The following is a 56066-nucleotide window of genomic DNA, read 5'->3' as shown; positions in this document are numbered from 1 at the left end:
TTCGTCGGCTTCACCATCTGCCAGGTCGGCATGGTCCGCCACTGGCGGCAGGAACGTTCCGCCGGGTGGCGCGGCAAGGCGCTGCTCAACGGCTTCGGGGCCGTGCTGACCGGGGTGTCGGCCGTGGTCGTCACGGCCACGAAGTTCACCGAGGGCGCCTGGCTGATCGTCGTGGCGCTCCCCCTGCTGGTGCTGGCCTTCGAGGCGGTCCACCGGGCGTACGCGCGCATCGGCGAGCGCCTGGAGCTGGGCCGGGTGCCGGAGGCCCCGCGGCGCTGCCGCTCGGTGGTGGTCGTGCCCGTCTCCTCGCTGTCCCGGCTGACCAGCAAGGCCCTGACCGCCGCGGTGTCGCTCGGGGACGAGGTGGTGGCCGTGACCGTCACCCAGCCCGATGCGGAGGGTCGGCGGGCGGCGGAGTCGCTGCGCCGCGACTGGGAGCTGTGGAGCCCCGGCGTCGACCTCGTGGAACTGCCCGCCCCCGGCCGCGCCCTGGGCCGCCCGATCGTCGCGTACGTCCGCGGGCTGGCCGACCGGCACCCCGACGTCCGGGTCACGGTGCTCATCCCCGAGGTGGAGCCCGCGCGCCTGTGGCAGCGGCTGCTGCAGAACCAGCGCGGCGCCGTCGTCGCCCACGCGGTCCGCCGGGACACCGACGCGGTGATCTGCCGGCTGCGGTTCCGGATCGACACCCGGCAGCCGGGCATGGTGCGGCCCGTGCCGGGGAAGGCCGGCACGCGGCGGTAACGGCACTGTCGTCATCCGCCTCCATCGTTGATCGTTGATCCGTACGGTCCCGATGCCGAGGGAGAGCCGACATGCCGATCAATCGCAGAACGCTCATGGCCGGCGCCGCCGGCCTCGCACTGACGGGCGGTACCGCCACCGCCTGCGGCACGAACACCGGCCGTGGCGGCGGCGGTTCGGGCAGACCCCGCCTGTCGCAGTGGTACCACCAGTACGGCGAGGCGGGCACCCGGCAGGCCGTCGGGCGGTACGCCGCCCTGTACGAGCGCGCCGACGTCCGGGTGGAGTGGCGTCCGGGCAACTACGAACAGCAGTCCTCGGCCGCCCTGTTGACCGACTCCGGACCCGACGTCCTGGAGGTGAGCGGCCCGACGCTCGACCAGATCCACAGCGGGCAGATCGTCGACCTGACCGACGTGATCGCCGGTGTCAAGGACGACTTCGGCCAGGCGGTCCTCGCGCCCAAGACCTACGACGGCCGCGTCTGGGGCGTTCCGCAGCTCGTCGACACGCAGGTGCTCTACTACCGCAAGAGCCTGCTGCAGGCCGCCGGGGTGCGGCCGCCGCGCAGCCTGGACGAGCTGGTCGACGCGGCGGGCAGGCTCACGACCGCCAAGGTCAAGGGGCTCTTCCTCGGCAACGACGGGGGCGCCGGCGTCCTCGGGGGCACTCCCCTGCACGCCGCCGGGCTCTCGCTCGTCACCGACGGGGGTGCGGTGGGCTTCGACGATCCGGCCGCCGCCCGCACCCTCGGCAAGTTCCACCGGCTCTACGCCGACAGGTCACTGCTGCTGGGCGCGCCGACGGACTGGGCCGACCCGTCGGCCTTCGTGCAGGGGCTCACGGCGATGCAGTGGTCCGGGCTGTGGGCGCTGCCGCAGATCACGAGGGCCCACGGCGACGACTTCGGGGTGCTGCCCTTCCCGCCGGACGGGCCGTCCGGGCGGCCCGCGGTGCCGGTGGGGGCGTGGTCGGCGGCCGTCAGCGCCCGCAGCGGGCACCGGGACGCGGCGAGGGCCTTCGTGAAGTGGCTGTGGGTCGAGCGCACCGACCTCCAGGAGGACTTCGCCCTCTCCTACGGCTTCCACATCCCCGCCCGCACCTCCCTGGCCGCGCGGGCGGACCGGCTCAGGAAGGGACCGGCGGCCGAGATCGTCCGCTTCACCACGGACCATGGCTTCCCTGCGCAGCCCCTTTTGTGGACGCCGCCGAGCCAAACCACCTATCAGGACGCCCTCAACCGCATCATCAAGGGCGGCGCCGACCCCGGCACCGAGCTCAGGGCGGCCGTCCGCAAGGCCGGGGCCGAGCTGCGGCGCATGCGGAAGGGGTCATGAGCGCGCCGGCCGGCGAGCGCCGACGGCAGCGGAACCGTACCTTCTGGTTCTGGACGTTCGTCGGCCCGTTCGTAGCGGGGCTCGCCCTCTTCACGTACGTACCGCTCGCCTGGAGCGTGTACCTCAGCTTCTTCGACGCCCACAACACCGTCTCCCCCACCGACTTCGTGGGCTTCGGCAACTACACGGCGATGCTGGGCGACCCGGCCTTCCGCTCCTCGCTCCTGACCTTCGCGGTGTTCACCGCCTTCATCGTGCCGGCCACCTACGCGCTCTCCCTGGGCCTGGCCCTGGCGGTGAACCGCCTGCGCTTCGCCCAGGCGTTCTTCCGGTCCGTCTTCTTCCTGCCGGCCGCCTGTTCGTACGTCGTGGCCGCGATGGTGTGGAAGCTGTCGGTCTTCAACGGCGTGCGCTTCGGGCTGGCCAACACCGTCCTCGGCTGGTTCGGCGCGGAGCCGGTCGCCTGGCTGGCGGCCACCGACCCGCCCTGGTACTGGCTCGTGATCGTCACCGTGCGGCTCTGGCTGCAGGCCGGCTTCTACATGCTGCTGTTCCTGGCGGGGCTACAGCGCATCCCGGTGCGGCTGTACGAGGCCGCGGCGCTGGACGGCGCCCGGCCGGGGTGGCAGACGTTCCGGCACATCACCTTCCCGGCCCTGCGCACCACCTCGGTGGCCGTGGTGCTGTTGCTGGTCGTGGGCGCCTTCCAGGCGTTCGACGAGTTCTACAACCTGTTCTCGGACGCCCGCGGTTACCCGCCCTACGCCCGCCCGCCGCTGGTCTACCTGTACTACACCGCGCTCGGCCAGGGGCAGGACCTGGGCCTGGGCAGCGCGGGCGCGGTGATCCTGGCCCTGATCATCCTGGTGGTGACCGTCGTGCAGGCCCGCTGGTCGGGGCTCGGTCGCAGAGAGGAGCACTGACACCGTGGACGACGCCCTCGTGCGCGCCGGGCGCGCGCTGCGGCTGGCGCTGCTGATCGCGCTGGCCGTGCTCTTCCTGATCCCCTTCTACCTGCTCGTCCGCAACGGGCTGGCCTCCGAGGCGGAGATCACCGCACCGGACTGGACGCTCTTCCCGCGCGATCCGCGCTGGTCGAACGTGCGCGAGCTGTTCGCCGACCCGGACGTGCCCATGGCGCACGCCCTGCTGAACTCCTCGCTGATCGCCGTGGCGACCACCCTCGGCACGCTGCTGCTCGCCTCCCTCGCCGGCTACGGCCTGGCCCGCATCCCCTACCGGCACGCCAACGCCGTCTTCTACGCGATCGTGGGCACCCTGATGGTCCCGGCGGCGGTCACGTTCGTGCCGTCGTTCGTGCTGGTCTCCTCGCTCGGCTGGGTCTCCTCGCTGCGCGGGCTGATCGTGCCGACGCTCTTCAGCGCGTTCGCCTGCTTCGTCTTCCGCCAGTACTTCCTGGGCTTCCCGCGCGAGCTGGAGGACGCCGCCCAGGTGGACGGGCTCGGCTACTGGCGCACCTTCTGGCGGGTGGTCGTGCCCAACTCCCGGCCGGTCTTCGCGGCGGTCGGCACGATCGTCTTCATCGGCGCCTGGAACGCCTTCCTGTGGCCGCTGGTCATCGGGCAGGGCCGCAGCTCCTGGACGGTGCAGGTGGCGCTGTCGACGTTCACCACCGCCCAGACCGTCAACCTCCACGAGCTGTTCCTGGCGGCCGCCGTGTCCGTCCTGCCGCTGCTGGTGGTCTTCCTGTTCCTGCAGCGGTACATCGTGGCGGGGGTGGAACGCTCGGGCATCGACGACTGAGGGACACCCCCGGGGGTCATCCCCCGGGGAACTGCAGCATCGTGGCGGAGGTGGGACGTTCCGGCAGGGACGACTGCACCCTGGCACGGCCGTGCGGCGCGCGGTGCCCGCCGCGCAGCAGGGCCGCCCCCAGCGGGGTGAGGGTGTGCATGACCGCACTGCCGTTGCGCAGCGTCAGCACCAGCCCGGCCTCGCGCAGCACGCCCGCGTGCTGGCTGGCCGAGGCCGCCGACACGCCCACGCGGCGGGCCAGTTCGCTGGTCGTGCAGCCGCCGCCTATCGAGCCCAGCACGGCCGAGCGGGTGTGCCCGACGAGCTTGCCGAGCGAGCGCGGGGCGGCCGGGACGACGGGCGCCGTCTCCGACGTGGCCCGGGCGGGGTAGACCAGGACGGGCGTCAGCTCCGCGTTCTGCAGCGTCACCGGGGTGCGCCGGCAGAAGAACGACGGCAGGAGCAGCAGCCCGCGGCCGCCCAGGTGCACGTCGCGGTCGACGGGGTAGTCGACCTCCAGCACCGGAGCCTGCCAGCGCATGGTGGGCGGCAGGGAGGACAGCAGGGCGTCCGCGCCGCCGTCCAGCAGGGCCCGGCCGCGCACGGCGCGGTCGGCCTCGATCTGGGCCTGGATGTGCGCCCAGTAGGGCGCGATGGCCGCCTGATGGTAGGAATGCAGGGCGCTGATGAGCTTGCCGAAGGCGCGCGCGTCGCCCTCGGCCAGCGATCGTATCCAAGCCGGCAGCGTGCGGACGGTGGACAGGCGGCCCAGTTCGTCGTGCACCCGCTCGGCGGGCGTGGCCCGCAGCGCCTGTATGCCGGACTCCAGTCCGAGTAACCCTTCGGGCGGCGTCAGGAAGTCCGGGAAATAACCGCGGGGCGGAACCAGCGGCGCCAGAAGACGCGTTTCACCATTCAACCGAGGACGGGTTTCCGACCGCCAATCACCGAAGATCGACTCGCCTTGTTTGTCCCGGAGCCGGTGCAGGCTCAATACGGTTTCCCAGAGCACGTCCGGGTCGCCGGCCAGGCGCAACCGGGCCAGATCGAGTCCAGTGAAATGGACACGCAGCACCAAACCCCCACATGAGACATCCGCAACCACCCCCCGCCCACTGAGTATGCACACCGATACGCGGTGTTACCACGCCCTTTTGGCCACAGTTGAAAGGACTCGCGGCGAACATCGCAGAAGCGAAATGCTATTCACGCACTCAGGGCCGCACCCGCTCGTTCCCGTGGGGGGTGGCGAGCGAAAAAGCGGCCGCTGAGTACGTGAGTTGCCGCCCGAGCCGATGCGGGCGGCAACAACTCCCGGTGGGGGAGTTAAAGAGGGGCGGCGCTCCCGCACGGGCGCCGCCCCTCCATCGTTCCGCCCGGCCGCCGGCCCGGCCCGTACGCGTCCGCCGACCCCGGCCGATGATCTTCGCGTGTACGCCGCGTTACGAACGGGTTAACCGCCCCCACGCTCCCCACGACGCCTCTCCCGGGCCGCCGTCAAGGTCCGGACCAGCGCCGTTGCCCGTGAATGGCCGGAAGGGGCGGCCCCCGCGCGGGGCCGCCCCTCCTTCTACCGGAGCCGCCACGGTCCGAGGGTCGAGGTCATCCCATCGGCGGCTCCGGAGCTCATCCGGCGCTCAGCGGCTGTCGCTGCCGCCGCCCGTGCCGTTCAGCGCCGCCGCGCGCCCGGCCTCCAGGCGGGCGACCGGGATGCGGAACGGGGAGCAGGAGACGTAGTCCAGGCCCACCTCGTGGAAGAAGTGCACCGACTCCGGGTCGCCGCCGTGCTCTCCGCAGACGCCGAGCTTGAGGTCGGGGCGGGTGGCCCGGCCGGCCTTGGCGGCCGCGCGGACGAGCGAGCCCACGCCGTCCTTGTCGATGGTCTCGAAGGGGCTGACGCCGAAGATGCCCTTCTCCAGGTAGGCGGTGAAGAAGCTCGCCTCGACGTCGTCGCGGGAGAAGCCCCACACGGTCTGGGTGAGGTCGTTGGTGCCGAAGGAGAAGAACTCGGCGGCCTCGGCGATCTGGTCGGCCGTCAGCGCGGCGCGCGGCAGCTCGATCATCGTGCCGAGCGGCAGCTTGAGGTGCGCGCCGCTGGCGGCCTCGACGTCGGCGATGACGCGCTCGGCCTCCTCGCGGACGATCTCCAGCTCCTGGACGGTGCCCACCAGCGGGATCATGATCTCCGCGCGCGGGTCGCCCTTGGCGTTGATGCGCTCGGCCGCGGCCTCGGCGATGGCCCGGACCTGCATGGCGAACAGGCCGGGGATGACCAGGCCGAGGCGGACGCCGCGCAGACCCAGCATCGGGTTCTGCTCGTGCAGCTTGTGCACGGCCTGCAGCAGGCGCAGGTCGTTCTCGTTGGCGTCCTCACGGGCCTCGGCGAGCGCGACGCGCACCGACAGCTCGGTGATGTCCGGCAGGAACTCGTGCAGCGGCGGGTCCAGCAGGCGGACCGTGACCGGCAGGCCGTCCATGGCCTCGAAGAGCTCGACGAAGTCGGCCTTCTGCAGCGGCAGCAGGGCGCCCAGCGCCTCCTCCCGCTCGGCGTCGGTGTCGGCCAGGATGAGCCGCTCGACCATCTCGCGCCGCTCGCCGAGGAACATGTGCTCGGTGCGGCACAGGCCGATGCCCTGGGCGCCGAAGCGGCGGGCCCGGGAGGCGTCCTCGGCGTTGTCGGCGTTGGCCCGCACGCGCAGCCGGCGCATGCGGTCGGCGTAGGCCATCATCCGGTGCACGGCCTGGACCAGCTCGTCGGCGTCGTCGGCGCCGGCGTGCATGCGGCCCTCGAAGTACTCGACGACCGGGGAGGGCACGACCGGGACCTCGCCCAGGTACACCTTGCCGGTGGAGCCGTCGATGGAGACGACGTCGCCCTCCTGGACGACCACGCCGCCCGGGGCGGTCATCTTGCGCTGCTTGGTGTCGACCTCCAGCTCCTCGGCACCGCAGACACAGGTCTTGCCCATGCCGCGGGCGACGACGGCCGCGTGCGAGGTCTTGCCGCCGCGCGAGGTCAGGATGCCCTCGGAGGCGATCATGCCGTCGAGGTCGTCGGGGTTGGTCTCGCGGCGGATCAGGATGACCTTCTCGCCCGAACGCGACCACTTCACGGCGGTGTACGAGTCGAAGACGGCCCGACCGACCGCGGCGCCCGGCGAGGCGGCGATGCCGCGGCCCAGCAGGTCGGCGGTGGCCTTCTCGTCGAAGCGGGGGAACATCAGCTGCGCCAGCTGGGCGCCGGTGACGCGCTGCAGCGCCTCGGCCTCGTCGATCAGGCCCTGGTCCACCAGCTGCGTGGCGATGCGGAAGGCGGCACCGGCGGTGCGCTTGCCGACGCGGGTCTGCAGCATCCACAGCTTGCCGCGCTCGATGGTGAACTCGATGTCGCACAGGTCGCGGTAGTGCGTCTCCAGCGTCTCCATGATCTGCATCAGCTGGTCGTAGGACGCCTTGTCGAGCTGCTCCAGCTCGGCGAGCTGCATGGTGTTGCGGATGCCGGCGACGACGTCCTCGCCCTGGGCGTTCTGCAGGTAGTCGCCGTAGACGCCCTGGTGGCCGCTGGCGGGGTCGCGGGTGAAGGCGACGCCGGTGCCGGAGTCGGGGCCGAGGTTGCCGAAGACCATGGAGCAGATGTTGACGGCGGTGCCCAGGTCGCCGGGGATGCGCTCCTGACGGCGGTAGAGCTTGGCCCGGTCGCCGTTCCAGGAGTCGAAGACGGCCCTTATGGCGAGGTCCATCTGCTCGCGCGGGTCCTGCGGGAAGTCGCGACCGGTCTCCTTGGAGACGATGGCCTTGAACTCCTCGACGAGGCGCTTGAGGTCCTCCGCGGCCAGCTCGACGTCCGTGGTGGCGCCCTTGGCCCGCTTGGTCTCCTCCAGCGCCTCCTCGAAGAGGTCGCCGTCCACGCCGAGCACCGTCTTGCCGAACATCTGGATCAGGCGGCGGTAGGAGTCCCACGCGAACCGCTCGTCGCCGGCCTGGGACGCGAGGCCGGTCACGGACGCGTCGGAGAGGCCGATGTTCAGGACGGTGTCCATCATGCCGGGCATGGAGAACTTGGCGCCGGAGCGGACCGAGACCAGCAGCGGGTCGTCGGCCTGGCCGAGCTTCTTGCCCATCCGCGCCTCAAGGGCTTCGAGGTGGGCGGTGACCTCGTCGCGCATCTGCGGGGGCTCCTGGCCACCGTCCAGGTAGACCTTGCACGCCTCGGTGGTGATCGTGAAGCCGGGAGGGACGGGCAGACCGAGGTTGGTCATCTCGGCGAGGTTGGCGCCCTTCCCGCCGAGCAGGTCCTTGAGGTCCTTGTTGCCCTCGGTGAAGTCGTAGACGAACTTCTGGCGATCTTCGGTTACCGGCACGGGAATCGACTCCTCACTGGGGCCTCCCGGGACGCAGAGGGGGGAGGGCTGACCTGACGGCGGGGAGCGTACCCAGATCGAAGGCATCTGAGGAGGTCTACTCCGCCAACTTGGGGGCGCAACTACCCCTCCGCCAGCAGATCGAAAGTTGACCGCTCATTTGAGGCGCCACCCCACCTCCTTCAAGTCCTGAACGCAATATGACCGAAAGCAATCGCTCCAACGCAGCCCGTCGAAGATTTCGACCGTCCGCCGTCGGGAAGTGAAGCCAAAAGGGGTGGCACGCAGTGCCACCCCTTGGAAAGATGCACCTCTGATTTTTGCGCTCATCTGAGCGCAGGCCCTATCAGAGGTGGCGAGAATCACGCCCTGTTCACCCGCCGGAAGTATCCAGTTCGGCGTCCGCACCCACGACTGCGCAGTCGTACGGGTCGTCCAGCCATCCGTCCGGAAGGACCACCTTGTTGCGCCCGGAGGTCCGTCCGCGGGGCCCGTCCGCACCGGCGGGCCAGGGCTGATCCAGATCGAGCTCGCTCAAAAGAGCGCCCAGTTCGTCCAGAGATGAGGCAATTGCCAGCTTCTTGCGGGCCTCCGAGCCGATCGAGAAGCCCTTGGTGTACCAGGCGACGTGCTTGCGGAAGTCGATGACTCCGCGCTCCTCGTTCTCCAGCCACTCGCCCAGCAGCTCCGCGTGGCGCAGCATGACCCGGGCCACCTCGCGCAGCGAGGGCTGGGCGTACGTGGCGTCGGCGCCGTCCTCGAAGGCGGCCACGAGGTCGCCGAAGAGCCAGGGGCGGCCCAGGCAGCCGCGTCCGACCACGACGCCGTCGCAGCCGGTCTCGCGCATCATGCGCACGGCGTCGTCGGCGCTCCAGATGTCGCCGTTGCCGAGCACGGGGATCTCCGGCACGGCCTCCTTCAGACGGGCGATGGCCTCCCAGTCGGCGGTGCCGCCGTAGTGCTGGGCGGCGGTGCGGCCGTGCAGGGCGATGGCGGTGACGCCCTCCTCGACGGCGATGCGGCCGGCGTCGAGGAAGGTGATGTGCTCGTCGTCGATGCCCTTGCGCATCTTCATGGTCACGGGGAGGGAGCCGGCGTTGCCGACGGCCTCGCGCAGGATGGAGCGCAGCAGGTTGCGCTTGTACGGCAGGGCCGAGCCGCCGCCCTTGCGGGTGACCTTGGGGACGGGGCAGCCGAAGTTCAGGTCGATGTGGTCGGCCAGGTCCTCGTCCACGATCATGCGGACGGCCTTGCCGACGGTCACCGGGTCGACGCCGTAGAGCTGGATGGAGCGGGGCTTCTCGGCGCCGTCGAAGTGGATCAGCCGCATGGTCTTGGCGTCCCGCTCGACCAGCGCCCGGGTGGTGATCATCTCGCTGACGAAGAGCCCCTTGCCGCCGGAGAACTCACGGCACAGCGTGCGGAAGGGCGCGTTGGTGATCCCCGCCATGGGGGCCAGGACCACCGGCGGCTGCACCGAGTGCGGACCGATCTGGAGCGTCATGGAGCGGGCTTCCTCGAAGTCGTGCGGGAACGGGCGGACCGTCCATTGTCCCTCATTCGGGCGAGCCGGCGGGCGGGCCGGAGGTCCTTAGCCCGCGGTGCGCGCGAGCGGCTCCTCGGCCCGGACGAGGGCGAGCAGCCGCTGCAGCCGCTCGTGGGTCTCCTCGTCGGCCGGGGTGAAGGTCAGCAGCCGGGCACCGGGCTGGGGGCCGGTCCACAGGCTGGTGTAGTCCAGGCGCAGCATGCCCACCCGCGGCTGGAGCAGGTGCCGGGTGCGCTGGACGGTGGGGTGGATCACCTCGTGCCGTGCCCACAGCTGCCGGAACTCCGGCGAGGCGTCCTGCAGCCGCTTGAGCAGGCATTTCCAGGCCGGTTCGGTGAGGTGCTCGGCCATGGCGGCCCGGAATTTGGCGGTGATGGCGCGGGTGGCCTCGTCCCGGTCGGCGGTTCCGGCGCGCCAGTCGGGGTGGGTGAAGTAGAGCCACAGGCAGTTGCGGTCCTGCGGCGGTACGGCGTCGAGGTCGCACAGCAGGTGCCGGTAGGTGCGGTTGTAGGCGAGGATGTCGTACCGCGCGTTCTGGATGCAGGCCGGGAACGGCTCCAGCTGTTCCAGCAGGGCGCGCAGTGCGGGGGTGATGCCCGGGCAGTCGGTCTCGGGCAGCGGGTCGGTGGAGTTGGCCAGGGCGAAGAGGTGGCCGCGCTCGCCCCGGTCGAGCATCAGGGCGCGGGCGATGGAGTCCAGCACTTGTGCCGATACCTGGATGTCCCGTGCCTGTTCGAGCCACGTGTACCAGGTGACGCCCACGGCGGCGAGCTGGGCGACCTCCTCGCGGCGCAGGCCGGGGGTGCGGCGGCGGGGGCCGCGCGGCAGGCCCGCCTGCTCGGGGCTGATGCGCTCGCGGCGGGACCGCAGGAAGGCGGCGAGCTCACTGCGCCGTACGTCATCGGCCGTACCGGTGGCTACGGCAAGCGGATCGAGCGTCATCGTCGTCATGGGCTCCAGGGTGCGGGAGCTCCCCGCCGGTTGCCAGGTACTCCTTGTACCAGGATAAGGACACTCTGGTACCGGGCTGGGCACACCGCCATCGTCGTATCCGTGAGCGAACCGCGAATAGTCAGTCCTGCCTCTGCCCCGACGACTCCGGCATCCGTCCCGACCTCTTCCCCCTCCCCCGGTGCGTCCCCCTCCCCCGGTCTGGGCCGCCTCGGCCTGGCGACCGTGCTGCTCGGGGCGGCACTGCCGTTCCTGGACTTCTTCATCGTCAACGTGGCCCTGCCGACGATCGACCGCGACCTCGACGCCGGTCCGGCGGTGCTGGAGATGGTGGTCGGCGGCTACGGCGTCGCCTACGCGGTGCTGCTCGTGCTCGGCGGCCGGCTGGGCGACATGGTGGGCCGCCGGCGGCTGTTCCTGTGGGGCACGGCCGCCTTCGGGGTGACGTCCGTGGCCTGCGGCCTGGCACCGGACGCGTGGACGCTGGTGGTGGCGCGGATCGCGCAGGGCGCCTCGGCGGCGCTGATGCTCCCGCAGGTGCTGGCGACGATCCAGGCCACGACCCACGGCGCCCGGCGGACCCGGGCGCTGAGCCTGTACAGCGGCACGGCCGGCGTGGTGAGCGCGGTCGGGCAGGTGCTCGGTGGCGTGCTGGTCTCGGTCGACGCCATGGGCTGGCGGTCGATCTTCCTGATCAACGCGCCGATCGTGGCGGTGGCGCTGCTGCTCGCGGTCCGCTCGGTGCCGGAGACCCGGTCCGACCGTCCGACCGGGGTGGACGGGTGGGGCACGGTCCTGCTGTCCCTGACGCTGGTGTCGCTCCTGGTGCCGCTGACGGAGGGCCGCTCGACCGGCTGGCCGCTGTGGTCCTGGCTGCTGCTGGCGGTGTTCCCGTGCGCGGCGGTGGCGTTCGTGCTGGTGGAGCGGCGGGAGGAGCGGGCGGGGCGGACGCCCCTGGTGCCGCCGTCGCTGCTGCGGGTGCAGGCCGTGCGCAGCGGGCTGACGCTGATCGTGCCGTTCTCCATCGGCTGGGGCGGCTTCATGTTCGTCCTCGCCGTGGCGCTGCAGGAAGGGCTGCGGCTCGGCCCGCTGGAGGCCGGGCTGGCGCTGGTGCCGATGTGCGTGACGTTCCTCCTCGGTTCGCTGGGCGGGGTCCGGCTGGCGGCGCGCTTCGGGGCGCGACGGCTGGTGACGGCGGGCTCGCTGGTGCAGGCGGCCGGACTGATCACGGTGGGGGCGACCTTCTGGTTCGGCTGGGACGGGCTGGGTGCGCCGGGCCTGGCCCCGGGGCTGGCCGTGCAGGGGCTGGGGCAGGGGCTGCTGATGCCGCTGACGATGCGGCTGGTGCTGGGTGAGGTGCCGGTGGCGCAGGCGGGCGTGGGCAGCGGGGTGCTGGTGACCACGCAGCAGGCGTTCATGGCGCTGGGCGTGGCGACGCTCGGCTCGCTGTTCCTGTCGCTGGCGCCGGGCTCGGGGATGCGGGACGCGCTGGCGATCACCTTCGCGGTGCAGCTGGTGACGGTGGTGGCGACCGGGCTGCTGAGCCTGCGGCTGCCGCGGGGGGCGGCGGCCTGAGCCTGGGTGCCGACACACATGGACTGACAGATATTGAAATCTGTCAGTCCATGTGTCACTGTAGTCGGGTACCCACCGCTCCCCTCCCAAGGAGTCCCCGTGCTGCACCGCCCCCTCGGCACCACCGGTCCCCAGGTCTCCGCCCTCGGCCTCGGCTGCATGGGCATGTCCGCCCTCTACGGCGACGCCGACCGCACCGAATCGATCGCCACGATCCACGCCGCCCTCGACGCGGGCGTCACCCTGCTGGACACCGGCGACTTCTACGCCATGGGCCACAACGAGATGCTCCTCGGCGAGGCCCTGCGCTCGGCCCCCGCCGGAGCCCGCGAGCGGGCGCTGACGAGCGTGAAGTTCGGCGCCCTGCGCGACCCCGACGGCGGCTGGTCCGGCTACGACGGCCGCCCGGCGGCCGTGAAGAACTTCGCCGCCTACTCCCTGCAGCGCCTGGGCGTCGACCACATCGACGTCTACCGCATCGCCCGCGTCGACCCCGACGTCCCGATCGAGGAGACCGTCGGCGCCATCGCCGAACTGGTCGAGGCCGGCCACGTCCGCCACATCGGCCTGTCCGAGGCGGGCGCCGAGACCATCCGCCGGGCCGCCGCCGTGGCGCCCATCGCCGACCTGCAGATCGAGTACTCGCTGATCTCGCGCGGCATCGAGAAGCGGATCCTGCCCACCTGCCGCGAGCTGGGCATCGGCATCACGGCCTACGGCGTGCTCTCGCGCGGCCTGATCAGCGGCCACTTCAGCCGTGACCGGCAGCTGGCGGCGAACGACTTCCGCGGCATGAGCCCGCGCTTCCAGGGCGAGAACCTCCAGCGCAACCTCGATCTCGTCGACGCGCTGCGCAAGGTCGCCGAGGAGCGGGGCGCCACCGTCGCCCAGACCGCCATCGCCTGGGTGCTCTCCCGGGGCGAGGACATCGTGCCGCTGGTCGGCGCCCGCCGCCGCGACCGCCTCACCGAGGCGCTCGGCGCCCTGAACGTGCGGCTCGGCGCCAACGACCTGGCCGCCATCGAGGACGCCGTCCCCGCCGGCGCCGCCGCCGGCGACCGCTACCCGGCCGATCAGATGGCCCACCTGGACAGCGAGCACTGAGGAAGGCTGCGGGCGGGCTCGGCCCTCGCCCCCCGGGCCGCGCCGGGTACGGTCGTACGAGCGCCCGCACTGCACCGCTCCCCGAAGGGACCCGCACCGACCCATGCCCCCCGAACCGCTGACACAAGACCGCATCCTCGAAGCCACCGAGGACGTACTGCGCCGCTTCGGCCCCGCCAAGGCCACCGTGGTCGACGTGGCGCGCGCGCTCGGCGTCAGCCACGGCAGCGTCTACCGCCACTTCGGCAGCAAGGCCGCCCTGCGGGAAGCCGTCACCGAGCGCTGGCTCGACCAGTCGCACGCCGAGCTGTCGGCGCTGGCCGACGCCGAGGGCCCGGCCGAGGAGCGGCTGCGGGACTGGCTGGCGGCGCTCTTCGCCGCCAAGCGCCGCAAGGCGGGCGACGACCCGGAGCTGTTCGCCACGTACATGGTGCTGGTCGGCGAGAACAGCACCACCGTCGAGCGCCACATAGACACGATGATCGAGCAGCTCGCCCGGATCATCGAGAGCGGCGTCGGCGAGGGCGAGTTCCGGCCCGTCGAGCCCCCGATGGCCGCCCGGGCCGTCTGGGACGCCAGCAACCGCTTCCACGACCCGGCCTACGCGGCGGAGTGGTCCCAGCCCGGCATCGAGACGGCCTTCGACGCGGTGTGCGAGCTGGTCCTGCGCGGCCTGCACGCCTGACGCGGGGCATCCGGGCTGCGGGGCGTCCGGGGCGGGGCGTCAGCCCACGCCGAGGAAGTGCAGGACCGCCAGCACCCGGCGGTGGTCGGCGTCCGCCCGGGGCAGGTCCAGCTTGGCCAGGATGCTGTTGATGTGCTTGGCGACGGCACTCTCGCTGATCACCAGCTGCGCGGCGATGCCCGCGTTGGAGCGGCCCTCCGCCATCGACGCGAGCACCTCCCGCTCGCGCGCGGTCAGTCGCTCCAGCGGGTCCCGGTGCCGCCGCGTCAGCAGCTGGGAGACGACCTGCGGGTCGAGCGCCGTGCCTCCGGCCGCGACGCGCCGCACCGCCTCGATGAACTCCGCGACGTCCGCGACCCGCTGCTTGAGCAGATAGCCGAAGCCCGCCGTTTCCCCGGTCAGCAGATCGGTGGCGTACCGCTCCTCCACGTACTGCGAGAGCAGCAGCACCGCCGTGTCCGGCCACTGTGCGCGCAGGGCGAGCGCGGCGCGGACGCCCTCGTCGGTGAAGGACGGCGGCATCCGCACGTCGAGCACGGCGAGGTCCGGCCGGTGCTCCGCCACGGCCGCGAGCACCGACTCCGCGTCACCGGTCTCCGCGACCACTTCGAATCCGGCCGTCTCCAGGACCTTGACCAGGCCCACTCTGAGCAGGACGGAATCCTCGGCGATCACAGCGCGCACGGCAGCTCCACGGTCACTACGGTCGGGCCCCCCACGGGGCTGCTGATCGAGAACGTGCCGTCGACCGACGCGACGCGCTTGGCCAGCCCGGCCAGCCCGGTGCCGCCCGAATAATCGGCCCCGCCCACGCCGTCGTCGGAGACGACGACGAGCAGTATCCCCCCATGGCGTTCGACGACGACGTCCGCCCTCGACGCCTCCGCGTGCTTGACCACATTGGTGAGGGCCTCGGAGACGACGAAGTAGGCGACGGCCTCGATCGCGGGCGCCGGACGGGCCGACAGGTCCACCCGCACCCCGACCGGCAGCGGCGCCCGGTCCGCGAGTCCCGACAGCGCGGCGTCCAGTCCGCGGTCCTCCAGCACGGCCGGATGCAGCCCGCGGACGAGGTCCTGCAGTTCGGCGATGGCCTCCTTGGCCTCGCGGTGCGCCTCGTCGATCACCTTCCGGGCGTCGTCCGGCAGATCGGGCATCGTCACCTTGGCCAGCCCCAGGTTGACGGCGAGCGACACCAGCCGCTGCTGGGCCCCGTCGTGCAGATCCCGCTCGATGCGGCGACGCTCGGCGTCGGCGGCGTCCACGACTCCGGCGCGGGCCTCGGTGACCTCCTCCACCCGTCGCTCCAGCTGCTCGGCCCGGCTGGGGCCGAGGCGCTCCAGCGCCGCGCGCGTGTCGATCCGGGCGAGGACCCCGGAGAGCCGGGCCGCCCCGTACAGCCCGGCGAGCCCGGCGGCGGTGAGGTAGCCGGCCTGGACCGTGTAGCCGGCCTCCGCCAGCCGCGTCTCCGGCGGCAGGGCCCAGACCCACACGTAGACGGTGGCGGCCACCGCGGAGGCCCCCCACAGCGTCAGCACGCAGGCACCGCCCGATGCGATCAGCGGCCCCATGACCAGGTGGTACCGCACCTGCCGCCAGGACCAGCGCCGGCCGGCCGCCGGTATCTCCACCCCGAGCCGGGAGCGGAACCGGGCCCTTTGCAGCCGGGTCAGCACCGGCGACGCCGCCCCGAGCGCGGCGAGCCCCGCGAGCAGCGCCACCAGACAGCTCAGCGCCTTCGTCGGCCCCCCGTTCAGCCACGGCACCGCGAGCACGAGGAGCGCGCCGCACTGGACCAGCGCTCCGACGGCGAGGAATGCGACGGACCGGGCCGCGCCCTCGAAGGGCCGGAGAAGGTGCTGCAGCGGGTGGGGAATTCGCATGCGTCACACGGTAGGCGCGCAGGTCAGAGGGGTCGATGGCGGTGGTGCCCGCAGCGGGGGTGAAACCAGTGCCACCCGGCCGCCCCTGGCGCGGACGTGCGCGGGGGTGGCGAATCCCGGGCGGAGCGGCCGGGGAGGGCCGGAAGCGGGGTGATTGTCAGTGGGGGTCACTACGGTGTGTGGTGACCCGCTTACCCGACAGAGGAGGAGCATCATGGCAGTCATGGTGGACATCCCGCGAGAAGCGCTACAGCCGATAGACAGCGAAGGCGGGGAGAACGACTTCGAGCAGCTGTGCCGCGATCTGGAGGAGGCCAACGAGGACCTGCCCCTGGGCTATCGCGCGGAAATCATCGGGGGAAACATCGTCATGTCGCCGTGGAACAAGGGCGCCTACAACTGGATCCTTGACTCTCTCGAAGACCAGTTGACCCCCCATGTGCCGAAAGGGCACCGCGCCAGGACGACGCCCAACCTCTACATCTTCCCCCAGCAGGAGCGCGGGTACGGCCCGGACCTCCACGTGTCGGACCGTGGAGCCATCCAGGACCTCCACACCATCCTCCTGCCCGGCTCGATCTTGTCCCTCGTCGCCGAGCAGACGTCGCCCTCGACCAGGGGGAACGATCTCACCGACAAGGTGACGGTCTACGGCAAAGGCGAGGTGCCGGTCTATGTCCTGATCGACCTGCAGAAGGGCCTCATCACCGTCTATCACGACCCGACCCCCGACGAGGGCTACCGGGCGCACGTCCAGGTCAAGTTCGGCGACAAGGTGCACATCCCCGCGCCGTTCGACTTTGAGCTGGACACAGTGGGGTGGAAGATCTGCTGAGGTGAAGCGGGAAGCCCCGGCCCCCGTAAACGCGGGGGAACCGGGGCCTCCGGAAAACAGGCGTCAGCCGTGCGGTCAGCAGCCGAGCAGGCGGCTGGCCAGGTAGCCCTCGATCTGGTCGAGGGAGACGCGCTCCTGCTTCATGGTGTCGCGCTCGCGCACGGTCACCGCGTTGTCCTCAAGGGTGTCGAAGTCGACCGTGACGCAGAACGGCGTGCCGATCTCGTCCTGGCGACGGTAGCGGCGGCCGATGGCGCCGGCGTCGTCGAAGTCGATGTTCCAGTTCTTGCGCAGGTCCGCCGCGAGGCCCTTGGCCTTCGGGGACAGCTCCGGGTTGCGCGAGAGCGGGAGGACGGCGACCTTCACCGGGGCCAGGCGCGGGTCGAGGCGCAGCACCGTGCGCTTCTCCAGCTTGCCCTTGGCGTTGGGGGCCTCGTCCTCGACGTAGGCGTCGAGGAGGAAGGCCAGCATGGCGCGGCCGACACCGGCGGCGGGCTCGATGACGTAGGGGGTCCAGCGCTCGCCGGCCTCCTGGTCGAAGAACGACAGGTCCTGGCCGGACGCCTTGGCGTGGGCGCCGAGGTCGTAGTCGGTGCGGTTGGCGACGCCCTCAAGCTCGCCCCACTCGTTGCCGCCGAACTGGAAGCGGTACTCGATGTCGGCGGTGCGCTTGGAGTAGTGGGAGAGCTTCTCCTTCGGGTGCTCGTACCACCGCATGTTCTCCTCGCGCAGGCCGAGACCGGTGTACCAGTTCCAGCGCTGCTCCATCCAGTACTCCTGCCACTGCTCGTCCTCGCCCGGCTTGACGAAGAACTCCATCTCCATCTGCTCGAACTCGCGGGTGCGGAAGATGAAGTTGCCGGGCGTGATCTCGTTGCGGAAGGACTTGCCCATCTGGGCGATGCCGAACGGGGGCTTCTTCCGGGAGGTCTGCTGGACCTGGGCGAAGTTGGTGAAGATGCCCTGGGCGGTCTCGGGGCGCAGGTAGGCGACCGAGCCGGAGTCCTGGGTGGGGCCGAGGTGCGTGGAGAGCAGGCCGGAGAACTGCTTGGGCTCGGTGAACTGACCCTTGTTGCCGCAGTTGGGGCAGTTGATGTCGGCCAGGCCGTTCTCGGGGAGGCGGCCGTGCTTGGCCTCGTACGCCTCCTCCAGGTGGTCCGCGCGGTAACGCTTGTGGCAGGAGGTGCACTCGGTCAGCGGGTCGCTGAAGGTCGCGACGTGGCCGGAGGCCACCCACACCTCGGAGGCCAGGATCACCGACGAGTCGATTCCGACGACGTCCTCGCGCGAGGTGACCATGTAGCGCCACCACTGACGCTTGAGGTTCTCCTTGAGCTCCACGCCGAGCGGACCGTAGTCCCAGGCGGCACGCTGGCCGCCATAGATCTCACTGCACGGAAAAACAAAGCCACGGCGCTTGCTCAGGCTGACGATGGTGTCGATCTTGTCGGCGGCCACGGTGCTCTCTTCATTGCGACGACGAACAGCGAATGACTCAGGTTACCGGCGCCGTACCCCCTCTCATCAAATCGGCTCTGGCCTTGGCTTGACCCGGCCCCGCTCCGGTCCTCCAGTTGACAATCGTTTCCACTCTTGTTGAAAATGAGTGTCATGAACGTACGCTCGATCCGCCCGGTCCGGTCCGGCCGCCGAATACCCTCCGCCGCCGTCGCCCTGGCCGCCGCGGTCGGCCTCCTGACCCTCTCCGCCTGCTCCGCGGCCGGGGGCGACGGACGGACGAAGGACGGAAAACTGCAGGTCGTCGCGTCGTTCTACCCGCTGGAGTACCTGGCGCAGCAGGTCGGCGGCGAGCACGTCAAGGTCACCGGCCTCACCAAGCCGGGCGTCGAGCCGCACGACCTGGAGCTCACGCCCCGGCAGACCGGCTCCCTCGCGGACGCCGGCGCGATCGTCTACCTCAAGGGCCTGCAGCCCGCCGTGGACGCGGCGGTCAAGCAGTCCGGAAACAAGCACATCGCCGACGCGGCCTCCCTCACCGCCCTGGAGAAGCACGGCACCGAGGTCGACGGCCACGGCGAGCACGCCGAGCACGCCGGCCACGAGGAGAGCGGCGAGGGCCACGAGGGCCACCACCACGACGAGGGCGGCACGGACCCCCACGTCTGGCTGGACCCGGTGAAATACGCCGAGGTCGCCAAGGGCGTCGCCAAGACCCTCGCGGACGCCGACCCCGAGCACCGGGCCGACTACTACGACAACGCCAAGGCGCTGGCCCGCAAGCTCGACGCGCTGGACGCGAGGTTCAAGGACGGGCTGAAGAACCGCGCCTCGGACACCTTCGTCACCACCCACGCGGCCTTCGGCTACCTCGCCGAGCGCTATGGGCTGGTCGAGGAGTCCATCAGCGGCCTCGACCCCGAGTCCGAGCCCAGCGCCGCCCGCATGAAGGCGCTGCACGACCTGGTGGGCGACCACCACGTCGGCACGGTCTTCTTCGAGACCCTGGCCAGCCCCGACACGGCGAAGACGCTGGCCAAGGACCTCCACCTGAAGACGGACGTGCTCGACCCGCTGGAAGGCATCACGGACGAGTCCCGCGGCCACGACTACTTCGAGGTCATGGCCTCCAACCTCACCGCCCTGCAGAAGGCCCTCGGTACCAAGTGAGCGCGCCTGAGGAGGCAGTCATGGAACAGCCCGTCATAGCCCTGCGCGGGGCCACCGCCTCGCTGGGTTCCCGCCCGGTGCTCCGCGGCGTCGACCTGACCGTGCGGCGCGGCGAGGTCGTCGCGCTGCTCGGCGCCAACGGCTCCGGCAAGTCCACCGCCGTCCGCTCCATCGTCGGCCAGGTCCCGCTGACCGGCGGCGAGCTGGAGCTCTTCGGCACCCCGCGCCGCCGCTTCCGCGACTGGGCGCGCGTGGGCTACGTCCCGCAGCGCACCACCGCCGCCAGCGGCGTGCCCGCGACCGTCCGCGAGGTCGTCTCGGCCGGGCGGCTGGCCCGCACCAGGCTGGGGCCCACGCGCAAGGCCGACAAGGAGGCCGTGGTCAAGGCCCTGGAGCTGGTGGGCATGGCCGGCCGGCTGAAGGACCCGGTCGACGCGCTCTCCGGCGGCCAGCACCAGCGGGTCCTCATCGCCCGCGCCCTGGCCGGCGAACCCGAACTGCTGATCATGGACGAGCCGATGGCCGGCGTGGACCTCGCCAGCCAGGAGGTCCTCGCGAGCGCACTGCGCGAGGAGGTCGCCCGCGGCGCCACCGTCCTGCTGGTCCTGCACGAGCTGGGCCCGCTGGAGCCGCTCATCGACCGCGCCGTGGTGCTGCGCGACGGCTGCGTCGTCCACGACGGGCCCCCGCCCGAGGCCGTGGGCCAGCACGCGCTCCCCGGCCACGACCACGTACACCCGCACGCCGACCCGGCCGCGGAACCCCTCCGGACAGGGCTGCTGAGCTGATGGACATCCTCGAACTCGCCTTCATGCAGCGGGCCCTGCTCGCCGCGCTCCTGGTCGGCGTCACCGCCCCCGCCATCGGCATCTACCTCGTCCAGCGGCGCCAGGCCCTGATGGGCGACGGCATCGGACACGTCGCCCTCACCGGCGTCGGCCTCGGCTTCCTGCTCAACACCAGCCCGGTGTGGGTGGCCACGGCCGTCTGCGTCGTGGGCGCGGTGGTGATGGAGCTGATCCGCTCCTACGGCAGGGCGCGCGGCGACATCGCGCTCGCCATGCTCTTCTACGGCGGCATGGCCGGCGGTGTGATGCTGATGAGCCTCGCCCCCGGCGGCTCCAACGCCAACCTCACCAGCTACCTCTTCGGCTCGATCGCCACGGTCTCGCAGGAGGACATCGTCGCGATCTGCCTGCTCGCCGCGTTCGTGATCGTGACCACGATCGGGCTGCGCAAGCAGCTGTTCGCGATCTGCCAGGACGAGGAGTTCGCCCGTGTCACCGGCCTGCCGGTGCGGCTGCTGAACCTGCTGGTGGCCGTCACCGCCGCCGTGACCGTCACGGTCGCCATGCGCGTGGTGGGCCTGCTGCTGGTCAGCGCCCTGATGGTGATCCCCGTGGCCGCCTCGCAGCAGATCGCCCGCTCCTTCGCGACGACCTTCGCCATGGCGGTGGCCGTGGGCGTGCTGGTGACCGTTTCGGGCACCGTCACCTCGTACTACGCCGACGTGCCCTCCGGCGCGACGATCGTGCTGATGGCGATCGGCGTCTTCGTCGTCCTGACCGTGCTGGCCGCGCCCCTGGCGAGGAAACGCGCCGACCGGGCGGCGGCGCAGGAGCGCTGCACGCTCGACGGCGCGGAGGCGGGCGCGCCCGCCGACGACGTCAGGGTCTGAGCGGCGGCCGGGCGGGGCCCGGCCGCCGGGCCTGGCACAATTGGCGTGGCAACACGTGCGATAGGTGTTCAGGCGAGCTTGAGGAGGCAACTGTGGCGACCGCCGGTCCCCCGGTACGCGGCCGGGCCACCAAGCAGCGGGCCGCGGTCGCGGCAGCGCTCGACGAGGTGGACGAGTTCCGCAGCGCGCAGGAGCTCCACGACATGCTCAGGCATCGCGGCGCCTCGGTCGGCCTGACCACCGTCTACCGCACCCTGCAGTCCCTCGCCGACGCCGGCGAGGTCGACGTCCTGCGCACCAGCGAGGGCGAGGCGGTCTACCGCCGCTGCTCCAGCGGTCACCACCACCACCTCGTCTGCCGCCTGTGCGGCAAGGCCGTGGAGGTCGAGGGCCCGGCCGTCGAGAAGTGGGCCGACTCCATCGCCGAGGACCACGGCTTCGTGGACGTCGCCCACACCATCGAGATCTTTGGCACCTGCGGCGAGTGCGCCGCCAAGCGCTGACCCGCTCGTTCCGCACGCCAGTGCCCCCGGCAGCGACGCTGCCGGGGGCACTGGCGTGAGCGGGGCCGCGCGGCTAGGCCCGCGGCAGCCGGGAGTCCAGGAGGGCGCGCAGCCGGTCCGTGTCGCCGGGCCTGGTGAAGGCGCGCTTGGGCAGGACGGCCAGCGATCCGCCGGCCCGGTCGGCGCTCAGCAGGACGAACACGTCCTTCGTCTCGGCGTAGCGGCCGAAGAGCGCCCATTCCATCGTCTGCGTCGACTGTGCCGACGCACTCGACATGCCCACCTCGTCCAGCCGCGTGCGCGTCCGCCCGTGCAACTGCACGACCTGGTACAGGGCGCGCGCCTGCAGGGGCGGGGCGCCCCACACGACGAACAGGCCCCAGCCGCAGAGGGCCAGGACGATCCACATCGGCGTGTCCACGGCGCCCGGGCCGCGCAGGGCGGCGGTGAGCGCCGTGGCCAGGACGAAGGCCGCGACGGCGACCGTCATCGCGGTCCTCAGCCGTCGCGCACGGGGAACCGCACGGGCCCGTGCGCCGACCCCGGACCGCAGGTCGGCGAGGGTCAGTTCGTACTCGACGGTCACGCTGCCGACGGCCCCCGGTATGGCGGTGTCTCTCACGCGCTGCCCTGCTCCCCGTCCGCCACCGCGTTGGGGATCGCACCGCCGAAGCGGCGGTCGCGCTGGGCGTACTCCAGGCAGGCCCGCCACAGGTCACGGCGGTCGAAGTCCGGCCACAGGACGTCCTGGAAGACCATCTCGGCGTAGGCGCTCTGCCAGATCAGGTAGTTGGACGTGCGCTGCTCGCCGGAGGGGCGCAGGAACAGGTCCACGTCCGGCATGTCCGGGTAGTACATGTACTTGGCGAAGGTCTTCTCCGAGACCTTCGACGGGTCGAGCCGGCCCGCCTTCACGTCGGCGGCCATCGCCTGCGCCGCGTCCGCGATCTCCGCCCGGCCGCCGTAGTTCATGCAGAAGTACAGGGTGAGCTTGTCGTTGCCCTTGGTCTGCTCCTGGGCGATCTGGAGCTCCTTGGCCACCGACTTCCACAGCTTGGGCATCCGGCCGACCCAGCGCACCCGGATGCCCAGCGCGTCGAGCTGGTCGCGGGTCTTGCGGATGAAGTCGCGGTTGAAGTTCATCAGGAAGCGCACCTCGTCGGGCGAGCGCCTCCAGTTCTCGGTGGAGAAGGCGTACAGGGAGATGCTGCCGACGCCCATCTCGATCGCGCCCTGGAGGACGTCCAGCACGCGCTCGGCGCCGACCTTGTGGCCCTCGGTGCGCGGCAGGCCGCGGTCCTTGGCCCAGCGGCCGTTGCCGTCCATGACGATCGCCACGTGCTCGGGCACCAGCTCGCCGGGGATCTTCGGGGGGCGGGCACCCGACGGGTGCGGGTCGGGGGTGCGGTACTCGCGTCGGGAACGGCCCAGAATCCCGCGTACAGCCATGGGTGCCACTACTCCTTGATCCCTGTGTGCTTACTTCTCGACATACCGGAGCGAGCGAAGCCCCCGCTCCAGATGCCAGTGCAGATACGCCGCGACGAGCGCGCTGCCCTCCCGGACGTACCGCGCCTCGCAGGCGTCCGCGGTCGCCCAGTCCCCGGTCAGCAGGGCGCTGAGGAGCTCGATCGACTCCGAGGAGGGTACGACGCTTCCGGGCACCCGGCACTCACCGCACACCACACCGCCCGCCGCGGTGGAGAAGAACCGGTTCGGGCCGGGCATTCCGCACTTCGCGCAGGCGTCGAAGCTGGGGGCGTAGCCGTTGACGGCGAGCGAGCGCAGCAGGAAGGCGTCCAGGATGAGGTGCGGCGCGTGCTCGCCCGCGGCGAGCGTGCGCAGGCCGCCGACCAGCAGCAGGTACTGCTGCACGGCGGGCTCGCCCTCGTGGTCGGTGAACCGTTCGGCGGTCTCCAGCATGGCCGTGCCGGCGGTGTAGCGGGCGTAGTCGGTGACGATGCCGCCACCGTAGGGAGCGATCGTCTCGCTCTGGGTGCACAGCGGCAGCCCGCGCCCGACCAGTTCGCTGCCGCGCGCGAAGAACTGCACGTCGACGTGCGAGAACGGCTCCAGCCGGGCCCCGAACTTCGACTTGGTGCGCCGGACCCCCCGCGCCACGGCCCGCACGCGCCCGTGGCCACGCGTGAGGAGGGTGATGATGCGGTCCGCCTCGCCCAGCTTCTGTGTGCGCAGCACGATGCCGTCGTCGCGGAACAGACTCATGCATGCATTGTCCCGTACGCGCCGGGTGTCCCGGACCGCGCCGGGTGGCCGGGAGCGGGTGAGGAGGAGCTGCTTCCGGACGCGTGCAGAATGGCCCCCATGTCGATCACGTTTTCGCCCGGGGGTGCCCGGTGACCGTCCGCCGCCGCCGTCCGCGCCGGAGACTGTGGCCGGTCCTCGCCACCGCGGCGACCGGCCTCCTCCTGGTCCTCGCCGCGGTCTTCCTGATGTTCGTCACGGTGCCCGCCAAGCGCGCCGACGCACGCGCCTTCGCGACGGCCTCCGCCTGCCTGGCGGACGAGCCCGCCCGCGAGTGCCGCAAGGCGGTGGACGCCACGGTCGTGAAGACCGAGGTCCGCCGCGAGGGCAAGACGACGCACCACTGGCTCGTGCTGACGCTCAAGGAGCAGGGCGGGGGCGAGCGCCGCGTGGACATGGACGGGCCCTCACCGGTCTTCGGCACCCTGGCGCCCGGCTACGAGGTGTCCGTCACGTACTGGCGGAACGCGATCCGCTTCGTCGACTTCCGGGGCGCACGCCAGTTCACGGCCGACGAGCCGAAGGAGGGCTACCGCACGCCGCTCGCGCTGGCCCTGGCGATGCTCCCGCTGGGCGCCGCGTGCGTGTGGGCCGCCTACTGGGGGGCCTTCCGCACCAACCGCAACCCCGCGCGCCTGCCGTGGCAGGTCACCGTGGTGCTGGCCGCCGGGGTGTGGCTGTCGCTCATCGGCGCCGCGGCCCCGTTCATGACGGAAACGGTGGCGACGGCCGTGCTGCTGTTCGCCGCGGGCGCGACGGCCGTCCTGCTGGGCGCCCTGTGGCGGGCCCGGGTGCGCCGGCAGCAGCCGGCGGACACCGTCGACGTCGTGCCGGTGGTGCCCGCCGGGGAGGAGGTCTTCCCCGGGACGATCAAGGGCGACGTGCCGTACGCGGACCGCGGCGGCTACCTGGTGGCCGGGCCGGGCCGGCTCGCCTCCACCCCCGACCCGGACGGCCGCGACGGCCGCACGACGCTCCCCGGCACGCTCGTCGCGGTGCGCGCCCGGGTGCCCTACTGGGACGACCCGAAGTGGGAGACCGCGGACGTCACGCCGAGGAGCCCGCTGGGGACGGTCGTGGTGGAGTGCCGCGACAGCGGTCGGCAGGTCCTCATCGCCGTGGACGGCCGGCACGCCGCCTGGGTGCTGGGCGCCCTCGCCGTCCGCCGGCCGTCCGGCACGGCCGCGCCCGTCCCCTCCCCCGGGACCGGGGCCTGAGCAGAGGGGCCCGAGCGGGGGCGGGGCGCACCGCCCGGCCCCCGGCCCGTCAGGACGGCATCCGTGCCGCGGCCAGCAGCCGGTCGGTGTCCTCGGGGCACAGCAGCAGCGCCCGCCCCACCGTGGCCAGCACCTCGCGCTCGGCGGGGCGGTACGGCCCGTCCGCCAGCGCGATGCGGGCGCCCTGCAGCAGGATCGACTCGCGGCCGGCGGGCGCCAGGTGCGGGGCGAGCGGTTCGAGGGCCTCGTGCAGCTCGATGGCGAGGGCCGTGCCGCACGGGTCGAAGCCGTCGCGGCCCAGGCCGCCGGCCGGGGTCGCGTACCGCCCGGGCAGCCGGCCCGTGTCGGCCGCGAGGGCCTCGATGAGGGTGACCAGCTGCTCCTCGCTGCAGTCGGCGAAGCCCGCCGCGCGGACCGCCCCCACGGCGGCCCGCCGCACCGTCCGGGCCTCCGTGCCGCCCGCGGCCAGGACCGCCAGGGCGACGGTGTGCACGGCGTCGCGGAGCATCGCCGAGAAACGGGTGGTGGTGGGGTGGTCGAGGACGTCCATGGCGAACCGGCCGCGGCAGGCCGTGCATTCGACGATCGGCCCGACCGGCCCGCGTGGCAGCAGCGGCACCCCGAAGGCGACAAGGCGACGGCGTCCCGTACGGCGGTGGTAGTTGCGGTCGCCGCCGCAGCCGGGGCAGAAGAACTCGCCGTCTCCGACCGTGCGCCATACGGTGCGTACGCCCACCACGCACCGGTCCGGGCTGTGTCGGCCTTGCGCGTGCTTCACGGCGCACCTCCATAACGCCACGGCCGGGTCGCCGCGTTGACGTGATGTTAGCCACATCGGTGATGCGGCGTCAGTACCTCGCCGCGTACATCGCGGCAGCTCTTGGCCGAAAGCGCCACCGAGCCCACCGGATGCGGTGTTTTCGGTGGCGCCGGATTGACGGTACGGCCGTGGGGCGGCCGCCGGGGCGCCGTCCGTCAGCTTCGGTACGCGCGGTTCACCGCCGACACGACCGCCTTGATCGAGGCGCGGGTGGTGTTGGCGTCGATGCCGATGCCCCACAGCACCGTGCCGTCGATCACGCACTCGATGTACGAGGCCGCCTGTGCGCTCGCGCCCTCGCTCATCGTGTGCTCGGTGTAGTCCAGCAGCCGGGCGTCGACCCCGGCGCCGGCGAGCGCGTCGAAGAAGGCCGAGATCGGACCGTTGCCGGTACCGGTCAGGACCGTCTTCGCGCCGTCCACGACGGCTTCGACCGTCAGGGCGTCGGTGCCCTCGCTGGTGGTCGAGGTCTGGGTGGAGCGCAGCGTGATGCGGCCCCAGGGGTTGTCGGGGGTGGGCAGGTACTCGTCGCGGAAGACGGACCAGATCTCCTGCGGGGTGACCTCGCCGCCCTCGGCGTCGGTCTTCGTCTGGATGATCTTCGAGAACTCGATCTGCATCCGGCGCGGCAGGTCCAGCTTGTGGTCGTTCTTCAGGACGTAGGCGATGCCGCCCTTGCCGGACTGCGAGTTGACGCGGATGACGGCCTCGTAGGAGCGGCCGACGTCCTTGGGGTCGATGGGCAGGTAGGGGACGGCCCACTCGATGTCGTCCACGCTCTTCCCGGCGGCGGCCGCGTCGGCCGCCATCGCCTCGAAGCCCTTCTTGATGGCGTCCTGGTGGGAGCCGGAGAAGGCGGTGTAGACCAGGTCGCCCGCGTAGGGGTGGCGCGGGTGGACCTCCATCTGGCTGCAGTACTCGGCGGTCCGGCGGACCTCGTCGATCTGCGAGAAGTCGATCTGCGGGTCGACGCCCTGGGAGAAGAGGTTCATGCCCAGGGTGACCAGGTCGACGTTGCCGGTGCGCTCGCCCTGGCCGAACAGGCAGCCCTCGATGCGGTCCGCGCCGGCCATGATGGCCAGCTCGGCGGCGGCCACGGCGGTGCCGCGGTCGTTGTGCGGGTGGACCGACAGGCAGATGTGCTCGCGGCGCGAGAGGTGGCGCGACATCCACTCGAAGCGGTCGGCGTGGGTGGAGGGCGTGGACCGTTCCACGGTGGCCGGCAGGTTCAGGATGATCTCGCGGCCGGCCTCGGGCTGCCAGACGTCCATGACGCCCTCGCAGACCTCCAGCGCGAAGTCCAGCTCGGTGTCGGTGAAGATCTCGGGGCTGTACTGGTAGCCGAAGACCGTCTCGTCGCCGAGGATCTTGTCGGCGTACTCCATCACCAGCCGGGTGCCGTCCACCGCGATCTGCTTGACCTGCTCCCGCGAACCGCGGAAGACCACGCGGCGGAAGACGGGGGCGGTGGCGTTGTAGAGGTGGACCGTGGCGCGGTGGGCGCCGCGCAGCGACTCGACCGTGCGCTCGATCAGCTCCTCGCGCGCCTGCGTCAGGACGGAGATCGTCACGTCCTCGGGGATCGCGCCCTCTTCGATGATCGAGCGCACGAAGTCGAAGTCGGTGGCGCCCGAGGAGGGGAAGCCGACCTCGATCTCCTTGTAGCCCATGCGCACCAGCAGGTCGAACATCTCACGCTTGCGGGCGGGCGACATGGGGTCGATCAGGGCCTGGTTGCCGTCGCGCAGGTCCGTCGACAGCCAGCGGGGAGCGGTGGTGATGCGCCGGTCGGGCCAGGTGCGGTCGGGGATGTCCACGGCGTCGTGGGGACGGTAGCGGTGGACGGGCATCCCGGAGGGCCGCTGGGTGACCGTCGCCGCGGTCAGGGGCGTGGGGCGGCCTACGGAAGGGAAGATCTCGGGCATCTGCGGAGGGCTCCTCGGTGATCCGCGCGATACGGCCGACGGGCTTCTTTCCTGGCGTTGGGCAACACCGAACTCCGCGGGGAGGGGGTCGGCCTACGTCTACAGGCCCTCGCCGCGGCAGCTAAGAAGAAGCAGCACGTCACGCATGGTGCACAGCACACTAGCCGAGGCCCGAGAGGCGCGGCAGGGGCGTTCCAGCATGCGGGACACCGCGGGCGGCGCGCGGAACCGGCCCACTCTTTTGTGTTAATCGCTGCATCGGGCCCTGACAAGGGCGGGGGCCGGTGTCAGATTGCCGCCATGGACGACGCAAAGAAGTCAGAGAAGACGGTTTTCTGCACGATCGTGCCGCCGCACGTTCTGGACCGGCTCGCCCAGGCGGAGGACCCCCGCATCCACGAGCCCGCCCGCCGCACCCTCGAACACGACGGCGCCCTGCGCACCCGCCGCCGCATCACCGCGGTCCGTTCGGTCTACGCCGACTCCTCGGCGGCCGGCACGCCCTCGGACAGCCCGCAGCGCACGATCTGCGACGCCGGGCACCGCGAGGTCCTGCCGGGCAAGAAGGTGCACGCGGAGGGCGACGCACCGGCCAAGGACGCGACGGTCAACCGCGCGCACGCCGGGCTCGGAGCCACCTTCGACCTGTATCTGAAGGTCTACGGCCGGCACTCCATCGACGGCGCGGGGCTGCCGCTGGACGCCACCGTCCACTACGGGCAGGACTACTGCAACGCCTTCTGGGACGGCGAGCGGATGGTCTTCGGCGACGGCGACAACGACTTGTTCGTCGACTTCACCGTCTCCGTGGACGTCATCGGCCACGAACTGACCCACGGCGTCGTCCAGCACACCGCGAACCTGGAGTACTACGGCCAGTCGGGCGCGCTGAACGAGTCCTGCGCGGACGTCTTCGGCTCGCTGATCAAGCAGTACGCCCTCGGGCAGTCCGCCGACCAGGCCGACTGGCTGATCGGGGCGGGCCTGCTGGGCCCGGGCGTGGACAGGGGCACGGCCCTGCGCTCCATGAAGGCCCCGGGCACCGCCTACGACGACGACGTCCTCGGCAAGGACCCGCAGCCCGCCACCATGGAGGACTACGTCCGCACCAGCCGCGACAACGGCGGGGTGCACATCAACTCCGGCATCCCCAACCACGCCTTCTACCTGCTGGCCACGGCCCTGGGCGGGAACGCCTGGGAGCGCGCCGGAAAGATCTGGTACGCCACGCTGACCGGCGGCGAGCTGTCCTCGGACGCCGACTTCGCGGAGTTCGCCCGGCTGACGGTCGCCTCGGCCCGGTCGCTGTTCGGCGAGGGGGACGCGGTGCAGGCGGTCCTCAAGGCGTGGGGCCAGGTGGGCGTCGCCACGACGTGAGGACCCGTAGAACCGGGCCGGCAGGGTAGGGGTGACGTATGCGTATCGTCATCACCCGAACCGGCGGTTTTGCAGGCATCGAGCGCCGGGCCGAGCTGGACACCTGCGGCCGGCCCGACGCCACGCACCTGGAGGCCCTGGCCCACCGCGCCCTGGCGCCGGGCCGGGAGAGCCCCACCCGGGGGGTGCCGGACGCCTTCCACTACGAGATCAACGTGGACGGCCGCTCGGTCCACCTGGCGGACCCGCACCTCACCGACGACCAGCGCGAACTGATCCGCACGGTGCTGAAGGAAGGGGCGTGAGACCCGGGGCCCGGGGCCAGAAGCCCGGCTTCGCCTAGAAGCCCAGCTTCCGCAGCTGCTTGGGGACCTCTCCTCCCTGCCGCCCTCGCACCGCTCGGCCCGGGGGGGCCTCACGGGCTTCGGACGGCCGCGCCGGCCTCCGGCCGGCGGCCTCGGCTCGCCTAGAAGCCCAGCTTCCGCAGCTGCTTGGGGTCGCGCTGCCAGTCCTTGGCGACCTTCACGTGCAGGTCCAGGTAGACCGGCGTGCCCAGCAGCGCCTCGATGTGCTTGCGGGACTTCATGCCGACCTCCTTCAGACGAGCGCCCTTGGGGCCGATGATGATGCCCTTCTGGCTGGGGCGCTCGATGTAGACGTTGGCGTGGATGTCCAGCAGCGGCTTGTCCTTGGGCCGGTCCTCGCGCGGCAGCATCTCCTCGACCACCACCGCGATCGAGTGCGGCAGCTCGTCGCGGACGCCCTCCAGGGCCGCCTCGCGGATGAGCTCGGCGACCATGACCTGCTCGGGCTCGTCGGTGAGGTCGCCCTCGGGGTAGAGCGGCGGGCTCTCCGGCAGCAGCGGCGCGATCAGGTCCGCCAGCAGCGACACCTGCTTGTCGCCCACCGCGGAGACCGGCACGATCTGCGCCCACTGGATGCCCAGCTCGTCGCCCAGCTGCTGGATGGCGATCAGCTGCTCGGCCAGCGTCTTGGAGTCCACCAGGTCCGTCTTGGTGACGATGGCGATCTTGGGCGTCTTCTTGATGCCGGCCAGCTCGCCCGCGATGAAGCGGTCACCCGGACCGAGCTTCTGGTCGGCCGGCAGGCAGAAGCCGATCACGTCGACCTCGGCCCACGTGGTGCGCACGACGTCGTTGAGCCGCTCGCCGAGCAGGGTGCGCGGCTTGTGCAGACCGGGGGTGTCGACCAGGACGAGCTGGGCGTCCGGGCGGTGCACGATGCCGCGCACGGTGTGCCGGGTGGTCTGCGGACGGTTCGAGGTGATCGCGACCTTCGTCCCCACCAGTGCGTTGGTCAGGGTCGACTTGCCCGCGTTGGGGCGGCCGACGAAGCACGCGAAGCCCGCGCGGTGGGGGGCCTGGGAGGGAGAGGAGGCGTTGTCCATGCCTCACATTCTCCCCGATCGTCCGGCCGCCGCCGACCAGCGGCGGCCCGGCCCGCGGGGGCGGCGCCGGTCAGGCCCGCCGGGTGCGGCGCCCGGCCAGTGAGGCGGCGAGCTTCAGGATCCCGGCGGCGGGCAGCAGCAGGGCACCCGCGAAAACCCACCAGTCCGTGCCCTCGCCGCGCGACCAGCCGAGGAGGAGGCCGGTCCACAGGACGGCGGTCGCCGGGAACGGACTCCAGCGCCCGGCCGCGTCGACGCGGGCGGCGGCGCGCCGGCGCCCCCGCCGACGCAACAGGCCGGCCAGCGCCTCGGGCCACAGGATGCACAGCAGGGCGGCCTTCCCCCAGTCGAAGTCCTCGCCGACGACCCAGTGGTCGACGACGAGGGTGACCGTGAGACCGCCCGCGATGACCAGCATGAACCAGGTGAAGCCGGGCCCGGTCCCGTTCCGTGCCAAGGAAGGGGCCCGCTCAGCCCGCGGCGACCGTGCCGCGCACGGTCCCGTCCGGCCCGGCGAGCAGCACCGGGGTGTCCGGGCCGCCGAGGTCCCGTACGGCCGCACGGTCCCCGGCGGGCACGGCGGCCGCCTCGGAGACCAGCGCCGCCGCCTCCAGGGACTTCGCGCCGCTGGCCACGGCCATCGCCACGGCCGTCTGCAGCGCGCTCAGCCGCAGCGAGTCGAGCGCGACGGTCCCGGCGACGTACGTACGGCCCGTCTCGTCCCGGACGGCGGCGCCCTCCGGGACGGCGTTGCGGGCGCGAGCGGCGCGGGCAAGCGTGATGAGCTTGCGGTCCTCGGGGTCCAGGGTCTCCGTCATACCCGGGAGCATAGGTGCCGCCCTCCGCCGCCCGGCAGGCACCCGGGCGGCCTTCATGCGGCCGTCACGCAGCCGTCATGCTCCCCCTGCCCCGGGCCGCGGCCCTCGGCCAGCGGTCGTCAGCCCGAGGCCCGTTCCAGCAGGCCGCCGAGGGAGTACATGCTGCCCCGCCGGCCCTCGGGCGAGCCGAGCCACTGCACCTTCGCGGCCGTGCCCGTGTCCGGCACGGGGTTGTGCAGCACGATCGTCAGGTCCGGGCGGGCCGGCACGCGCAGCTGGGTGCTCTCCAGGTACAGGGTGCCGACGAGCGGGTGCTGGAACTCCTTGACCATCAAACCGCCGGGCTCCACGTCGCCGCGCCCCCACAGCTCCACGAACTCCGGGCTCACCGCGGACAGCTCCGCCACGACCTCCTTGAAGCCCTCGTCGTCCGGGTGCTCCGAGCAGGCGGCGCGGTAGGTGGCGACGACGTGCCCGGCGTTCTGCTCCCAGTTCGCCGCGCGCGAGCGGTAGAGGGGATCGGCGAAGAAGTCGATCAGGCAGTTCTGCCGGGTCTCCGGGCGGAAGCCCAGGACGTGGGCGGCCGCCTCGTTGTAGGCGACCAGGTTCCAGTACGGGTCCATGATGTGCGCCGGGGAGGGCAGCCAGCCGTCGATGAGCCGCTGCATGGCGTCGCACAGGTACGCGGGGTCGTGCGAGGACTCCGGGAGCGGGGGGTTGAGGCCGGCCAGGACGTAGAGGTGGCGGCGCTCGGGGCCGTCCAGCCGCAGCACCCGGGCGACGGCGTCCAGGACCTGCCCCGAGACGGTGATGTCGCGCCCCTGCTCCAGCCACTGGTACCAGCTCGCACCCACCCCGGCGAGGACCGCGACCTCCTCGCGGCGCAGCCCCGGCGTGCGGCGGCGGCCCCCGCCGTCCGGAAGGCCGGCCTCGGCCGGGGACACCCGTGCCCGACGGCTCATCAGGAACTCGCGCAGCTCCTCGCGGCGGCGCGGCCTGGCGCCGCCTTCCCGCTGTGCAACCGTCAACTCTCCCCCTCGCTCGGCCGGCCCTTCGCCGGCGGCCCCGGCTGGTGGTGCGACCACCACCATAAACACGTACTCCCCACGGGTCTTCCGGGCGGCCGAGGGTGTTCGCATGGCGATCGAATCCCCTTCCCGCACCTCCGCGGCCCGGGCCGTGCCCCCGGCGGCGGCCGCCCCGGCCGGCTCCCGCATGTCCACCCGTTCGAAGCTGATCCTGATGGTGCTGTGCGCGGCGCAGTTCATGGTCGCGCTCGACTTCTCCATCCTCAACGTCGCCCTGCCCGCCCTCGGTGAGGACCTCGGCATGGGCCAGGCCGACCTGCAGTGGGCGGTCACGGCGTTCGCCCTGCCGTCGGGCGGCTTCCTGCTGTTCTTCGGCCGGCTCGCCGACCTCTACGGGCGGCGCAGGCTCTTCCTGTCCGGGCTGGCGCTGTTCACGGCGGCCTCCGTGCTGGCCACGCTGGCCTGGGACCCGGCGTCCCTCCTCGCCGGGCGTGCGCTGCAGGGCCTGGGCGCGGCCATGATCGTGCCGACCGGCATGTCGCTGCTCACCACGACCTTCACCGAGGGCCCGCAGCGCGAGCGGGCGCTGGGCATCAGCGGCACGCTGATGTCCCTGGGCTTCACCATCGGCATGGTGCTGGGCGGCGTCATGACGGACACGCTGGGCTGGCGCTCGACGATGGGGCTGCTCGCGGTGGCGGGCGGCGGCGTCCTGCTGGCGGCACCCGGCCTGCTGACGGAGTCCCGGCGTGCGGACCGGCCGCGGCTGGACGTGCCGGGTGCGCTGACCGTGACCGGTGGCCTGCTGGCGCTGATCTACGCGCTGTCGACGGCGGCCCAGCGGGGGTTCGGCCGCACGGACGTCGTCGTGACGCTGGTGGGCGGCGTGGTCCTGCTCGTCGCGTTCGCCGTCGTCGAGTCCCGGGCGGCCGAGCCGCTGGTGTCCCTGCCGATGCTGCGGCGGCGGACGGTGGCCTGGGGGAACCTGGCCGGGATGATGACGTTCGCGATGATGAGCACGGTCATCTTCCTGCTGACGCTGTACCTGCAGGAGGTGCTGGAGCTGTCCGCCGCCCTGACCGGCCTGGTCTTCGGTGTGCAGGGCCTGTTCGCGGCGCTCGGCGGGGTGACGGCCCCCAAGGTCATCGCCCGCTTCGGTGCGCGCCGCACGCTGATCGGGGGTCTGCTGGTGCAGGCCGTCTTCACGGCGGCGCTGCTGGGTGTGGGCACGGATTCGGTCTCGGGTGCCTGGCTGGCCCTGGTGGCGGCCTCGCTGGGGTGCGTGGGGCACCTGTGGGCGATCGTGGCGTACGGGGTGACGGCGACGTCGGGGCTGCCGGACGGGGAGCAGGGCCTGGCCACGGGGCTGGTGACCAGCTCGCAGCAGGTGGGCATGACGGTGGGCATTCCGCTGCTCAGTGCGGTGGTGTCGGCGCGGGTGGCTGTGCTGCGGGACGGGGGCTCGTCGTTCGCCGAGGCCACGTTGGGTGGCGTCAGGCTGGGGCTGGGGGTGGACGCCGCGATCGTGGCGGCGGTGGCCGGGCTGGCGGCGCTGGGCCTGCGGCGCCGTGCGGCTGCCGGGCGGTGACGTTCCCCGGACGGGCTGAAAATCAGCCCGTCCGGCGTTTGAGGACACCGCGCGCAGCGCGGCCGGGGGTCCGGGGGCTTGCCCCTGGTTCGGGAAGGGGCGGGACGTTCAGCCCCGGGCCCTCGCCAGGATGCGGGCCGCTACGGCCGGGGAGTCGACCAGCGGGTGGAGGGCCAGGGCGCGGAGGGCTGCGGCTCGGTCCTCGTGGACGGCGGCCTGGATCGTTGCCCGCTCCACCGCCTTGAGCTGCAGCATCAGGCCCAGCTGGTCCTCCCGCAGGGGGGCGCACGGCAGGGGGCGTGCGCCGTCGGCGTCCACGACGCACACCGTCTCGATGATCGCGTCCGGGTCGAGCGCCGGCACGGTCGTGCCGTTGCGGACGTCGAGGATCAGCCGCGCGCCCTCGTTCTCGGCCACGCCGCGCATGAAGGCCAGCGCCACCCGCTCGTAGCCCCCGCCGTCCAGGTCGCAGGAGTCGCGCTGCCAGCCGCCGCTGGCCGCCCGGCTCGCGGCGCCGTAGGTCTCCTCGCGCTGGAGCCGGGTGCGCTCCCACAGCTCGTACGAGCGGTGCGGGGCGGCCGCCGCCTCGGCGAAGAAGTCGCTCTGCTGCTGGTCGAGGAACTCGCCGCGGGTCTCCGCCGCCTCCTGCACCGAGCGCAGCGTCTCGCGGCGGAAGTAGTAGTAGTGCAGGTACTCGTTGGGCAGGGCGCCCAGCGCCCGCAGCCACTCCCCGCCGAAGAGCTTGCCCTCCTCCAGCTTCTTCAGCGCCTCGTCGTCCGCCAGCAGGCGCGGCAGCATCTCCTCGCCGTCGGATGTCAGGGAGCGCAGCCACCCGAGGTGATTGAGACCCACGTAGTCGTAGGTCACCTGTTCCGGGTCGAGGTGCAGCGCCTGTGCGGCGCGCCGCACCATCCCCACCGGCGAGTCGCAGATGCCGACCACGCGCTCGCCCAGCACGGCGGACATCGCCTCCGTCACCATCCCTGCGGGGTTGGTGAAGTTGATGACCCACGCGTCGGGGGCGAGCGCCGCGACCCGCTCGGCGATCCCCCTCGCCACCAGGACCGTGCGCAGCCCGTACAGCACGCCGCCGGCGCCGACGGTCTCCTGGCCCAACACCCCCTCGCTGAGGGGGATCCGCTCGTCCAGGACCCGCCCCGCGGTGCCGCCCACGCGGATCGCGGAGAAGACGAAGTCGGTGCCCCGCAAGGCGTCGTCCAGGCCGTCGGCGATCCGTACGGCCGGGGCGCCCGGCACACCGGCCGCCTGGGCGGCCAGCACGGACGCGATCACTCTCATGCGCTTGGAATCGGTGTCGTACAGCACGAGTTCCGTGCAGCGGCCCGGCGCGTCGCGCCGGGCGTCGTCCAACAGGGCCCGGTGCACCAGAGGCACACGGAAGCCGCCACCGCCGAGAATCGTCAGCCTCATGGTCCGGAACGTACCGCAGGATCGGGCAGACTGGCCGGACCCGCACCCGGGCATCCCTGAGAGGAGCTACGAGCGAGCATGTCGGTCCCTTCGTCACGCACGACAGCGCAGGCAGGCGGCCAGGGCGAGCAGGTCCGGGACGCGTGCGTCCGGGACGACCGGTTCGAGGGCGCGGCGCCGGTCCTCGACCCCCTCGCCGAGGTGCGGTCCGAGAGCGATCCGGCGACCGACGTCTACCTCACCGGGCCGGTCTTCCTCGACATCATCTTCACCGGCCTGGACTCGGCTCCCGTGCGCGGCACCGAGTCCTGGGCCCGCGGCATGGGCTCCAGCCCGGGCGGCATCGCCAACATGGCCACCGCCCTGGCGCGGCTGGGCCTGCGCACGTCGCTGGCCGCCGCGTTCGGCGACGACATGTACGGCGAGTACTGCTGGGAGTCGCTCTCGCGCGGCGAGGGCATCGACCTGAGCCTGTCGCGGACCGTGCCCGGCTGGCACTCCCCGGTCACCGTCTCCATGGCGTACGAGGGCGAACGGACCATGGTCTCCCACGGGCACGAGGCGCCGCCGCCCGAGGAGCCCGCCCCCGAGTGCCCGCCGCCGGCCCGGGCCTGCGTGGCCCTGCTCGTGCCGGGCCGGCAGGAGGAGTGGATCGGCCGCGCCGCCGCCCGCGGCAGCCGGGTCTTCGCCGACGTCGGCTGGGACGAGACCGGCCGCTGGGACCCGGCCGACCTGGCCGACCTGGAGCACTGCGAGGCGTTCCTGCCGAACGCCGAGGAGGCCATGCGCTACACCCGCACCGACTGCCCCCGCGCCGCGGCCCGCGCCCTGGCCGACAAGGTGCCGCTGGCCGTGGTGACGATGGGCGAGCGCGGCGCCTACGCCGTGGACGGCCGCACCGGGGAGAGCGCCGAGGTCCCCGCGATCGTCGTCGAGGCCCTGGACCCCACCGGCGCCGGGGACGTCTTCGTCGCCGGCTTCGTCACCGGCACCCTCGCCGAGTGGCCGCTGGCCGACCGGCTCGCCTTCGCCGGCCTGACCTCGGCCCTGTCCGTGCAGGAATTCGGGGGCTCGCTCTCGGCGCCCGGCTGGGTGGAGATCGCCGCCTGGTGGCAGCACGTGCGGTCCTTCAACGACCAGTCCGCGGCCACCGTGCGCCGCTACGCCTTCCTCGACGGCCTGCTGCCCGCCGCCACCCGGCCCTGGCCCCTGCGCCGCGCCCTGCCCACCCTCGGGTTCCGCCGGCCGTAAATGCCTTCGGGCTCGTCGGTGCACCGTCGTACCCTTGGTATTCCAAGGTTGTCCGCCCGAGGAAGCAGGAAAAGAGGGGATGAGCAGGCCCTAGTGCCGGCCCATGACGCAGACACCCACACGACCGCAGGCGACCGCCCGCTTCACCGTCCCGGCCAAGCACCCGATGGTCACGGTCCTGGGCTCCGGGGACGCCCTCCTGCGCGTGATCGAGAACGCCTTCCCGTCCGCGGACATCCACGTACGGGGCAACGAAGTCACCGCGACGGGCGACGAGCGGGAAGTCCGCCTCGTCCAGCGGCTGTTCGACGAGATGATGCTGGTGCTCCGCACGGGTGCGCCGATGACGGAGGACGCGGTGGAACGCTCGATCGCCATGCTGAGGGACGAGGAGAAGGGCGCGGAGACGCCCGCCGAGGTCCTCACCCAGAACATTCTCTCCAGCCGCGGCCGCACCATCCGCCCCAAGACGCTCAACCAGAAGCGGTACGTCGACGCGATCGACAAGCACACCGTCGTCTTCGGCATCGGCCCCGCGGGCACCGGCAAGACCTACCTGGCCATGGCCAAGGCCGTGCAGGCCCTGCAGTCCAAGCAGGTCAACCGCATCATCCTGACCCGGCCGGCCGTCGAGGCGGGCGAGCGGCTCGGCTTCCTGCCCGGCACGCTCTACGAGAAGATCGACCCGTACCTGCGCCCCCTCTACGACGCCCTGCACGACATGCTCGACCCCGACTCCATCCCGCGCCTGATGGCCGCCGGGACGATCGAGGTCGCTCCGCTGGCGTACATGCGCGGCCGCACGCTCAATGACGCGTTCATCATCCTCGACGAGGCGCAGAACACCAGCCCCGAGCAGATGAAGATGTTCCTGACCCGGCTCGGCTTCGACTCCAAGATCGTGATCACGGGTGACATCACCCAGATCGACCTGCCCGGCGGCACCAAGAGCGGCCTGCGCCAGGTGCGGGAGATCCTCGACGGCGTCGAGGACGTCCACTTCTCCCTGCTCACCAGCAACGACGTGGTCCGGCACAAGCTCGTGGGACGTATTGTCGACGCGTACGAGCAGTACGACAGCCGCAACGGAAAGTAAAGCGCAACCACGATGGCAATCGACGTCAACAACGAATCCGGCACGGAGGTCGACGAGCAGGCGATCCTCGACGTCGCCCGCTACGCCCTCACCCGGATGCGCATCCACCCGCTCTCCGAGCTCTCGGTCATCGTCGTCGACGCCGAAGCCATGGAGCAGCTGCACATCCAGTGGATGGACCTCCCCGGCCCCACCGACGTGATGTCCTTCCCCATGGACGAGCTGCGTCCGCCGGCCAAGGACGACGACGAGCCCCCGCAGGGCCTCCTCGGTGACATCGTCCTGTGCCCGGAGGTCGCCAGGAAGCAGGGCGAGGAGGCGCCGACCGGGCACTCCATGGACGAGGAGCTGCAGCTCCTGACCGTCCACGGCGTCCTGCACCTCCTCGGCTACGACCACGAGGAGCCCGACGAGAAGGCCGAGATGTTCGGCCTCCAGGCGGCGATCATCGACGGCTGGCGCGCGGAGCGCGGCATCGAGGGGCCCTCCCCGGCCCCGACGTTCACGTGACCGGCCAGCTGATCGCCGCCGCGGTCCTGCTGCTCGTCGTCGCCTGGCTCGCCGCCTGCGCCGAGGCCGGCCTCGCCCGGACCAGCAGGTTCCGGGCCGAGGAGGCCGCCCGGGCGGGGCGGCGCGGCAGCGCCCGGCTCACGGCCGTCGCCTCCGACCCCACCCGCTACCTCAACCTGGCGCTGCTCGTCCGCGTCGCCTGCGAGATGGCGGCGGGCGTCTTCGTCACCTATGTGTGCCTGGAGTCCTTCGACGCCACCTGGGAGGCGCTGACCGTCGCCATCGGGGTGATGGTCCTCGTCTCCTACGTGGCCGTCGGCGTCTCCCCGCGCACCATCGGCCGCCAGCACCCGATCGGCACCGCCACCGCGGCCGCCTACGTGCTGCTGCCGCTGGCCCGCGTCCTGGGCCCGGTGCCCCGGCTGCTGATCCTCCTGGGCAACGCCCTCACCCCGGGCAAGGGCTTCCGCATGGGGCCCTTCGCCTCGGAGGCGGAGCTGCGGGCCATGGTCGACCTCGCGGAGAAGGAGTCGCTCATCGAGGACGAGGAGCGCCGCATGGTGCACTCCGTCTTCGAGCTCGGCGACACCCTCGTCCGCGAGGTGATGGTGCCGCGCACCGACCTGATCGTCATAGAGCGCGGCAAGACCATCCGGCAGGCGCTCACCCTCGCCCTGCGCTCCGGTTTCTCCCGCATCCCGGTGACCGGCGAGAACGAGGACGACGTGGTCGGCGTCGTCTACCTCAAGGACCTCGTCCGCAAGACGCACATCAGCCGCGACGCCGAGTCGGAGCTGGTCTCCACCGCCATGCGGCCCGCCGTCTTCGTTCCCGACACCAAGAACGCGGGCGACCTGCTGCGCGAGATGCAGCAGCAGCGCAACCACTGCGCGGTCGTCATCGACGAGTACGGCGGCACAGCCGGCATCGTCACCATCGAGGACATCCTCGAAGAGATCGTCGGTGAGATCACCGACGAGTACGACCGCGAGCTGCCGCCCGTCGAGGAGCTCGGCGAGGGCCGCTTCCGCGTCACCGCCCGCCTCGACCTCGGCGACCTGGGCCGGCTCTACGGCCTGGAGGAGTTCGACGACGAGGACGTGGAGACCGTGGGCGGCCTGCTGGCCAAGTCCCTGGGCCGCGTCCCGATCGCCGGCGCCACCGCGGACGTCGAGCTCGCCGCGCTGACCGAGCACGCCAAGAGCAGCGAGCTCACCGCCCTGCGGCTGACGGCCGAGGCCGCCGCCGGACGGCGCAACCGCATCGTCACGGTGCTGGTCGAGCCGGTCCGGGCGGAGGACGATCCCAGGGAGTGAATGTCCCCCGTGCGGGGATTCCTCCCCGCACGGTCCGGGAACGCATCCGGGGTGCCCGTCGTCAGAGTCGTCCGAAGTGTCGCCCGCCCGCTGCTCGCCTCGGTGTTCGTGAGCAGCGGCCTGCGGACGGTCGCGCACCCGGAGGCGGTCGCCGCCATGGCGGCCCCCGTGGCGCTCGCCCTCGCCGAACGGATCCCGGGCCTGCCGCGGGACGCCCGGGCGCTGGTGCGCATCAACGGCGCCGTGCACGTGGGCGCCGGCTCGCTGCTGGCCCTCGGGGTCTTCCCCCGCACCTGCGCCCTGGCCCTGGCGGCCAGCCTCGTCCCGACGACGGTGGCGGGCCACGCGTACTGGACGGAGCAGGACCCGGGCAAACGGATGCAGCACCGGGTGGCGTTCTTCAGCAACGCCTCGATCCTGGGGGGCCTCTTGCTGGCCGCCACGGACAGGAGCGGGCGCCGGCCGCACGGCCGGTTCCGGTGGCGGGCCTGAGGGGCCCGGCCACGGCGGGGTGCCGCCGTACGGGCCGGATTTCCGGCCCGTACGGCGTCGGGGCTAGAAGACCACCACCGACCGGAGCACGTCCCCGGCGTGCATCCGCTCGAACGCCTTCTCCACGTCCCCCAGCCCGATCGTCTCGGTCACGAACGCCCCGAGGTCCAGCCGCCCCTGCTGGTGCAGGTCGATCAGCATCGGGAAGTCGCGCGAGGGCAGACAGTCGCCGTACCAGGAGGACTTGAGGGCGCCGCCCCGTCCGAACACGTCCAGCAGCGGCAGCTCGATCTTCATGTCCGGCGTCGGCACGCCGACCAGGACGACCGTCCCCGCCAGGTCGCGCGCGTAGAACGCCTGCTCGTACGTCTCGGGCCGGCCGACCGCGTCGATGACGACGTCCGCGCCGAAGCCGCCGGTCAGTTCGCGGATCGCCTCGACCGGGTCGGTCGTCCGCGAGTTGACGGTGTGGGTGGCGCCCATGCCGCGTGCCGTCTCCAGCTTGCGGTCGTCGATGTCGACAGCGATGATCCGCGCCGCGCCCGCCAGGCGGGAGCCGGCGATGGCCGCGTCGCCGACGCCGCCGCAGCCGATGACGGCGACGGAGTCACCGCGGCCGACGTTGCCGGTGTTGATGGCGGCTCCGATGCCGGCCATGACGCCGCAGCCGAGGAGCCCGGCCACCGCCGGGGAGACGGCGGGGTCGACCTTGGTGCACTGCCCGGCCGCGACCAGCGTCTTCTCGGCGAACGCGCCGATGCCGAGCGCGGGCGAGAGCTCCGTGCCGTCCTTGAGCGTCATCTTCTGCTTGGCGTTGTGCGTGTTGAAGCAGTAGTGCGGCCGGCCCCGCAGACAGGCCCGGCACTGGCCGCAGACGGCCCGCCAGTTCAGGACGACGAAGTCGCCGGGGGCCACCTCGCTCACGCCCTCGCCGACGGCCTCGACGACGCCCGCCGCCTCGTGACCGAGGAGGAAGGGGAAGTCGTCGTTGATGCCGCCCTGCTTGTAGTGCAGGTCGGTGTGGCAGACGCCGCACGCCTGGATCTTCACCACGGCCTCGCCGGGCCCCGGGTCCGGCACGAGGATCGTCTCGATGCGGACCGGCTCGTTCTTGCCCGGTGCGATGACTCCGCGTACTTCCTGCGCCATCTGTGAGGCCCCACCCTTCGTGTCTTCGGTCTGCTCCCACGGTACGCCCCGGGGCCCCGCGTCGCGATCTTCTCCGCGCGTAGAGCCGCTCCTGAGCTGGGCCTTGACCAGCTCAGGTCAAGCGCTTAGCTTCACGGAGACCGTCGTTGTTACTCAGGAGTCATCACGTGCCGTCGTCCCCGTCGCTGAAGTCCAAGCGCGTCCGCATCGCCGCCGTCACCGCCGCCCTCGCCGCCGGCGCCGGCCTCTACACCGCGGGCGCCGCCAGCGCCGACCGTGCGGTGCCCCGCACGGACAAGGAGATCCCGAACCTCACCCAGGTGCAGGACAAGATCAAGGCGTTCTACGGCGACACCGTCGACGCGTCCGGCCAGCACTACGCCTCGGCGGACAGCAACTACGCCAAGCAGGTCGCCGACATCGAGAAGAAGGCCAAGGCGCACCTGGAGAAGGTCGTCAAGAACCAGGCCAAGGACCAGGCCAGGGGCAAGAAGGGCGCCAAGCCCGCCATCGTGGTCGACCTCGACGACACCACCCTGCTGACCTACAACTACGAGCTGCAGCAGGGCTTCCACTTCACGCCCGAGTCGCAGGACGCGTACCTGAAGTCGACCGACATGGCCGCCGTCTTCGGCATGCCGCAGCTGGTCAACTGGGCGCAGTCCAAGGGCATCGAGGTCTTCTACGTGACCGGCCGCGGCGAGCACCAGCGCGAGTGGAGCGCCCGCAACCTCAAGAACGTCGGCTACAAGCCCGTCGCCGACACCGCGCACTTCTTCCTGAAGAACAAGCAGACCCCGCCCGCCTACCTGGCGTGCGGCGCGAAGTGCACCACGGTCGAGTACAAGTCGGGCACCCGCAAGTACATCGAGTCCAAGGGCTTCGACATCGTCGCCAACTTCGGCGACCAGTACAGCGACCTGCAGGGCGGCTACGCCGACCGCACCTACAAGCTGCCGAACCCGATGTACTACCTGCCGTAGCTCACCGGCGCTTCGGCACCGGCACGCGCATCAGGTCCCGGGCGACGGTGAGCTCCCCGTCGAAGCCCGCCGCCCGGGCCTGCCGCTCGAAGACGGACGGGTCGTCGTAGCGCTGCGAGAAGTGCGTGAGGACCAGGTGGCGCACGCCCGCGCGCGCCGCCACACGGGCCGCCTGGCCGGCCGTCAGGTGGCCGTGCTCGGTGGCGAGGGACTCGTCCTCGTCGGTGAAGGTCGACTCGATGACGAGCATGTCGCAGCCCTCGGCCAGGGCGTGGACGCCGTCGCACAGCCGGGTGTCCATGACGAACGCGAAGCGCTGTCCGCGCCGGACCTCGCTGACCTCGTCGAGGGTGACGCCGCGGACCTCGCCCTCGCGCTGCAGCCGGCCGACGTCCGGCCCGCCGATGCCGTGCTCCGCCAGCAGCTCCGGCAGCATCCGGCGGCCGTCGGGCTCGACCAGGCGGTAGCCGTAGGACTCCACGGGGTGCGAGAGCCTGCGCGCCTCCAGCCGGAACGCCCGGCTGTCGGCCATCACCGCGCCGGTGCCGGCCACCGGCTCCTCCACCAGCTTGACCGTCTCGCGGTAGGCGGTGGCGTAGCGCAGCCGCTCGAAGAAGCGGCGGCCGCTGGCGGGGAAGTGCGCCGTGACCGGGTGGGGCACCCGGTCGAGGTTGATGCGCTGGATGACGCCGGCCAGGCCCAGGGAGTGGTCACCGTGGAAGTGGGTGATGCAGATCCGGTTGAGGTCGTGGGCGGCCACGCCGGCGCGCAGCATCTGGCGCTGCGTGCCCTCGCCGGGATCGAAGAGGATGCCCTCGCCGTCCCAGCGCAGGACGTAGCCGTTGTGGTTGCGGTGCCGGGTGGGCACCTGGCTGGCGGTGCCGAGGACGACGAGCTCGCGTACGGACAAGGTGGTACTCGCTGTTCCTGGCCGGGGGTCTGCCGGCCGCGTCTGCTAGCCGGGGGGCCAGTTGAAGCCGCGGCCGCCGAGGACGTGGGCGTGGGCGTGGAAGACCGTCTGGCCCGCGCCGCTGCCGGTGTTGAAGACGATGCGGAAGCCCTTGTCGCCGTTCTCCTGCAGGGCGACCTCGCCGGCCTCGCGCAGCACGTCGGCGGCGATGGCGGGTTCGGCGGCCGCGAGGGAGGCGGCGTCGGGGTAGTGCACCTTGGGGATGACCAGGCAGTGCACGGGCGCCTGGGGGTTGATGTCCCGGAAGGCGACGGTCGTCTCGGTCTCCTTGACGACGGTCGCGGGCACCTCCCCTGCGACGATCTTGCAGAACAGGCAGTCGGCCTGCGGTTCTCCCGCCACCGGTGGCTCCTCCCGGGTCGTCGGCTTCTACGATCCGGATGTTACCGGTACGTCCGTACGACCGCGGCCATGGCACCTGCGCCCCGCCGTCACTTCCCCTGCTGGTGGTGGCCCTGATCGCCGGGCGGCGGCTTGTCGGTGCAACTGGCGGAGGGCACCGGCCCGCCCGGCTGCCCGGGGTGGTGGGAGGGGACGGGGGGCGGGCCGCCGGCCGTCCTGCTGCAGTCGCCGAGCACGCTCACCGAGAACACCGTCCTGCCGTCGACCTTGGCGGTCAGCAGACCGTGCACGCACGCCTGGCCGGTGATGCCGGTGACCCGCCCGAAGACGATGATCTTCTTGCCGCTGTCGGTGCGTCCCTCGCAGTCGACGCCGATGGCGGTGACCGGCTGGGTGTTGCCGGCGGAGTCCTTGCCACCGCCCTCCGTCTTGCCCGTGCAGTTGAGCCAGGCGACGCGCACGCCCTCGCGGTCGAGGGCGTAGCCAGCCTGGCGCTGCGTGGTGACGGCGACGGTGACCGCGTCGAGCCCGGCGGCCGGCTGACAGCCGGTGCCCGTCATGACGGCCGCGACGGCGAGCGCCGCGGCTCCCGCGGCGTACCGCGGCCGGGGAACAGCCTTGTGTATGCGCCTCAACGCACCCATGACGGCGAGTCTGCCACCGGCCCGGATCGTGGGGAAGTGCGCCTTGAGGCCATGGCACGACCGCGTCGGGGGGCGCCCTGATGGCGTCGGGGGCGCGCGGAGCGCTTCCCCGCCCGGGAATGGTCTATGCCAACTTTGCGGGATGGGTACGGAGTTCGTTGGGAAACACAGGATTTATCGTTTCAGCACCTGAGTTTCACCTTCCCCCCTTACTCTCTCCCGAAGGGGAGAAACACGCGCACTGGGGAGTCGCGTGAGGGGGGAGGAGCCGCGCGTTGCCGCGGCGCTTCCGGGTGGTTTCGAGGGGGGACCTCTTTGCTCACGTCCGTGTTCGTCTGTGTGGTGTCGCTCGCCCTCTTCTGGATGGCGGCCTTCACCCTGTGGTGGCAGATGCACGCCTGGCGCACGCCCGAGACGCTCGCGGGCACCCGCTTCGAGCCCCCGAACGGCGAGGGCACCCTGTCCTTCTCGCTGCTGGTGCCCGCCCGACACGAACAGGCCGTCCTGGAGCACACCGTCACCCGGCTGCTGGAGTCCACGCACGGCCGCTTCGAGATCCTCGTCATCGTCGGCCACGACGACCCGGAGACCGCGGAGGTCGCCGGGAAGGTGGCGGCCGCGGCCCCCGGCCGGGTGCGGGTGATCGTGGACACGCACGAGAAGAAGAACAAGCCCAAGGCCCTCAACACCGCGCTCCCCCACTGCACGGGCGAGGTCGTCGGCGTCTTCGACGCCGAGGACCAGGTCCACCCCGAACTGCTCACCCACGTCGACCACGCCTTCCGCGCGACCGGCGCGGACGTGGTGCAGGGCGGCGTCCAGCTGATCAACTTCCACTCCAGCTGGTACAGCCTGCGCAACTGCCTGGAGTACTTCTTCTGGTTCCGCAGCCGCCTCCACCTGCATGCGGAGAAAGGTTTCATCCCGCTGGGCGGCAACACCGTCTTCGTCCGCACCCAGGTGCTGCGCGAGGCCGGCGGCTGGGACCCCGAGTGCCTGGCGGAGGACTGCGACCTGGGCGTGCGGCTGTCCAGCCGGGGCAAGCGGGTCGTCGTCGCGTACGACTCCGAGATGGTCACCCGCGAGGAGACGCCGGGCACGCTCATGAGCCTGCTCAAGCAGCGCACCCGCTGGAACCAGGGCTTCCTGCAGGTCTACCGCAAGAAGGACTGGCGGCAACTGCCCACCGTCGCCCAGCGGCTGCTCGCCCGCTACACCCTGATGACGCCGTTCTTCCAGGCGTTCACCGGCCTGATCATCCCGCTGAACATCGCCATAGCGCTCTTCCTCGACGTCCCCGCCGGCGTCGCCGTGGTGACCTTCCTGCCCGCGGTCACCATGCTGGTCACGTTCGTGTTCGAGATCGTCGGACTGCACGACTTCGGCACGCAGTACGGCCTGCGCGTCCGCTTCGTCCACTACCTCAAGCTCATCCTCGGCGGCCCCTTCTACCAGCTCATGCTCGCCGGGGCCGCGGTGCGCGCGGTCTGGCGGGAGCAGCGGGGCCGCAGCGACTGGGAGCTCACCCGACACGTCGGCGCGCACCTCACCCGAGAGGACGTCACTTCGTGACCGCGACACTCCCCACCGCGCCGGCGGCCCCCGCCGCCGCGCCGCTGCCCGCGCCCACCCGGCTCAGACCGGTCCTGCGCCTGCGCCGCTCCCGTCCCGACCTGCTGGTGTGCGGACTGGTCCTCGCCGCGATCCTGCTGGTGCAGGGCTGGAACATCACCGGCTTCCCCGCCCTCAGCGACGACGAGGGCACGTATCTGGCGCAGGCGTGGGCCGTCCAGGAGGGCAGGGGGCTCGCCCACTACACCTACTGGTACGACCACCCGCCGCTCGGCTGGATCCAGATCGCGCTGGTCACCTGGATACCGGCGGCCCTCTCCCCCGACGCGATGTCCGTGGCCCCCATGCGCTGCGCGATGCTGCTGGTGTCGGCGGTCAGCGCGGTGCTGGTGTACGTCCTGGGTCGGCGGCTGGGGCTGCAGAAGTGGGCGGCGGCGCTGGCCATGGCCCTCTTCGGGCTGTCCCCGCTCGCGGTGGTCCTGCAGCGGGAGATCTTCCTCGACAACCTCGCCGTGATGTGGATCCTGCTGGCCTTCTGCCTGGCCGCATCGCCCCGGCGGCACCTGTGGCACCACTTCGGGGCCGGGCTGGCGGCGGCCGTCGCGGTGCTGTCGAAGGAGACGATGCTCGTCATCCTGCCCGCGCTGCTGCTGACCATGTGGCGGCACAGCCACCGCGACACCCGCAAGTTCGCCGTGACGGGCGCGGTGACGGCGTGCGGGCTGATCGGCCTGGCCTATCCGCTGTTCGCGTTCCTCAACCACGAGCTGTTCCCCGGGCCCGGGCACGTCTCCCTGGTCGACGGCATCAAGTACCAGATGAGCCGCCCGGGTTCGGGCTTCGTCCTGGACGAGGGCTCGGGCGCGCACGGCGTGCTGCACTCGTGGCTCTACTACGACCGTGTCCTGCCGCTGTGCGGGCTGGCCGCCGCGGTGGTGCTGGTGGCCGCCGCCCGCTGGTCCCGCACGGGCCGGGCGCTCGCCGGGCCGGCCGCGGCCGCGGTGGTCCTCGCGCTGGTCGCCCTGCGCCCCTCGGGCTACCTGCCGGCCATGTACGTCATCCAGGTGCTGCCGTTCCTGGCCCTGGCCCTGGCGGGCGTGGCGGCCTCCGTCGTCGGCGCCCTGCTGCGCTCGCGCCCCGGCCAGGGCGCCCGCTGGACGGCCGTGCGCCGCTCGGCGGTCGGCCTGCTGGCCGTGACGGCCGCCGTGCTGGTCGTACCGCGCTGGTACGAGGGCAACCGGCCGGCCCTCACCGTCGACGCCAACGCCCCCTACCGGGCGGCCGCGTCCTGGCTGGGCGACAAGGCCAACGTCGCCGACCCGGCCGGCACCCGCGTCCTGGCCGACGACGCGATCTGGCTCGACCTCGTGCACGCCGGCTACCGGCCCGGGACCGGGGCCGTGTGGTTCTACAAGGCCGACCTCGACCCGGCGGTCACCCGGACGATGCCGCGCGGCTGGCGGGACGTGCACTACGTCGTCTCGTCGCCGACGGTCCGGCGGGACGCGGTGACGCTGCCGCTGGTGAAGGCCGCGCTGGAGCACTCGCGGCCCGTGGCCTCGTTCGGCGAGGGCGAGGACCGCATCGAGATCCGCCGGGTCATGGAGACCGCGCGGTGAGCGACGGCACCGACGCCTTACGCGCCGGCGGCGCGCCGGGCGTCGTGGACGGTGTACGCCGCACGGCGGGCATCGCCGGGACGGCAGGCGTCGTCGGCACGGGCGGAGCCACGAGCCCCACAGGCGCGGCGAGCGCCCCGGGCGCCGGAGGCGGCACGGGTGGCGTGCACAGCACGGCGGGCATCGCCGGCGCGGCCAGGTCCACCGCGCGCGAAGGCTTCCGCTTCCTGCGGCACCTCGCCGCGCTGCGCACCGCCTCCCCCTTCGCCCGGATGCTCGCCTTCGGGCTCATCGGGCTCACGGGATTCCTGCCGAACCTCCTCGGGCTGGAGCTGCTGACCGGCGCCGGGCTGCACTACCTCCCGGCCGAGATCGTGGCCAACCAGTTCGGCGTCGTATGGAACTTCGCCCTCATCGAGCTGCTGCTCTTCCAGCACCGCCGCGCCCACCGCCACTGGGCGGACCGGTTCACGCGGGTCGCCCTGCTGGCCAACGCCGATCTGGTGCTGCGCATCCCGCTCATCGCCGTGTTCGTCGGCGGGCCCGGCCTGGGCGTGCTGCCCGCCACCGCGCTGGCGCTGCTGGTCACCTTCGTCCTGCGCTACGCCGCCACCGAGGCGCTGGTGTACGTGCCGCGCACCCGCCTCGCCCGGAGCCGCGGCGGCAGGCACCGCCGTCCAAGAAGGGACACGTGATGGCATGCACCTGAGAGTCGCCCCCCGCAGACGCACCCGCCAGGGCAGACGCAGACGACGCACCCGGGCAGCGGCGGCGCTGCTCCTCGCCTCCAGCGCGTCCTTCGGGCTGCTGCTGGCCGCGCCCGGCCCGGCCGAGGCCGGGTCGAACCTCGTCGTCAACCCCGGCTTCGAATCCGCTCGCTCCTCCGACGCGCTGCCGACATGCTGGGAGAAGTCCGGCTGGGGCAACAACGACTTCACCATCGGCACGACCGACCAGTCGCACAGCGGCGGCAAGGCCCTCTCCGTCACGCTCACGCGCCGCGTCGACGGCGACCGCAAGGCGCTGATGGTCGAGGACGCCTCGTGCGCGCCGAGCGTGACGCCGGCGCACCAGTACGACCTCTCGCTCTGGTACAAGAGCACCACCCCGGACGCGTCCGTCACCGTCTTCCGCCACGACGTGAAGACGGGCTGGCAGTACTGGACGGACCTCAAGACGCTGCCGGTCGCCGCCGCGTACACGCGCGCGTCCGTCCGTACGCCCGTCGTGCCGCCGGGCACCGACCAGATCAGCTGGGGCGTCTCCGTCTACGGCACGGGCACGGTCGTCTCCGACGACTACGACATGGAGGACGCGACCCAGCCCGCGGTGGGCGACGTCTGCACCGCCGGTGACGCCTGCACCAAGGGCACGTGGGCGGTCATGCCGTTCAAGAACCCGGTGCGCAGCATGCACTCCGTCGTCCTGCACAACGGCAAGGTGCTGCTCGTGGCCGGCTCGGGCAACGACCCGGACCTGTTCAAGGCCGGCACGTTCACGTCCGCGGTCTACGACCCGAAGACCGGCACGACGAAGACGATCCCGACGCCGGTCGACATGTTCTGCGCCGGGCACGTGCAGCTGTCGGACGGCCGCGTCCTCATCATGAGCGGCAACAAGGCGTACCCGGCCGCCGACGGCAGCCACGGCTACGAGGGCTTCAAGGACAGCTACGTCTTCGACCCGGCGGCCGAGAAGTACGTCAGGACCAACGACATGAACGAGGGCCACTGGTACCCCTCGGCGACACTCCTCGGCAACGGCGACGTCATCAGCTTCGGCGGCCTGAAGGAGGACTCGACGGGCAGCGTGACCGCCGAGAAGTTCTCGCAGTCGCAGCAGAAGTGGCTGCCGCGCAACGAGGTGAACCAGACCTGGTCGTACTGGGGCCTGTATCCGTCCATGATCCTCATGCAGGACGGGCGGCTCTTCTACTCCGGCAGCCACGTCTTCGGCGACGGCACGCCGGGCACGGGCGCGTCGATCTACGACTACGACGCCAACAAGATCACCGACGTGCCGGGGCTGCAGGACAAGGACAACCGCGACCAGTCGATGAGCGTGCTGCTCCCGCCCGCGCAGGACCAGCGCGTGCTGACCATGGGCGGCGGCAACGTCAACCGCAACCCGGAGGCCGGCCGCCTCACGGACCTCATCGACCTCAAGCTGCCCAATCCCGTGTACAAGCCGGCGCCGCTGCTGCCGCAGGGCACGGTCGACCAGGGCCAGGGGCAGAAGCCGCAGACCGGCGCGCAGGGCAAGATGTACGTCTCGGCGGTGCTGATGCCCGACGGCAAGGTCCTGGAGACGGGCGGCGGTCTGCACGACCGGGCGGACCCGGTGTTCGAGGCGAGCTTCTTCAACCCGCAGACCAACACCTTCCAGCCGGGCCTGGCCACGGACCCGATCCCGCGCACGTACCACTCGTCGGCGTTCCTGCTGCCGGACGGCCGGGTGATGGCGGTCGGCGACAACCCCGGCAACGGCACGTTCGACGACCACGTGTCGATCTACACGCCGCCGTACCTCTACAAGGGGGCGCGGCCGCAGATCACGTCGGTGGCGAACAACAAGTGGCAGTACGCCAGCACGCAGCGCGTGACGGTGGACCGGCCGGTGGTCAAGGCCGAGCTGATCCGCCCGGCGGCCGTCACCCACTCCTCCGACCCGAACCAGCGCTTCGTGGACCTGCCGATGACGGTCGGCGCGGACGGCACCACCATCGACCTCAACGTGACGAGCAACCCCAACCTGGCCCCGCCGGGCTGGTACATGCTCTTCGCCGTGGACGCGGCCGGCGTCCCGTCGGTGGCCTCCTGGGTCCACCTGGGGGGCCCGGAGGCCCTGGCGGCGCCGATGGTGCACCACTTCGCGGGCGGCATGCAGCACGACGCGAAGGCGTCCGTACCGGAGCCGGCGAACAAGTCGCACCCCGTGCCGGCCCAGATCGCGGGCTGCGACCGCCACTACGGCGCGGAGAACGTGTGCGTCCCGACGGTCTTCCCCAAGACGGTCGCGGCGACGACGGCCGCCCGCTGCGCATGGCTCACGGCGCACGACTACAAGGCACTGCGGCTGAACGGCAAGGACGACCCGCTGAAGCTGGACCCGGACCGCAACGGCCGGGCCTGCGACTAGGTTCACCCCGTCCGCGCCGACGCCTTCCGGGGTGCGGCGCGGACGGCCCGGCCCCGTGCGGGGCGCACACGGCCTGCCTAGTACGCCTAGTACAGGACCTCGCCCATCGGGGAGCTGTCGCCGACGATGTAGGCGCGGATGGACGCCAGGTACGCGTCGCGGCCGACCCGGCCGTCGCCGTCGGCGTCCAGCGCGTCGAACGCGGCGGCGGCGTTCTCCGGTGGGTTGTTCAGGGCGGTGCGCAGCACGGTGAACTCGCCCTTGTCCAGGGCGCCGTCCCCGTCCGCGTCGGCGAGGTCGAAGAGCGCACCGAGGGCGAACCGGCAGACGTTGTCGAACTTGTCGGCGCCCACCCACGCGTTGTACTCGTCGAAGGTCAGCTTCCCGTCGGCGTCGGCGTCCATCGCGCCCCAGGCTTTGACGCCCTCCGCGCGGGCGGTGACGACGAGCGGGTCGTCCTCCGTGCGCCCGGTCGCCAGGACGGTCCGGTCGATGCGGGAAAGGTAGTCGTGCCGTGTGACGACCCGGTCCCCGTCGCTGTCCATCATGGCGAACACGCGCTCTCTCGCTGCGGTGGCGGCGTCGGCAGCGGTGGCTGCGTCGGCGGGTGCGGCGGGTGCGGCGGCTGCGGCAGTCGTACGGCTCACTCGGGTCTCCTCCTGCTCGGTCCGCGTTCCCGCTCGACGGGACGCGTCCGGCGCTTCCTACCCGGCATGTTCCGCATGCCAAGCGAGCCACCGGGAGTGCAGGCGTGTGCGGGGAGCGCGCCGGGGCGGGCGTGCCCGGGTGATGCGCTGCGAGGCGCCCGGTCAGCCGAGTGCTCCTCTGGGTAGTCACGTGCCCGTAGAGGCGGGCGACATTCCTGGAGGGGCTTGTGTTGATCAGGCGCGGTACGACGGTGACGCTGGGAGCTCTCGCGCTCATGGTCACGTCGATGGTCGGGGCGCCGGCCGGCCAGGCTCATACGGGCGGGCACGAGGCCGTCTTCTGCACCGGCAGCGCTCACGGCCGCTACGATCCGCCGCTCACCCTCCCGTCCCGCGCGACCCGCGTCCACGCGGACGTGCGCTACACCTGCACCACCGGCGGCGGCCGCATCATCCCCGCGACGAGCTCCTTCGACAGCGTCGCGACATCCGCCGCCTGCGTCTCCCTGTCCGGCGCGGGCGGTACGGAGACCGTCCGCTACGCCGACGGCCGGCGGTCGGTGATCGCGATCGACGGCGGCACCGTCACGCGCGCCGCGGGCGTCCTGACCATCCTGCAGTCGGGCCGCGTCACCGAAGGGCGCGGCAAGGGCCACTCCGTGCGCCGGACCGTGACCTCGCTGCCCCAGCAGCTGCCCACGGACTGCCTCGCCTCCGGCCTCCAGGACACCCGGAGCCACGTTCAGCTGGAGATCCTGCCGTAGCGATCCTGCCGTAACGCGGGACGAGGCGGTGCCCCCGTGTTCCTCCTGCGGACACGGGGGCACCGCCCGTTGCTCACCAGTGCGGAATGACGAAGTTGAAGCCGGCGGCGTTGTGCTCGTTTCCCGCGGGGCAGCGACCCTTGGCCGGGTAGCCCCAGAAGAAGAGGCCGTAGCACTTGGTGCAGAAACGCCAGTACGCCTGGGCATTCGGGGTCTCGACGACGTCGTGCGGCAGGACGAAGTTGAAGCCCGCGGCGCTGTGCGAACCACCGGTCGGGCACCAGCCGCCGCTCGGGTAGCCGAAGAAGAACATGCCGAAGCAGCGGTCGCAGAAGCGCCAGTTGGCCTGGAGGTTGGGCGACTCGCCGATGTTGTACGGGATGTCGAAGTCGTAGCCGGCCATGGAGTGCGCGCCACCGGCCGGACAGACGCCGTTCGTCGGGTAGCCGTAATAGAACATGCCGAAGCACTTGGTGCAGAAGCGCCAGTTGCGCTGCCCCTCCTGCCGCGTCGGCCCCTTGGCGGAGCCGGGCGCGGCGTGCGCCGACGTCACGCCGCCGGCGACTGCACCGGCCGCGGTGACGGTCACGAGCCCGGCGGTGGTGCCGAGCGCTCTGGAGAGGAAGAGACGGCGCGACGCGCGCCCCGGGGGCTCGCCGTCGGACTGCTGCGGTTCGTCGGAACGTTCGGGAAGGCCCATACCCACCACTTTCCGCGCCGGTGTCTGCCGAGCATGCATGAACGCATGAAGCGGCCATGACACTAGGGGTGGGCGGGCGGCCTGGGTAGGCGGCTTCCGGCCACCGGGTCCCGCGCTACAGCTCGGACCGCAGCAGCGCCCGGTCGGCCGGCTCGCCCGTGGCGCGGGCGTACGCCATCCGCCGGCGCACCTCCGCCCAGGTCCGCGGACGCCAGCCCGGCCCCCCGCAGCAGCTCTTGTGGAACCGCACCCCCGCGTGCAGCAGCACCGAGAGCGCCCGCCAGGCGGCGACATCACGCCGCCTCGGCGGCGCGAAGGCCGAGCCGACGTGGATCAGGGGCGCGGTGCAGCGCGGACAGATCCGCTCATGGTCGTGGTCGTAACGCCCCGGGTGGGGCTGCTTGTACGAGGCCCGGCAGGGCAGGCAGACGTACGAGGTCTTTCCGTGGGGCATGGCGGCCAGGCCAGGCGCCCCGGGGAGGGCGGCTCGACCGATTTACGGCTTGCGCTGACCCGCACGCCCTTTCGGCGCGGCAATTGGATCTTGTCCTGCCCCGTGGTGTAGAAATCCTCGTCGATCGAACATGATCACGACAATTATCCAGTACGGGGGAACGCTGGCATGAAGGCCACCAGACATCTCATCAGCACCATTGCACTCGTCGCCGCGCTCGGCGGCGGCCTCACCGCGTGCGGCCCGGAGGACGACTCCGCCGCCGGCAGCGGCGGCAGCAGCTCCGGCGCCTCCGCCAAGCCGTCCGCCAAGCCGTCCGCCAAGCCCGCCGACGGCGGCTCCGCGGGCAAGTCCGGCGGCGAAGGCGGTGGCGGCGACTGCGGGCAGCCGCCGAAGCTGCCCGCCGGTCACAAGATGATCGAGATCGCCGTCCCGCCGTCGAAGGGCTCGATGTCCGCCAAGGACGCCAAGCCGACGTGCACGCCCAACGACTGGATCTACCACGGTGAGGGCGCGGCCAAGTACTACCTGTTCACCGCCGGAGAGGTGAAGGCGGAGCTCTCCACGGGGTCCGGCTCGTACAAGACGGTCCCCGTCGGCGAGCTGTGGACGCACGCGGGTGACTGCATGACGAACCAGAGCGCCGTGAAGCAGCCGTACACCTGCTCCGGGAACATCTACGACATCACGCTGGACTCCGAGGGCAAGGTGAAGACCATCAAGGAGGTCTGGCACCCGTGACCCCGGCCGGGCGGGGCGACGGGCGCCGCCCCGCGGCGGCCCCGGCCCCGCCCCACGGCCCGCGCCACGCGGTGCGCTGCGGCCCGGTCCGCCGCCCTCCGGGCGGCCCAGGTGGGGGTCACCACGGGTGCCGGCCCTGACGGTCGCAGCGCGCCGTATGCGTCGAAGCGACGGGTGCCGCACCGGTCGCAACGGGCCTCGCCGCGGCCCGTGTGCGTCCACGCGGGGTGGGTGCAGTGCCTGGCGGGCCTCACCGGGCGGTCCTCCGGCTCGGCAGGAGGTGTGCGTCGCGGAAGTGACTGCGCACGGCGATGGTGGCGTCGACGCCCTTGGCCGTGTCGCCGCTGCGGACGGCTGCGCGCCGGGCGGCTTCGAGGGTGGCGCACTCGGCGCAGCCGACGGGGGACGCGTACGTGGCCTCGGCCACCTGCTGGCGGCGCGGGTGCGCCAGCTCGAACCAGAGCGTCTTGCCGAAGCGGCGCTTGTCGTACGTACGACTCCCCCAACTGTCGGCACACATCCGCACGAGCAGCAGCCCCCGCCCGGCTTCACCGCTGCCGTTGCGTTCGGGGTTGCCGCCGCCGAAGGGCGGGGGAACGACGGGACTGGTGTCCCAGACGGCCACGCGCAGCTGATCGCCGTCACGGCCGTGGAGGCGGAGTGAGCAGGGGCCTTCGGTGTGCAGGTAGGCGTTGGTGACGAGCTCACACGTCAAGAGGGTGGCAGTCTCGGCGAGTTCACTCATGCGGTGGCTTGCGAGCACGGCTTGGACGGTGGTGCGGGCGATGCCGGGTGCGCGCGGGTCGCGCGGCAGTTCGAGCGTGTAGGACCAGGGCTGCGACGCGGATACGGTGGCCATGGAAGTCTCCTGGCGGGGTTGCCGGTTGAGTGGCTTGGCTCACACCGTAGCGCCGCCCATGGACTACATTCCCTGTAATTCGTGGACTGCAGCCCACGAGACTCGAACGAGTGATAGCAGCGCACTGCAGTGCGAGCAACAAGGAGCACGATGCCGTCGAGCACACCTCTACCGACCGTACGGAGACGGCGACTTGGAACGGAGCTGCGGCGGCTGCGCGAGCATGCCGACCTTTCGGCGACGGAGGCCGGAGTTCTACTCGGCGCCACTCAGTCGCGCATCAGCAATATCGAGGCGGGACGGTACGGGGTCAGCGCGGACCGGGTTCGCGCATTGGCCCGCAACTACGACTGTTCGGATCAGACCCTGATCGACGCGCTCGCCGCGATGACGGGAGACCGCAAGCGCGGCTGGTGGGAGGAATACCGGGAATCCCTTCCGGCGGGTCTGATCGACCTTGCCGAACTGGAACACCATGCCGTCGCCTTGCGGGTGGCCCAGGTCATCAACGTGCCCGGCCTGCTCCAGACCACGGACTATGCGCGCGCGATCTTCCGCGAAGCCGTCCCCGGGCTCCTCCCGCACGAGATCGAGTACCGAGTCTCGCACCGCATCAAGAGGCAGGCAGTCCTGCACCGTGACAAGCCACCTACCTATACCGCGATCATTCACGAGGCAGCTCTCCGCATGGAGTTCGGAGGCGTTGATGTCACCAAGGACCAGCTGAACCATCTCGCCACCATGAGCGAGCGGGACAACGTCCGCATCACGGTGATCCCTTTCGGCGGCACATCCTTCCCAAGTTCCGGTCACGGGGTCGATTACCTGCATGGTCCGGTACCCCAGCTCGACACCGTCGTACTGGACATCGCCCATGGCGGTGCGCAGATCGACGCCTCGGCGAAGCTGGAGAAGTACCGCTTGGTACTCGACCGGATGGCGAGCGTCGCCCTCCCACCCGCTGCGTCCCGCGACTTCATCCATCGCATCGCACGAGAAATCTGAGGAGAACGGCGTGTTCCCGCTTGCTTGGCAAAAGTCCTCGTACAGCGAAGAGGCATCTTCATGCGTCTACGTCGCCGCAGCGCCCAGGGGCGCAATACACCTCCGCGAGAGCGACGCCCCGAACGCCGTTCTCACCACGACGCCGGACAGACTCCGCCCCCTCATATCCGCCCTCAAGGCTGGCAGCCTCGACCGAGCCCTGGTGCACTGACGCCATGAGCTCACCCAAGTGGCAGAAGTCCTCGTACAGCGAAGCGGCTTCCTCTTGCCTCTACCTAGCCGCAGGCACGACCGGCGCAATCCACCTCCGCGAAAGCGACACCCCCGACACCGTCCTCACCACCACCCCCGG

The 56066-nt window shown here is 71.8% G+C and carries 56 protein-coding genes and 1 pseudogene (1 of these 57 running past the window's edge); 31 read left to right on the top strand and 26 right to left on the bottom strand.

From position 1 onward, the window contains the following. The 4 genes from LE181_RS05135 to LE181_RS05120 all read left to right on the top strand — a co-directional run. Window positions 1-744 carry the final stretch of an APC family permease gene (locus tag LE181_RS05135; protein ID WP_225659893.1) on the top strand. It extends 1173 nt beyond the left edge of the window, so the window shows 744 of its 1917 coding nt (coding positions 1174-1917); its start codon lies beyond the left edge, outside the window; the stop codon is at window positions 742-744. A gap of 71 nt (window positions 745-815) precedes the next feature. Beyond that, window positions 816-2081, top strand: coding sequence for an ABC transporter substrate-binding protein (locus tag LE181_RS05130; protein ID WP_225659892.1), 1266 nt, complete (start codon window positions 816-818; stop codon window positions 2079-2081). Further along, window positions 2078-3004 (top strand): carbohydrate ABC transporter permease, encoded by a 927-nt coding sequence (locus LE181_RS05125; RefSeq protein WP_225659890.1) that lies wholly within the window; start codon window positions 2078-2080, stop codon window positions 3002-3004. The genes LE181_RS05130 and LE181_RS05125 overlap by 4 nt, the downstream gene beginning before the upstream one ends. Window positions 3005-3008: 4 nt before the next feature. Continuing rightward, window positions 3009-3845 (top strand): carbohydrate ABC transporter permease, encoded by an 837-nt coding sequence (locus tag LE181_RS05120; RefSeq protein WP_225659889.1) that lies wholly within the window; start codon window positions 3009-3011, stop codon window positions 3843-3845. A 16-nt stretch (window positions 3846-3861) separates the two neighbouring features. On the opposite strand, the gene LE181_RS05115 is transcribed toward LE181_RS05120, so the two are convergent. The 4 genes from LE181_RS05115 to LE181_RS05100 all read right to left on the bottom strand — a co-directional run bounded on the left by LE181_RS05115 (window position 3862) and on the right by LE181_RS05100 (window position 10694). After that, the gene (locus tag LE181_RS05115; protein ID WP_225659887.1) at window positions 3862-4911 is read right to left on the bottom strand and encodes an ArsR/SmtB family transcription factor; all 1050 of its coding nucleotides are present in this window, start codon (window positions 4909-4911) and stop codon (window positions 3862-3864) included. A gap of 562 nt (window positions 4912-5473) precedes the next feature. Beyond that, a complete protein-coding gene (gene ppdK, locus LE181_RS05110) occupies window positions 5474-8197 on the bottom strand; it encodes a pyruvate, phosphate dikinase (RefSeq protein WP_225659885.1) in 2724 nt (907 codons plus the stop codon). A 373-nt stretch (window positions 8198-8570) separates the two neighbouring features. Beyond that, window positions 8571-9701 (bottom strand): tRNA dihydrouridine synthase DusB, encoded by a 1131-nt coding sequence (gene dusB / locus LE181_RS05105; RefSeq protein ID WP_225659883.1) that lies wholly within the window; start codon window positions 9699-9701, stop codon window positions 8571-8573. Between the two features lie 87 nt (window positions 9702-9788). Next, the gene (locus LE181_RS05100; protein ID WP_225659882.1) at window positions 9789-10694 is read right to left on the bottom strand and encodes a helix-turn-helix transcriptional regulator; all 906 of its coding nucleotides are present in this window, start codon (window positions 10692-10694) and stop codon (window positions 9789-9791) included. 102 nt (window positions 10695-10796) lie between these two features. On the opposite strand from LE181_RS05100, the gene LE181_RS05095 reads away from it, so the two are divergent. The 3 genes from LE181_RS05095 to LE181_RS05085 all read left to right on the top strand — a co-directional run bounded on the left by LE181_RS05095 (window position 10797) and on the right by LE181_RS05085 (window position 14058). After that, complete coding sequence (locus LE181_RS05095; RefSeq protein WP_225659880.1) at window positions 10797-12269, top strand: MFS transporter; 1473 nt, start codon at window positions 10797-10799, stop codon at window positions 12267-12269. A 99-nt stretch (window positions 12270-12368) separates the two neighbouring features. Continuing rightward, window positions 12369-13373, top strand: coding sequence for an aldo/keto reductase (locus tag LE181_RS05090; RefSeq protein ID WP_225659879.1), 1005 nt, complete (start codon window positions 12369-12371; stop codon window positions 13371-13373). 103 nt (window positions 13374-13476) lie between these two features. Continuing rightward, window positions 13477-14058, top strand: a complete 582-nt coding sequence (locus tag LE181_RS05085; RefSeq protein WP_225659878.1) for a TetR/AcrR family transcriptional regulator — start codon at window positions 13477-13479, stop codon at window positions 14056-14058. Between the two features lie 39 nt (window positions 14059-14097). Here the strand turns inward: LE181_RS05085 and LE181_RS05080 are convergent, their stop codons facing one another. Further along, a complete protein-coding gene (locus LE181_RS05080; protein ID WP_225659877.1) occupies window positions 14098-14742 on the bottom strand; it encodes a response regulator transcription factor in 645 nt (214 codons plus the stop codon). Beyond that, on the bottom strand, window positions 14730-15941 hold the full coding sequence (locus tag LE181_RS05075; RefSeq protein ID WP_225659876.1) for a sensor histidine kinase: 1212 nt from the start codon (window positions 15939-15941) through the stop codon (window positions 14730-14732). Before LE181_RS05075 ends, LE181_RS05080 begins: the two co-directional genes overlap by 13 nt. Before the next feature lie 214 nt (window positions 15942-16155). On the opposite strand from LE181_RS05075, the gene LE181_RS05070 reads away from it, so the two are divergent. Next, a complete protein-coding gene (locus LE181_RS05070) occupies window positions 16156-16776 on the top strand; it encodes a Uma2 family endonuclease (RefSeq protein WP_225659875.1) in 621 nt (206 codons plus the stop codon). 75 nt (window positions 16777-16851) lie between these two features. Here the strand turns inward: LE181_RS05070 and LE181_RS05065 are convergent, their stop codons facing one another. Then, window positions 16852-18234 carry a glycine--tRNA ligase gene (locus LE181_RS05065; protein ID WP_225659874.1) on the bottom strand — a complete coding sequence of 461 codons (1383 nt, stop codon included), beginning with the start codon at window positions 18232-18234 and terminating at the stop codon, window positions 16852-16854. 153 nt (window positions 18235-18387) lie between these two features. On the opposite strand from LE181_RS05065, the gene LE181_RS05060 reads away from it, so the two are divergent. From LE181_RS05060 to LE181_RS05045, 4 genes are all read left to right on the top strand, one after another. Further along, on the top strand, window positions 18388-19404 hold the full coding sequence (locus LE181_RS05060; protein ID WP_225659873.1) for a metal ABC transporter substrate-binding protein: 1017 nt from the start codon (window positions 18388-18390) through the stop codon (window positions 19402-19404). Between the two features lie 20 nt (window positions 19405-19424). Next, window positions 19425-20192 (top strand): metal ABC transporter ATP-binding protein, encoded by a 768-nt coding sequence (locus tag LE181_RS05055; protein WP_225659872.1) that lies wholly within the window; start codon window positions 19425-19427, stop codon window positions 20190-20192. Further along, the gene (locus LE181_RS05050) at window positions 20192-21082 is read left to right on the top strand and encodes a metal ABC transporter permease (protein ID WP_225659871.1); all 891 of its coding nucleotides are present in this window, start codon (window positions 20192-20194) and stop codon (window positions 21080-21082) included. The genes LE181_RS05055 and LE181_RS05050 overlap by 1 nt, the downstream gene beginning before the upstream one ends. Before the next feature lie 92 nt (window positions 21083-21174). After that, window positions 21175-21585, top strand: coding sequence for a Fur family transcriptional regulator (locus LE181_RS05045; RefSeq protein WP_190110234.1), 411 nt, complete (start codon window positions 21175-21177; stop codon window positions 21583-21585). A 73-nt stretch (window positions 21586-21658) separates the two neighbouring features. On the opposite strand, the gene LE181_RS32415 is transcribed toward LE181_RS05045, so the two are convergent. Genes LE181_RS32415 through recO form a run of 3 tightly spaced genes read right to left on the bottom strand, consistent with a single transcriptional unit; the run spans window position 21659 to window position 23811 of the window. Beyond that, window positions 21659-22207 (bottom strand): YcxB family protein, encoded by a 549-nt coding sequence (locus LE181_RS32415; RefSeq protein ID WP_225659870.1) that lies wholly within the window; start codon window positions 22205-22207, stop codon window positions 21659-21661. Then, window positions 22204-23034: an isoprenyl transferase gene (locus LE181_RS05035; protein ID WP_225659869.1), complete on the bottom strand. Its 831-nt coding sequence runs from the start codon at window positions 23032-23034 to the stop codon at window positions 22204-22206. Before LE181_RS05035 ends, LE181_RS32415 begins: the two co-directional genes overlap by 4 nt. A 30-nt stretch (window positions 23035-23064) precedes the next feature. Further along, window positions 23065-23811, bottom strand: coding sequence for a DNA repair protein RecO (gene recO, locus LE181_RS05030; RefSeq protein ID WP_225659868.1), 747 nt, complete (start codon window positions 23809-23811; stop codon window positions 23065-23067). 131 nt (window positions 23812-23942) lie between these two features. Between recO and LE181_RS05025 the strand changes: the two genes are divergently transcribed. Next, entirely contained in the window at window positions 23943-25067 is a 1125-nt protein-coding gene (locus tag LE181_RS05025; protein ID WP_225659867.1) for a hypothetical protein, read from the top strand. Between the two features lie 49 nt (window positions 25068-25116). Here the strand turns inward: LE181_RS05025 and LE181_RS05020 are convergent, their stop codons facing one another. Both LE181_RS05020 and leuA read right to left on the bottom strand, forming a co-directional pair. After that, window positions 25117-25845 carry a tellurite resistance TerB family protein gene (locus LE181_RS05020; protein ID WP_225659866.1) on the bottom strand — a complete coding sequence of 243 codons (729 nt, stop codon included), beginning with the start codon at window positions 25843-25845 and terminating at the stop codon, window positions 25117-25119. Window positions 25846-26042: 197 nt separating this feature from the next. Continuing rightward, entirely contained in the window at window positions 26043-27812 is a 1770-nt protein-coding gene (leuA, locus tag LE181_RS05015; RefSeq protein ID WP_225659865.1) for a 2-isopropylmalate synthase, read from the bottom strand. A gap of 300 nt (window positions 27813-28112) precedes the next feature. Between leuA and LE181_RS05010 the strand changes: the two genes are divergently transcribed. Next, a complete protein-coding gene (locus LE181_RS05010; RefSeq protein WP_225659864.1) occupies window positions 28113-29189 on the top strand; it encodes a M4 family metallopeptidase in 1077 nt (358 codons plus the stop codon). 38 nt (window positions 29190-29227) lie between these two features. Beyond that, entirely contained in the window at window positions 29228-29494 is a 267-nt protein-coding gene (locus LE181_RS05005) for a protealysin inhibitor emfourin (protein ID WP_225659863.1), read from the top strand. Window positions 29495-29655: 161 nt separating this feature from the next. Here LE181_RS05005 and era read toward each other — a convergent pair whose 3' ends face one another. From era to LE181_RS04985, 4 genes are all read right to left on the bottom strand, one after another. Further along, window positions 29656-30597, bottom strand: a complete 942-nt coding sequence (gene era, locus LE181_RS05000) for a GTPase Era (RefSeq protein WP_225659862.1) — start codon at window positions 30595-30597, stop codon at window positions 29656-29658. A 70-nt stretch (window positions 30598-30667) separates the two neighbouring features. After that, the gene (locus LE181_RS04995) at window positions 30668-31054 is read right to left on the bottom strand and encodes a hypothetical protein (RefSeq protein WP_225659861.1); all 387 of its coding nucleotides are present in this window, start codon (window positions 31052-31054) and stop codon (window positions 30668-30670) included. Window positions 31055-31067: 13 nt separating this feature from the next. Beyond that, on the bottom strand, window positions 31068-31415 hold the full coding sequence (locus tag LE181_RS04990; protein ID WP_225659860.1) for a cytidine deaminase-like protein: 348 nt from the start codon (window positions 31413-31415) through the stop codon (window positions 31068-31070). Between the two features lie 119 nt (window positions 31416-31534). Further along, complete coding sequence (locus tag LE181_RS04985; protein WP_225659967.1) at window positions 31535-32377, bottom strand: helix-turn-helix transcriptional regulator; 843 nt, start codon at window positions 32375-32377, stop codon at window positions 31535-31537. A gap of 175 nt (window positions 32378-32552) precedes the next feature. On the opposite strand from LE181_RS04985, the gene LE181_RS04980 reads away from it, so the two are divergent. After that, the gene (locus LE181_RS04980) at window positions 32553-34031 is read left to right on the top strand and encodes an MFS transporter (RefSeq protein ID WP_225659859.1); all 1479 of its coding nucleotides are present in this window, start codon (window positions 32553-32555) and stop codon (window positions 34029-34031) included. Between the two features lie 108 nt (window positions 34032-34139). On the opposite strand, the gene LE181_RS04975 is transcribed toward LE181_RS04980, so the two are convergent. Beyond that, window positions 34140-35462: a family 4 glycosyl hydrolase gene (locus LE181_RS04975; RefSeq protein WP_225659858.1), complete on the bottom strand. Its 1323-nt coding sequence runs from the start codon at window positions 35460-35462 to the stop codon at window positions 34140-34142. A 78-nt stretch (window positions 35463-35540) separates the two neighbouring features. On the opposite strand from LE181_RS04975, the gene LE181_RS04970 reads away from it, so the two are divergent. From LE181_RS04970 to LE181_RS04950, 5 genes are all read left to right on the top strand, one after another. Beyond that, window positions 35541-36713, top strand: coding sequence for a carbohydrate kinase family protein (locus LE181_RS04970; RefSeq protein WP_225659857.1), 1173 nt, complete (start codon window positions 35541-35543; stop codon window positions 36711-36713). A gap of 103 nt (window positions 36714-36816) precedes the next feature. Then, window positions 36817-37809 carry a PhoH family protein gene (locus tag LE181_RS04965; protein ID WP_225659856.1) on the top strand — a complete coding sequence of 331 codons (993 nt, stop codon included), beginning with the start codon at window positions 36817-36819 and terminating at the stop codon, window positions 37807-37809. Between the two features lie 12 nt (window positions 37810-37821). Further along, window positions 37822-38319: an rRNA maturation RNase YbeY gene (gene ybeY, locus LE181_RS04960; protein ID WP_225659855.1), complete on the top strand. Its 498-nt coding sequence runs from the start codon at window positions 37822-37824 to the stop codon at window positions 38317-38319. After that, window positions 38316-39635: a hemolysin family protein gene (locus LE181_RS04955; protein ID WP_225659854.1), complete on the top strand. Its 1320-nt coding sequence runs from the start codon at window positions 38316-38318 to the stop codon at window positions 39633-39635. Before ybeY ends, LE181_RS04955 begins: the two co-directional genes overlap by 4 nt. 51 nt (window positions 39636-39686) lie before the next feature. Beyond that, on the top strand, window positions 39687-40127 hold the full coding sequence (locus tag LE181_RS04950; RefSeq protein WP_225659853.1) for a DoxX family membrane protein: 441 nt from the start codon (window positions 39687-39689) through the stop codon (window positions 40125-40127). 63 nt (window positions 40128-40190) lie between these two features. On the opposite strand, the gene LE181_RS04945 is transcribed toward LE181_RS04950, so the two are convergent. Beyond that, window positions 40191-41276: an S-(hydroxymethyl)mycothiol dehydrogenase gene (locus LE181_RS04945; RefSeq protein ID WP_225659852.1), complete on the bottom strand. Its 1086-nt coding sequence runs from the start codon at window positions 41274-41276 to the stop codon at window positions 40191-40193. Window positions 41277-41443: 167 nt separating this feature from the next. Between LE181_RS04945 and LE181_RS04940 the strand changes: the two genes are divergently transcribed. Beyond that, on the top strand, window positions 41444-42259 hold the full coding sequence (locus tag LE181_RS04940) for an HAD family acid phosphatase (RefSeq protein WP_225659850.1): 816 nt from the start codon (window positions 41444-41446) through the stop codon (window positions 42257-42259). Window position 42260: 1 nt separating this feature from the next. Here LE181_RS04940 and LE181_RS04935 read toward each other — a convergent pair whose 3' ends face one another. The 3 genes from LE181_RS04935 to LE181_RS04925 form a co-directional block, all read right to left on the bottom strand. Continuing rightward, complete coding sequence (locus LE181_RS04935) at window positions 42261-43169, bottom strand: ribonuclease Z (protein WP_225659849.1); 909 nt, start codon at window positions 43167-43169, stop codon at window positions 42261-42263. A 45-nt stretch (window positions 43170-43214) separates the two neighbouring features. Continuing rightward, a complete protein-coding gene (locus tag LE181_RS04930; protein ID WP_225659848.1) occupies window positions 43215-43571 on the bottom strand; it encodes a histidine triad nucleotide-binding protein in 357 nt (118 codons plus the stop codon). An 89-nt stretch (window positions 43572-43660) separates the two neighbouring features. Further along, complete coding sequence (locus tag LE181_RS04925) at window positions 43661-44215, bottom strand: hypothetical protein (protein WP_225659847.1); 555 nt, start codon at window positions 44213-44215, stop codon at window positions 43661-43663. 315 nt (window positions 44216-44530) lie between these two features. On the opposite strand from LE181_RS04925, the gene LE181_RS04920 reads away from it, so the two are divergent. The 4 genes and pseudogenes from LE181_RS04920 (at window position 44531) to LE181_RS04905 (ending at window position 50544) form a co-directional block, all read left to right on the top strand. Next, window positions 44531-45787 carry a glycosyltransferase gene (locus LE181_RS04920; protein ID WP_225659846.1) on the top strand — a complete coding sequence of 419 codons (1257 nt, stop codon included), beginning with the start codon at window positions 44531-44533 and terminating at the stop codon, window positions 45785-45787. Beyond that, window positions 45784-47406 carry an ArnT family glycosyltransferase gene (locus LE181_RS04915; protein WP_372458244.1) on the top strand — a complete coding sequence of 541 codons (1623 nt, stop codon included), beginning with the start codon at window positions 45784-45786 and terminating at the stop codon, window positions 47404-47406. Before LE181_RS04920 ends, LE181_RS04915 begins: the two co-directional genes overlap by 4 nt. Window positions 47407-47591: 185 nt before the next feature. Beyond that, window positions 47592-48101, top strand: a pseudogene (locus LE181_RS04910) (GtrA family protein); the annotation flags it as partial. A gap of 4 nt (window positions 48102-48105) precedes the next feature. Beyond that, on the top strand, window positions 48106-50544 hold the full coding sequence (locus LE181_RS04905) for a galactose oxidase early set domain-containing protein (protein ID WP_225659845.1): 2439 nt from the start codon (window positions 48106-48108) through the stop codon (window positions 50542-50544). A gap of 86 nt (window positions 50545-50630) precedes the next feature. Here LE181_RS04905 and LE181_RS04900 read toward each other — a convergent pair whose 3' ends face one another. Beyond that, window positions 50631-51191: an EF-hand domain-containing protein gene (locus LE181_RS04900; protein WP_308103070.1), complete on the bottom strand. Its 561-nt coding sequence runs from the start codon at window positions 51189-51191 to the stop codon at window positions 50631-50633. Window positions 51192-51442: 251 nt separating this feature from the next. Here LE181_RS04900 and LE181_RS04895 point away from each other — a divergent pair, with 251 nt between their 5' ends. Next, on the top strand, window positions 51443-51955 hold the full coding sequence (locus tag LE181_RS04895; protein ID WP_225659844.1) for a hypothetical protein: 513 nt from the start codon (window positions 51443-51445) through the stop codon (window positions 51953-51955). Between the two features lie 73 nt (window positions 51956-52028). On the opposite strand, the gene LE181_RS04890 is transcribed toward LE181_RS04895, so the two are convergent. Both LE181_RS04890 and LE181_RS04885 read right to left on the bottom strand, forming a co-directional pair. Next, the gene (locus tag LE181_RS04890) at window positions 52029-52655 is read right to left on the bottom strand and encodes a hypothetical protein (RefSeq protein ID WP_225659842.1); all 627 of its coding nucleotides are present in this window, start codon (window positions 52653-52655) and stop codon (window positions 52029-52031) included. 115 nt (window positions 52656-52770) lie between these two features. Continuing rightward, a complete protein-coding gene (locus LE181_RS04885) occupies window positions 52771-53109 on the bottom strand; it encodes a deoxyxylulose-5-phosphate synthase (protein ID WP_225659840.1) in 339 nt (112 codons plus the stop codon). A gap of 168 nt (window positions 53110-53277) precedes the next feature. Between LE181_RS04885 and LE181_RS04880 the strand changes: the two genes are divergently transcribed. Then, window positions 53278-53850: a hypothetical protein gene (locus tag LE181_RS04880; protein ID WP_225659838.1), complete on the top strand. Its 573-nt coding sequence runs from the start codon at window positions 53278-53280 to the stop codon at window positions 53848-53850. Here the strand turns inward: LE181_RS04880 and LE181_RS32595 are convergent. Both LE181_RS32595 and LE181_RS04870 read right to left on the bottom strand, forming a co-directional pair. Then, complete coding sequence (locus tag LE181_RS32595) at window positions 53787-54104, bottom strand: DUF6255 family natural product biosynthesis protein (protein WP_225659836.1); 318 nt, start codon at window positions 54102-54104, stop codon at window positions 53787-53789. The two genes, LE181_RS04880 and LE181_RS32595, sit on opposite strands and share 64 nt — an antisense overlap. Then, window positions 54101-54709 carry an ATP-binding protein gene (locus tag LE181_RS04870; protein WP_225659834.1) on the bottom strand — a complete coding sequence of 203 codons (609 nt, stop codon included), beginning with the start codon at window positions 54707-54709 and terminating at the stop codon, window positions 54101-54103. The genes LE181_RS32595 and LE181_RS04870 overlap by 4 nt, the downstream gene beginning before the upstream one ends. Window positions 54710-54859: 150 nt before the next feature. On the opposite strand from LE181_RS04870, the gene LE181_RS04865 reads away from it, so the two are divergent. From LE181_RS04865 to LE181_RS04855, 3 genes are all read left to right on the top strand, one after another. Continuing rightward, window positions 54860-55714: a helix-turn-helix domain-containing protein gene (locus tag LE181_RS04865; protein WP_225659833.1), complete on the top strand. Its 855-nt coding sequence runs from the start codon at window positions 54860-54862 to the stop codon at window positions 55712-55714. 10 nt (window positions 55715-55724) lie between these two features. Then, window positions 55725-55925, top strand: a complete 201-nt coding sequence (locus LE181_RS04860) for a DUF397 domain-containing protein (RefSeq protein WP_225659831.1) — start codon at window positions 55725-55727, stop codon at window positions 55923-55925. A gap of 4 nt (window positions 55926-55929) precedes the next feature. Next, window positions 55930-56066: DUF397 domain-containing protein (locus LE181_RS04855; protein ID WP_225659962.1), on the top strand; the 137-nt coding region annotated here is incomplete at its 3' end.

It is taken from the genome of Streptomyces sichuanensis, assembly GCF_020328095.1.
Classification (GTDB): Bacteria; Actinomycetota; Actinomycetes; order Streptomycetales; family Streptomycetaceae; genus Streptomyces; species Streptomyces cinnamoneus.
This window is presented reverse-complemented; position numbering and strand designations above follow the sequence as displayed.

Excerpts from the sequence above, each read along its gene's own strand:
- LE181_RS04985 (WP_225659967.1), bottom strand. The coding sequence starts at position 32,377 with ATGAGCCGTCGGGCACGGGTGTCCCCGGCCGAGGCCGGCCTTCCGGAC.
- LE181_RS04870 (WP_225659834.1), bottom strand. The coding sequence starts at position 54,709 with ATGGCCACCGTATCCGCGTCGCAGCCCTGGTCCTACACGCTCGAACTG.
- LE181_RS04980 (WP_225659859.1), top strand. The coding sequence starts at position 32,553 with ATGGCGATCGAATCCCCTTCCCGCACCTCCGCGGCCCGGGCCGTGCCC.
- ybeY (WP_225659855.1), top strand. The coding sequence starts at position 37,822 with ATGGCAATCGACGTCAACAACGAATCCGGCACGGAGGTCGACGAGCAG.
- LE181_RS04890 (WP_225659842.1), bottom strand. The coding sequence starts at position 52,655 with ATGGGCCTTCCCGAACGTTCCGACGAACCGCAGCAGTCCGACGGCGAG.
- LE181_RS04925 (WP_225659847.1), bottom strand. The coding sequence starts at position 44,215 with ATGGGTGCGTTGAGGCGCATACACAAGGCTGTTCCCCGGCCGCGGTAC.
- LE181_RS04975 (WP_225659858.1), bottom strand. The coding sequence starts at position 35,462 with ATGAGGCTGACGATTCTCGGCGGTGGCGGCTTCCGTGTGCCTCTGGTG.
- LE181_RS05035 (WP_225659869.1), bottom strand. The coding sequence starts at position 23,034 with ATGGCTGTACGCGGGATTCTGGGCCGTTCCCGACGCGAGTACCGCACC.
- leuA (WP_225659865.1), bottom strand. The coding sequence starts at position 27,812 with ATGCCCGAGATCTTCCCTTCCGTAGGCCGCCCCACGCCCCTGACCGCG.
- LE181_RS05070 (WP_225659875.1), top strand. The coding sequence starts at position 16,156 with ATGGCAGTCATGGTGGACATCCCGCGAGAAGCGCTACAGCCGATAGAC.
- LE181_RS04905 (WP_225659845.1), top strand. The coding sequence starts at position 48,106 with ATGCACCTGAGAGTCGCCCCCCGCAGACGCACCCGCCAGGGCAGACGC.
- LE181_RS04865 (WP_225659833.1), top strand. The coding sequence starts at position 54,860 with ATGCCGTCGAGCACACCTCTACCGACCGTACGGAGACGGCGACTTGGA.
- LE181_RS04970 (WP_225659857.1), top strand. The coding sequence starts at position 35,541 with ATGTCGGTCCCTTCGTCACGCACGACAGCGCAGGCAGGCGGCCAGGGC.
- LE181_RS05085 (WP_225659878.1), top strand. The coding sequence starts at position 13,477 with ATGCCCCCCGAACCGCTGACACAAGACCGCATCCTCGAAGCCACCGAG.
- LE181_RS05130 (WP_225659892.1), top strand. The coding sequence starts at position 816 with ATGCCGATCAATCGCAGAACGCTCATGGCCGGCGCCGCCGGCCTCGCA.
- LE181_RS04885 (WP_225659840.1), bottom strand. The coding sequence starts at position 53,109 with ATGCCCCACGGAAAGACCTCGTACGTCTGCCTGCCCTGCCGGGCCTCG.
- LE181_RS04945 (WP_225659852.1), bottom strand. The coding sequence starts at position 41,276 with ATGGCGCAGGAAGTACGCGGAGTCATCGCACCGGGCAAGAACGAGCCG.
- LE181_RS05055 (WP_225659872.1), top strand. The coding sequence starts at position 19,425 with ATGGAACAGCCCGTCATAGCCCTGCGCGGGGCCACCGCCTCGCTGGGT.
- LE181_RS05010 (WP_225659864.1), top strand. The coding sequence starts at position 28,113 with ATGGACGACGCAAAGAAGTCAGAGAAGACGGTTTTCTGCACGATCGTG.
- LE181_RS05075 (WP_225659876.1), bottom strand. The coding sequence starts at position 15,941 with ATGCGAATTCCCCACCCGCTGCAGCACCTTCTCCGGCCCTTCGAGGGC.
- recO (WP_225659868.1), bottom strand. The coding sequence starts at position 23,811 with ATGAGTCTGTTCCGCGACGACGGCATCGTGCTGCGCACACAGAAGCTG.
- LE181_RS05005 (WP_225659863.1), top strand. The coding sequence starts at position 29,228 with ATGCGTATCGTCATCACCCGAACCGGCGGTTTTGCAGGCATCGAGCGC.
- dusB (WP_225659883.1), bottom strand. The coding sequence starts at position 9,701 with ATGACGCTCCAGATCGGTCCGCACTCGGTGCAGCCGCCGGTGGTCCTG.
- era (WP_225659862.1), bottom strand. The coding sequence starts at position 30,597 with ATGGACAACGCCTCCTCTCCCTCCCAGGCCCCCCACCGCGCGGGCTTC.
- LE181_RS05060 (WP_225659873.1), top strand. The coding sequence starts at position 18,388 with ATGAACGTACGCTCGATCCGCCCGGTCCGGTCCGGCCGCCGAATACCC.
- LE181_RS05125 (WP_225659890.1), top strand. The coding sequence starts at position 2,078 with ATGAGCGCGCCGGCCGGCGAGCGCCGACGGCAGCGGAACCGTACCTTC.
- LE181_RS04965 (WP_225659856.1), top strand. The coding sequence starts at position 36,817 with ATGACGCAGACACCCACACGACCGCAGGCGACCGCCCGCTTCACCGTC.
- LE181_RS04990 (WP_225659860.1), bottom strand. The coding sequence starts at position 31,415 with ATGACGGAGACCCTGGACCCCGAGGACCGCAAGCTCATCACGCTTGCC.
- LE181_RS04880 (WP_225659838.1), top strand. The coding sequence starts at position 53,278 with ATGAAGGCCACCAGACATCTCATCAGCACCATTGCACTCGTCGCCGCG.
- LE181_RS05050 (WP_225659871.1), top strand. The coding sequence starts at position 20,192 with ATGGACATCCTCGAACTCGCCTTCATGCAGCGGGCCCTGCTCGCCGCG.
- LE181_RS05100 (WP_225659882.1), bottom strand. The coding sequence starts at position 10,694 with ATGACGACGATGACGCTCGATCCGCTTGCCGTAGCCACCGGTACGGCC.